A 57,671-nucleotide genomic window follows, 5' to 3' on the forward strand; every position below is an offset into this window, starting at 1 on the left:
AACTGCTCAGTAATGTGAAAAAATTCTTGAAAAAATCTGCAAATAGACTCTTTCAGAGAAAGTAAATCGAGTGTCTCACTATTATGAAAAGTTATTTAGTGTGAGTTAACATCCCTTTTAAATTAAGGAAGGAAAATGAGTGAAGATAATGTGAAGTCATTTAATCAACTAGCATCAGAAGAAAAAGAGGCTCGTTTTTCTTCTCTCTCTAAGGTGGCTATTAAATCAATCCATAGTTACTTCAATCTAGACGCAACTGAAAAAGAACTGAAAAATAATGTCGCGGAAACCAGTGAAAAAGTAAACTCTCTTTCTAAGAAGCTTGCCAGCGGTGAAGAACATAATCGCGAAATTTATAACAACGCGGTGAAAGAACTGACTAAAGCCAACCGTAAATTCGATAAGTTTCTCGATAACTATGAAGAACTGCGCGATGGTACTGGTGACAAGCTGAAAGAGCTTCGCTCCTTCCTTGACGAGCTGATCGCTGAGATCAGTGACGACCAGACTATTTAACTTCCAGTCATGACTGAGAGAAGCCCATAAAACAGGCTTCTCGCCGAGCTGGGAGGTTCGATGTTTTATCTTTACACAATATTGTGGATATCTGCATGGAGTCTGATATCTATTTTCGTATACCGAAAAGACAAGCGACAGGCAGAAAATAGAGGTCTCCGTGTTGAAGAGCTTACTCTTGATGCGCTAGCCATTCTCGGTGGATGGCCGGGGTGCATCTATGCGCAATATAAATTTCGTCATAAGACCCGCAGCGCTTATCAGCGCCGTTTCCGTGCTCTGGTCATAGCATGGATTTTAGGCTATAGCTCACTTTGGTATTTTTTGTGGGTGGGGGAAATTATTTAGCACTGAGTATACTATGGTGAACTTCTATGCTCACTGCTGTAAAAATCAGATCGATAGAGGTATTTATCACATTCTGAGGGAAAAAGTGAAACGCCTGATGACTATTCAATTTAATGAGATTAGCAAGCTATAAACGTTAAACAAAAATGCTTGATTGTGCGTTCAGTTGAAGTGTCTCAGACAAAAAACGAACAGTTAGAAATGTTTAGATGCAGAACTAAATAATGAAGCAGATAATATGATTTATGCAATTTTAATGTGTATACGAAAAATTGATCAATCACTAAATAATGCAGGAAAGAGATAATAATAATGACCAAATATCGCACTGAGATTATTGGAGCAGACGTAAACGTAATGAAGCATAACGAGAACGGGATATTTGAACATGTTTGTCTGATACCGCTGGTGGATATCCCCACTCGAGCCAATGCTGGCGAATGGGATAACAAAAAAGTGTTAGGAATGCGTCTGATTGTAGAATATCTACATAATCAAAAAATTGACAAAGAAAAAAACTTGCTTGCTTTACGCTGGCTAGTAGCAACACTCTACATTATGGAAACTACAGCGAAGAACGAGATGCCTTATTATCGCAATCACGGCGTAATGTTAGAATTAGTAATGGACTATGAACGGCTTGCAATGGCGAACAATATCGAAGGTGCAATACTTGAGCAGTTCGGTAAAGTGCAGGGGACAGAGAACGCCATATTAATGTACAACGATATGTTAGATGAAAATGGCCTTTTAAAATTATCACCGATGGGAATCGAGGTAATGGATAATATGCACGAAGCTTTTACGCTCGAAGTTGCCAATGGTGCACTAGATAAGGCCGAACCAACGAGACACTAAACGTATTAGTTCAGATGAGGTCTGATACTTCGCTATAAATCCGTCACCATCATAACGATGTCATGTGGATTTTTATCCCGAACTACTGAGAACAAAAAAACCCGCCGAAGCGGGTTTTTTTGTTCATCTGGCTTAGATACCAACGGTAGGTAGCATAGTTGCTACAGCTTCGGTAGAAGCCATCATTCCATTGATTATGTCTGGTGAGTAGTACAGACCGATTGCTGCGCCTACTGCAACTGCAAACACCATCAGTGATTGACGAACAACGGCTGAGGCAACACCGACGACGACCATCAGGCCAACCAGAACACGGCCCAGAGAACCTTGCATGTATTCGGTGATAGTTTTCCAAACATCGCTGAAGCCGGTTTGTTCAGTACCGTTCGCATATAATACTCCAACACCCAATGCGATGATCGCAGAAGTAGCCAGAACTGATTTCAGATTTGCGCGATTCAGAGTTTTCATCTTTTACATTCCTTAGCCATTTTTAGAAGTTACGATTTTGGAATGTTCCTCGACTCTTTAACGGTTTTCAGCCGGGAACGGGATAAACTATAACGATATCCATCTAAAAAACCGCGTAAAAAAGGACACGAAATCATTACTAACTAACGGAAAAACCTCTGCTTTTTTGGAAAAACTTATTTTTTCTTATCATTTGGCTCTTTTACATTAATAAACTTATCTTTTATGTAGTTTATTTATGAAATATTACTAATTTGAAACAACTTTAACTGTGCTTAAATATCAGGTGAGTCGTAATGGTTACGCAGAGTTTCATGTTTACATTACGGTAAATAAAATGATTAATTATTCGATTTTATTCGTAAATTTGAGTCACGTATTCAACCCGCTAATGCTTGTGTAACCACCATTTTTCGAAAAAATGAAGTGGTTTAGTTTGAAGTAGAATGTCAATTTTGTTAGCAAATTGAATTCGTCAAAAAACATGGTGAAATAAAATGCAGGGCACCAATGCTCGTTGCCATTTGGGTTAAGATGTTATGTCACATTATTTTGGTTCTGCTATATATAATAAAGTCATCAGCCATTTTATTGAAAGTGAATACTATATTTAACAGAAATCAACGGATTTAATACATGCTAATATTAGGGGATTAGGGGATTAGGGGATTAGGGGATTAGGGGATTAGGGGATTAGGGGATTTTCGCCCAATTCAGCGAAAAGTTCCACAAATGAATATAAATTAATTAAAATCAATTTATTATGTTTTTTGATCGCTTTTGATACCGTAAATCCGCATATTAAGGGTTGTAAGCGTTTATTAGTGAACTACACATGGTGTTATTATTATGGTCATTACACATAGGCTTGAGCTATTTTCTGCACTGGGTTTTAAGTGCATTAAAGTTATACTGAAAATTAAGACTCAAATGCTACAGTTAGCCTACTATGGAACTTTTTCCTGAATTTGGCACAAATCCACGATTAAAGTCGAATTGTGGATTAAATATATTTTCACAAGACGCTGGATTTAACTTTGTATAAATAAATCGGCTTTACATAATCAACAAAAGAAAGGTATAAACTGAGTATGAGTAACGACTAACACTAATAAATTTAGTTATTATTTTATGGATAATAACATTACTTACTAATATCTGATGGGTAGAAACATGTGAAATTGATAGATATTATATTTACTGTAAAATCATTACTTAAACAATGGATTATCTTATTGGTATTTTTCACACCATTAATCCTCAATTCTTTAATCTTACATTAAAGATCATGATTGAATGTTATCGCATGAATGAAATCAATCATTGATTTATATATTTCAAATCCTTTTTCAGATAGAATGAAGTGCCCCCCCAATACCTCAACCAAATTAAATTTATGTCGAGTACACTCTTTCCAACGATAAGGGGGAGTATTCATTAATGGATCTTTATTACCATACATTGCTAAAATGGGAATGTTATCTAGTGGAAAAGATTGTTCTTCACTAATAGAGTCAGCAACATATAAGTCCGCTTCTAACACTCGTAAAAATCTTTGCAGCATTGTTGGGCTATTTTTCAACCATTCAGGAATCGCCCCCAATTTTTGAATAAATTGCAGTAACATTTTTTGCTGATATTCTTGTTTTCCTATCCCTAAAAATGAGAACTTGTTACGACAATGTATTGGTTCATTAGATATAACGACTAATAAAATATTTCTTTTAGATTCTTTCTTTCGACAATATGCAGATATAACATATGCAATATATGCACCTAAACTATAGCCAAATAGCACAATGTTACCATTAGTCGGAATACGAGATGAAAAATCTTCTATTATATCATCAATATGATACATTAATGGCTCTAGACGTCTTTTCCCACGTCCCGGCATTTCCAATTGAATTATATTGAAGTCATTAGAACAATATTTGGTAAAATCATAAAAAATAGATGAATTACCTCCAGCATGATGGAACATTATTAGGTGTGTATATTTATTATTCATAACACCTACCTTCAGCAATGCGTCCCAATAAAGCAGATGAAATAATCATCAATCCCCCAATACTTTTCAAAACGCCGATATGTTCCCCCGTAAGCACGATAGCGAATAGAGCCGCAAATGCTGGCTCCAGAGATAAAATCAAACCAACTCTTGTAGGACTAGTTACTTTTGCAGCATAAAGCTGCATGAGGAATGCAAAGGCAGTAGCCATTGCACTCAAAAACAAAATATATCCCCAAATTTTAACTGAAATTTTTGGAATAAAGTACAATGATGTTGGTTCAAATAGTAAAACAGTGATGAAACCTAATAAGGTTACTATAGCTAATTCAATTATTGTAATATTAATTAGTGAATAAGATTTTCCTGATGTTTGTTTTCCAAACATAAAAATCTGGAACCCACGAATAAGTGCAGCAAAAAGAATAATCCAATCTCCTTGGTTAAATCCAAATTTACCTGTATTAGCAAGACTTAATATTCCTCCACCAATGAAAGATAGAATACAAGTAAAATAAATAAATTTACTTTGTTTTCTTTTCCCCAAAAAACGCTCAAAAAAAGGTACTATCACAACTGATAAAGCAATAAGAAATCCTGCATTAGCAGCAGTTGTCTGTTTCACACCCAAAGTTTCCAGTGTCAAAATGACATACAGTAAACAACCAAATAACAAACCGTTGACTAACTCTCCTTTAGTAATTTTAGATAAATGTATTTTAGTCCCAATAAACATAAATGGTACAGATAAAGCAAAACGGAGCATCAAAAATAGCGGGATGGTGACACCCGCCTGAATGATGAGTTGCATTAAAGAATAACTTGCTCCCCAAGACAAGGCAATAACTAGTAATCCTAAATCTAAAAAGTATAGATGGGTATTTGACAGTCGATTATAAGTCATTATCAGACCTCAACGGAATATGGTTCGCGTCATAACTAATGCGCAAAATTCCTTTTTTATTCTTTATCGATTTAATTGAAAATGCATTAATTTTTATTAAATTATCTACATGTGTACCCGCACAATGAGTTGGTTCAGTTCCTTCAATAAAACACAACCGCGTGTTGTCATCATACCAAGTAGTGATTTTTCCTCCGTTACATAATTTAGTCTTTATAGCAATTTCAATTTCTTGTTGTGACAATATCTCCGGTTGTACCGTACTTGACCCCATAGGAGAGAATTCGACACGAGCTTCATTTGGAAAATGATGTCCCCTAGTTGCAATCCAACCATACTGACGCATGGTCCAATCCAGCAAATGACCAGTGGTATGTAAAGCGGCATGGCAGGTACGATCTGCTGCCGAAATTTTCGACACCACAATTTTTCCTAAAGAAAAATTAAATGGAATTACTGGATATAGAGCTACATAACCTGTTGGATGTTTTTTAATTTTTACCGATATATCATTTATCCAACCAATATCAGCAGGCTGTCCCCCACCTTGTGGATGAAAAATATTTTCTTTTAATATTAAAAAATCTCCTGTTTCATCAGAACCACAAGATATTATTTCACTTGTGCAGGTGAAATAATAAGTATCATCAAGATAACGTTGAATTTGTGTCACAAGAATCTCTTAATGTAATAGTCTTTCAAGACATTGAAGTAAAAGGGTATCCACGCAGATTATGTGATATAATACGATTATTAATATTACGGTTTTTTCCTGATACGATTACGCAGCCAAACTTGTCGAGAGGAATATTGCCACCGTATTCGTAAACATGATCAGTATTAGGATAAATGTCTACGTTACTAGGAGCATAACGTGCAACAAATCCCATACGATAATCCTGCTCAGTAATATTAGGATGAGATGCGTGCATCAATGTAGACCAAAAAATAACACACTGTCCAGCTTTCATTTCTAAAGAAACCGCCTGAGTTTCATCCGGTTTCCAATTAGGATCTCTTTGTAATTCTCGATAATCGTAGCCAAAAAAACCACGATTTGTCCCGTTTTTAGTTACTTTATCAACAATGTTACTTTGGTACGCCATAGACTGAGTTTCATCATAATTCATGTTAATATGCGTACCGGGAATAATTTGCAAGCAACCATTTTTAATCGTGGCGTCTGTAAATGCAGTCCAAACGGTTAAAGTTCCTTTACCGAATTGTTCTTCTGTTTCTCCGGGCCACAAAATCTGAGGCTTACCACTGGCATTCGCAAACGTGTCCGCTTGATGCCAATCTGTTCCCTCATTTCCCGGGTATTTTGGAAAAAATTCGGTTCTCCAGCATAAAACATCATTTCCTAAAATATTCGAAACAGATGTGACTATTTTAGGATTGGTAATATGTTGACTTAGTAACTGAATATCCAGATGACGGTCGTAGTTAGAAATATTAGTAGCTGCTCCATACGAATCTGTAGGATATGCAGCATAGCTACGATCAGGGAGTTGGCGGCGTACACTATTCCATATTTCGCTCATTTCCTCTTGAGAATAAATTGTTAATGGACCAATAAATCCATTATTATGGAAACTTTCTAGTTGTTCTTTACTAAGGTTAAGACTCATAATAAATACCTTATTTATGATTTTTAATATATTCAGCATCCATAAGGGTTTCATTTAGTGTGCTGTTATATAACTTTTCCATTGAAATAATTAGATTAAATTCATTTTTTATTTTTTCGTTTAATATTATTGCTATCATAGAATGACCGCCCACATCCAAAAAATTTTCATCTATGGATATAGTAGTTTTTATCATAGACTCAAGCAACATGATGTACCTACATAGAGCATCTAATTTTATTTCATTCTCATTTTTTAATCTTACCCCTGCCATTTATCACCTCATAAGATTCATAATAACTTCTTTGTCAATTTTACCATTAATTGTTTTAGGCATAATATCTATCCTCCTATAATTCAATGGCCTCATATATACTGGCAGTAATTTTTTTGCCAATTCTTTTAAATTATCGATAACATATTCTTCGGTTATTGATGACGTAAAAATACAAATTAAATGCTCTCCTACTATTTCAGAATTTGAAGGAATTACTAATATTTCATTTACTTTGTCATAACTAGTCAGAACAGATTCAACTTCTCCGATCTCAATTCTATAACCATTTATTTTTACTTGTTGATCACATCTTCCATAGTAAACCAACTGACCTTTTTCATTATTGTAAATCAAATCTCCAGAACAATAATAACGACGAATAATACCATTATGTTCTAACCAAATAAATTTATCATTGTTTTTTTTATCATCGTTTAAATATCCATTAGTTACTTGAGGACCTGATAACAAAAGCTCGCCTATTTTGCTTATATTACTCCCCTGCTTTCTAATAACATAATCAAATTCAGGTAATATATGACCTATAATAGATTCTGATTTTTCCAAATCATCTTTTTCGATAATATGCCAGCTGGCATGGACAGTCGTTTCAGTAATACCATACATATTAACTAATTTAGGAGAATATAATCCAAATTTATTATTCCAGTTTTTTAATGATTTAAAATTCAAACGCTCCCCGCCAAAAATAATAAACCTCAATGAAAATTCTTCCGGTTTAAATTTTAAAAAATATTCACAATTGATAGAAAAAGATGTCGGTGTTTGATTTAATAGTGTAATTTTTTCATTTTTAACTAATTCAGCTAATTTATAAGGGGTTGTTCGTGTTTCTTCATCTGGTATAACCAGCTTTCCACCATAGGCTAAAACTGACCAAATCTCCCATACCGAAAAATCAAATGCATAAGAATGATATAAAAGTGTTATGTCATCTTCATTAAAATTATAAATAGGATAGGTTACATAGAATAATGAAGATAAATTTTCATGAGTAATTGGAACTGCTTTCGGACGACCGGTAGTTCCAGAAGTATAAATAATATATGCAACCTTCAATAGTGAAGATTGATCATATATCTTATCATTAGATATATTATTAATCATAGAATAAATATTAGAAGTTGCATATCCTTGGTGAATATCTAAATCTTTATAATTAATAATTAATTCTGGATTAGCATCATCGAGTATCAATCTATTTCTTTCTTTAGGCGCTCTTCTATCTATTGGAATGTAAGAGGCCCCAACACACTGTATAGCAAATAATGCAGCTATTAACTCTACGGAATGAGAAAGTTCTACAGCAACCTTATTACCAGATGAAATTCCTTTTTCACGCAGGGAAAAAGAGATGTTTTCAATAAAATTTAGCAATTCTAAATAACTATATTGATTCTCTCCTTCCTTAATTGCTATTCTTTCTGGATTATTTTCAGCCACTTCAAAAAATAAATTTAACATGGTTTTACTATTGTCTGTGGTTTTTATTTTAATCATAAAAAATCTCCTTTCTACTCCATTCAGAAACATTGGATTAAATTCATTTGATTTAAATGAACACCAAGACATATATTAATAAAAAATATTTTTACGGGTTTAGGAAAGAATAGAATGATAAATCACAAAACATAAATAAATCATCAATGCAATTACATAAACATAATAAAACACTAAAACCATAAAAATACATTACAAATTTCAGTGTGTAATTATAATGTTTCGTATATATATCATTATGGATTTAAGGTTTAAATCTTAACATTCAAATAATAAGGAAATTTATAATGATTTATTTTTTATGATTGCCAAAAAAATTAAAATTAATATGCAGTTATAATTATTTTCATAAATTTTAAATACTAATTCACCGAAATTTAACACTTATTCAATTCGTTTTTTCTTGTGTATACTCATCAAATTTTTTAGGAAAAAAATGGCAAAGATAGGAATGAAATGTCAGTTTTTACAATGAATTTAATCAATCAGAAATATGGTACAAGTCACAAGGCGAACGTCAGCGTTATCATTATCGTTGTCTGTCCTGTCGTCGTACTTATCAGCTTGAATATGCTTATGGAAGCATTGCAATTATAATGCAGGTATCCGTGACACTGCGCGGGAACTACATATCAGAGTTAATGCTGTCGTTCGCGTTTTAAAAAATTTGTCCCACAATGTGTAAATACATTACCACTGGATCATGTGGTAATTCAGCTCATCAGTGATATCGATAAATTCAGGGTTTACAACTAGTTCTCCATAAATACTTCACCGGAAAAATTTTTACACTGCGTGTCGAAGAGAAAATATCACTCTTCGAAACTGAATTAATCGCCTAAATCGTAAAACACTGGGTTATTCAAAATAATCGGGAATTTTATCGAAATATAATATTATATTTAAGGCCAATCAACATATTGAATACGTGATCAACATTTGGTAATAGAATGAATAACCTGATTTAGATACACGAGGGATAAATTATATTGATGTTAAAAAAGAAAAGTCCCGAACCGTCGTGGAGACGGTTAGGGGACTCTAATACAACGTTTACAGTTCTCACAGGAAAACAGACATATAATATAACAATTAACGAATGGTATTATAGTATTTAACTATACTCATTGCAACATAACAAATGATCTATTTCATGAATAGGAGTCATGTGGCTAACATTACAAATTAATAAAGTGAATCTGAGTAAATACATCAGCACCATACTCTGTGATATGAATTCCGTCATTTGTTCTTATAGCCCGTCCATTTAATGAATCCATGTAGTGTTGACCGAATGTTTCTCTCATATCTATTGTAGTTATTTGTTCTGTAACAGCTGCCAATTTAATCGCTTCTCTTGTGTTATTCAGTAAAAAATTTTTCCTTTCATTCCTAATCGTAGGTGGCAAAATCCATATAATATCTCTATTTTTCTTCTTTAGTTCACGGATTAAATCAATAGCCTTATTACGATAATTAACTATCTCATTATTCTCAATAAAGTCATTTGTTCCTAACAACAAATAAACACATTCATAGCGACTAACATCTAGCGTTTTAGCGTATTCAATCCAACTAAAATTAAATTGATTATTAAGCCCTGAACCTACTAAATACTCCGCATCAACAGGACGATGTTTCTTATAACTATTCACAATTTGATATGTGATCGAATCACCTAAAAAAATAGGTTTTGCATGGGTTGATAATGTCATTGATAAAAAAAATACCATAAAAAATATTTTTATATTATTCATCGTTAATATTGACCTCAATAATATTCAACATATACTGATGTAACTCATTATTATGCTGTCTCCGTTGTCTTTTTCGTAAATACTAATTCTCTGGCCTGCCCCCCATTCTGAAGAAGATCATTGAAATCTCCGCTGTCCGGCCAGAGAACACTAATCTTTTCTAATTTGTTATTTGCCAATATATTCTTGTGAGCACATTCCATTGCAGCGGCATGGCCTGCTGCGTTCCAATCCATATCGGTGAAAATGATTAAGTGCCTCACACCTTGAGGAACTCGGAAACGCGCCATAAAACCCGTATTCACCACTGACCACGTATTCACTCCGTAGACTTGCTTACAGGAAAGGGCTGTTTCAATACCTTCAGCAATCCCTAATGTTGAATTCAACGGGAACAAACGTATTGCCAGTGACTGAGCATGAGCGCGATAATTATCTTCCTGCATAGCATCTAGTTTCTTTTGCGGGGTAGTGTCTGCCTTCCTATTGCCGTCAAGGTAAGTACGGTGCAGGTAGCATAATGTCCCTTTTGCATCTGTCACCAGTGACCAGAGTGCTTGCAACTTCTCGTTGCGAACAGGCTGTTCGGCACAATACTTCACATTGTCGGTAGGCAAAACATGAATACCTCGGTTACGCAGATAGGCTTCACCTTGTGTGCCTTTCAGACTGAGTAAATTGACGTAACAGGCGGTTACTCTTTTCCTTAATATACTAATATTACTATCTTTTTTTACCACACTACGTTTATCTGACTGAATACCCAGAAGGAGATCAATTTCGTCCGCCAATGTTTTGTAATCTTTACCTTGCGTTAATGTGAGTAACTTCCAACCATCCCCAGCATTGCAGATACAAATAAATGTCCCTCTACCATTCCGATCATCGATACGGAATTTGCCTTTTCGCTTACATATTGGACATTTTCCTTTAAAGTGATGCATACCTGTCACAGGTGGCAATTTGTAATAAGCGAAAATTTCAGGCCAGCGCCCCTTTACTGCATCAGCGGTTTTTATTTTGTTCATCATGTTTTTCCCTGACCGGATGACATATCAAAGTGTTCATGGATATAACTGCCCCTGAACTGAACAACATCAGAACTTATTGTGTATTGCTCTACTGCTGTATTTATCCCACAAAAACTTCGAGAGAATAGCTAAATCTGTATAACTTGATGCAATCAATGCTAAAACTGATGACGCATCTTCACGATACAAAAGCAACCAAAAAATAAAGGGCACCTTTATTCAGATGCCAATGCGCTGGAAAAATTACTTCTTTGCTGAAGGATCTGGGGTTGAAGAAGCCGCAGGCTGTGCTTTTTCAGGATGAGCCATACCGTCAATGACCTGAACAAACTTAGCGAACGGCTGCGCACCTACGACCGTTTCAGTTTTTCCAGTCTGATTATCGATGATAACAGTGGCGGGAGTACCAGTTACACCAGCCGCGTTACCAGCCTGCATATCATCTTTAATTTTCTTGATAACAGTTGGATCAGTCATGCACTCTTCATATTTTGCTTTATCCAGACCGAAGAGCATTGGAACATTTTCGGAATCGGCAAAACTCTTTCCATTACCTGCTGTATGGGTAAACCAGTATTCAGTGAACGCCCAAAAGCCTTTGCTACCCTTTTGCTGTGCAACACACTCCCCCATCATTGCTGCTTTAGACGCTAATGGTTCGTGGAAAGACAGAGGGAAATGACGCCATTCCCAGTTGACCATGCCATTTTTCGCACTATCTACCAGATGTTTAGGTGTTTCATGGAAACGTTTACAGAACGGGCACTCTAAGTCTGAATAGTTGATCAGTGTGAAACGAGCAGTTGGGCTGCCATAGAGGTGATGGCCATCTTTGCTTTCACTCGCTGCGGCCCAATTTTTGTATAGGTCGGTTTGTTGCTGTGCCAATTTATCGCTTTCAATTTTATTCAGTGCAGCGACTACTGAGGCTTGTAGATTATCCCCCGTCACTCCACCACCGTTTTTCAGAAGTGACGCTTGATGATCCTGCTGAAGCTGAACACTTTTCAATGTGTTGCTGTTTGTAATTGCAATACTTTTAATTTCATTTAAATTCTTCTGAATTTGATTGCTTTTGACCATTGTGTAAACCGAACCGCCCGCAGCTATCAGCACCAAACATCCGATTATTAATGGCCCCAGTACTGACACTTTTTTCATTTCACTCATTAAATTCCCCCGAAGAAAAACAGTTTTAGTTACCTTGGTAACTGATTATCAACATACATTTTGATCCGATAGTCGCGAAGTTCTTGTGGTTCCCCTCCATTGAGAACGTCGATTTCATGCTGACTGAGGCGATACCCCGGCGTTGAACAATAACGCTCTTTTATCTGCATGTATTCAGATCTGGATGCTTTCCGATTCGTGTTTTTTAGCCAACGAGGATTTTCACCACAAAAACTTGGCGTTTGAGTAAACGTACCCCGTGGCCCATGAGCATAAGCTGAATTTGCCACACTGGTCAGAAGCAGATCGGTATATTTGTCACGTTCATCTCCATACCGTTTACCCGTCGGGTCATAAATGGCATATGGGCTAACTAGAGCATGTTCATAGCTTGGTGTGCGTAATGCTGCTCCACCGCGCTGAGTTCCATGCCATGATTCCGAGTACGTATACCCTTCCGGTACGTACATTTTTGGCGGGATAATTTGGGTGTAATTGACGTATTCATACTGCTGCTTTTCACTATCAGAACACCCAGACAGCAAAACTCCGGCCACTATCGCTGCCACTACTGGCAGTTTGAAGCGATAATTACTTTTCATTTATGGTTCTCCCGTAAAAAGCAATTTCATTATCCAGTATTTACTTGTTAGTCAAAAACTTTTTATCCGACAGATTGCGGCCTTTTTCTCTTAATATTTTCTAACCATTTACTGTAAGGTGTCGGCATAAAATGGAGGCACCAAAATGCTTAGAAAAATACGAAAGCTATTTTTTCGACAAGAGGAAGACATCCCAGCAGAAAACCAAATTAACATACCCGCAGAAGTGGTCGAAGCGCTCAAAAGAAACGGAGATGTCTTGCGTTATCCACCTGCCGAAAACGGATTTCCTGCAAAAATTCCGGGATATGTACTGCTCTCATTACAAGATGAAATGATTTCTAAAATTAAGCGAGAACTAATGATCCGTGATACGGAATTTGATGTGTTCATTCAGCCTATGCTCAATAACTTCGCTAATTTCGTACATTTATTGCCTGCATCTGAATATCACCATCATCGCGCTCAGGGCGGATTACTACGCCATACACTTGAAGTGGTTTTGTATTCTATCAAGATTGCCAAAAGCTTTGAGTTTGATGCTAATGAATCGCCGGTAATTAAATCTGACCGAGCGCTTGCATGGCGCATTGCGGTGGTGGTTGGTGCCATTATGCATGATATAGGTAAGCCAATATCAGATGTTGATGTCTGGGATAAGACAGGTGAACACCACTGGATGCCTACGGTCAATTGTCTCCATGAGTGGGCTGAAGAAAAAGGTGTGGAACGCTTCTTTATTTATTGGCGAACAGATCGCCACGAACGCCATCACAACACCAGCTTGACTAAGATGACTGACATTGTGCCAAGAAAGCTTCTCGCTTTTTTGATGGAAGAAGGTAACGATATCTACAACGAGCTGACCGAAGCACTCGCTGGAAGCAATTCATTCCGAGCGACTGCCACACGGAATGGTACTGGAACGGCATACAAAAATAAAATTCATAAGATCGTATCTACCGCTGACAGCCGGTCTGTAAAAGAAGACCTCAAACTCTACTCGGGGGATGCGGTACGAGCTGCTCAGACTGGTGTTCCTGTCATCGCCCGTATCGTAGATGCGATGCGTCTATTGGTAAAAAGAGGTGACTGGATTACTAACAAAGCCGGTTCTCCAATCTGGTTTACCACCGAAGGTGTATTTGTAGTATGGGGTTCTGCGGTTGAGCCTATAACAAATATAGTAAAAGCATCTGGTGTTAGCGTACCTCATTCTGCCGACAGTCTGGCTGACATTATGCTTAACTACGGTTTGTGCGTACTTAATGACAATGATTCTGTCTACTGGCGAATGGCCCCCCATATTCTCAATGACAAAAATTCGCGGCAGGGTAAAGAACCCAAAAATTCACTGAGTTGCATAAAGCTTGTTGATCCCATTGTGATCTTCAAAGAAGACGTGCTGCCTAACCCGACATCTTGCCGTATTAAACTCGCTGATGGCTGGAAAGAGTTCATGGCCTCGGGTCTAAAAGGCGCGATAAAAAATCTACAGGAAAGCCGTGCATATATTGGAGAAAAACCCAATGAGAAGCTTCTACCAGCCAATGTTGATCCTGAGATACTGAAAGGTGGCTCACTACCACCAGTCGAAGATATTGCGCCAGATGGCACTGTAGTTAAACGTGGCAAAGTTGTTGAACCGAAAGATATTGTTGATCATCTTCTCCGCATTTCTTTGCTGTCACCAGAAGATGCCGCAAACATCCGTAAACGTGATGAACAAAACCAGAAAGCTAAAGAGGAAGCCTACCAAAAGGCACTTCATTCTAATAGTGACGAATTTTCAGAGAAAGATAATTCCTATGAAAATAACTCTGCGCCGAAGAAAGAAAATAAGGAAAAACCAAAAAAACAGCTAGCCCAACAGCAAGAAATTCTATCACCAGCAGCTGAAAATCAGGGTGATCTTTTTGACAATATTAGTCATCCCTCTGAACTTTTCATAGAGCATGAGGAAAACGCAGATACCACCGCCCTAATCCACCATGAACAACCACCTCCATTAAGCCTCCGTGAGTTAATGGAGAAGACCGCTATTCAGTACCAATATCAGGAAGATGAAATAAATATTCAGCAGAATACTGTACAGCCTGCGGTTGATCTATGGGCTGAAGCTCGTCAGCTTATTCGTCAGACACAAGATGAAATAGATGGATATGCAGAACCGGAAAAGTTATCCGTAGATATGCAATTGGAAAACACAACTGCTATTACGGATATTCCCGGCATTATCGAAAGGGGCCACCTTTTTTCTTCATTATTCAAAGATGCCCCGGAAGAAACTAAGACTGTCCTGAAGCGCATAGTTAAAGAACGTCAGAAAGAATTAGTAGCTAATAACTATCATCTTTTTATTCATAGAAAAGATGCTGAAGATGAAAAAAACTATTCTGCCATGATGAACGCAGGATGGGTATGGGAACCATTCCTTGATCCCAATGAGCCGTTTCAAATGTACAAATCTAAACCCGGTTATTTTCTGAAACGTGGCCTCAATGAAGATATCAACTACCTGTCAGGTGGTGAATACTTTAGAAATATTCTGCCAATAAACCCGAATGAAGTTTATTACGCTGAAAATGATTTGTATCGAGCTATCGCCAGTTACGGACAAATAAAAAAGACATTTGATAATAAGGATGTTGTCGCTCTAAGCGGTTCAGCTATCAGGAGCATGGCAAAGTCACTTGAACTGGATATTACCAGCGTTCGTTTTATTGTCTGCTACAACTTCGATTCCGTCCACAAACGTGGTACTGAACACGTCCTTGTGGATGACAGAATCAAACCTTATATGGTGGAATTTAATGAGTGAATGGAAATATAACATGCCTTGGCGTCCCAACTATGAGGCATTTGAAGTCGCAGGATGGGGAGCTGGTATAGCCAGTGCAATAGCTGTGAATGCATATTTCAATATGCCTTCTCTGCCCTGCTATCTGGCTGTCGCTGTTCAGGCTGCATACGGTATCCGAGCTTTACCAGAAGCGTACTACGTGTACAAGCATAAGCGCAGACTGGCGAAAAAACCCAATGTTTTAATTATGCGGATCGAAGAAATAATTGATGCAATGATTAAATATCCAGATTCCTACATATTCGGTAAAGGCTTTCAGTGGGGACAAAATGAAGGACAATCAGCATTTGAATTGCTGAAACGCGATCTAGAAAAACTGGTTGCAAAGACACCTGATGATTTTATGGGATTAGGCTGGATTCATCAGGTTGGTTCTGAAAATGACTACATTCGCACTGTCGAAGATCTTTTGTCATTGCACACACTTATTACCGGAACAACCGGTTCTGGTAAAACCACTTATTACAAATTGATCATCCTGCAAGCCGCTCTGAAAAAACAACCTCTGGTTATGATTGACCCTAAAAATGATGAAAAATTGTCGAAATGGATGGAAATGTGCCTCGACTTTGTTGGTCGTGCCGAAAAACTAAATTATTTTTCTCTCGCACACCCAGAAAAATCTGTTCGAATTTCTCCGATTACAAACTTTACAAGATCGGGTGAAGTTGCAAACCGTATTATTTCTGTCATTCAGCGTCCTGACTCCACCAGCGATCCATTTATTGCGTTTGCCACGATGTCTTTAACCAGTATCATCGAAATGATGAAGATGTGTGAAATTAAACCCACCTTGAAAAGTCTCAAAACGCAATTAGGTTCAAACATCACTTCGCTGGCGGAACTAGTAACTCAATCTATTACAAAAGTAGGTCGTGAGGTTCTTCCCGATGACTGGTTTGACTCTACCCTTGCAGCCCGAAAAAGCCGTATGCAAGGTAAAGCCGTTGATGCGGTTTCCATTGCAAAAATATGCAGCGAGATATACATGGATGATATCCGGCAAAATAAGGCATTCCCAGACATTGAAGCAGGCATAGACACGCTCAACCATAACCGTGAACACTTCCAGAAGATGATCCTGAACGTAATGCCTATTCTTTCTCAGCTCACAACCGGGTTTATGGGGGATTTGCTCTCACCAGATATGTTTGACCCTGACCAACTGGAAGATGACCGCCCGATTGCAAATGTGCGGGAGATTATCAGCACAAACGGAATGCTTTACCTCGGGCTTGATGCGCTCGCTGATGATAGTACTGCTGCGGCAGTTGGTTCTATCTTCCTGTCAGATATTACCAGCGTGGCCTCTGAAATTTATAACTTCATGCAGCCACGCGGCGAAGACGTTGCCAACGTGATAATACTGGTAGATGAGGCCGCAGAGGTTATTAATGATCAGGTTATAAAAATGCTTAACAAGTCCCGTGGCGCTGGCTTCTGCATGTTCATCGCCTCTCAGGGAACCTCTGATTTTGAAGCACGTTTAGGTTCAGAAGCTAAGATGGAACAGATCATTGTCAACACCAACCACTTTACAGCCCTACGCACACCGTCACCAAAAGCCCAAAAAGCCATAATGGAACGTGTACCACTGACAAAATTTAAATATATCATGCGCGGCCACGGTTCAAGCGCTGCCGCTGATCCCGAGCAAATTACCGGTAGCGTTGCCGAACGCCTTATGGAAGAAGAAAGCGAATTGTTCCCAGCTTCGCTGTTGGGTTGGTTGCCAAACCTTGAGTTCTTTGCACTGAATCAGGCTAAATCCATAGTTAAAGGCAAAGTACCTATTTTATCAAACCCCAAAAATCCTAAAGAAATTGAGCGAATTAAAGCTAAGGCTGCACAATTTCAAAAAATTTACGAAAAAAAGGTTCGTGGTGAAAAAGTCCGTTCAAAATCAGCTTAAAGTGTAGAGTGAAATAATCATGGCTAAATTAAAAACATTTTTTCAAACTAAAGAAGAGATTAATGCCTACGAAGGGCTGGTTCTGGCTTGGCCCTGTGTTGAAAAGATATCGACTCATTTGATATCGTTACTCCCCACTGTACAGCAAAAGTTGATAGCTTCCGCTATTCAGGAAGCTATCGCCGCATATCACCAACCTTACCCGTTCTATATGACAGACTGGGAACGACTTGCTGTCTATCTCATCATGACGATTAACTTCACCACTAAAATTCTCGCAGGCAAAATGTCCTTCTATGAGATCGCCACTTCATGCTTTCTACCGCGCCGAATGACAGCAGCATTCATTGAAGACACCGCAAGAAAGATTTCAATGGAGTTAATTCATGCTTGATCAGCTAAAAGATGATAAGTGGCCTATATCATTTAAGGGTTTAATAATATGGGTTACCGCCATCTGGCTTGTGATTATGTTTTTTGTCCCAGCATCTTTCGTTTATCAGAATATGATGAAGGAAATTCAATGGGGCGAAAAGATGATTGGCATTTCTGATTTTTCAGATGTTATGAAGACAACCAATGAAAGATATAAATATTTTTTCATTGATACTCGCATAGATTCGGCGCTAAAAAATTTTTACAAACCGCTACCAAAAGCTAAAACCCCTGTGGGTGATACGCTCAACAAGATTGGGGGCATTTTAGCCCCATTCTTCATGAACGGCGCTAAAGTGTTTAACTACCTGCTTTACATCATGACTTACAGGCTTAGTCTCATCATTTATTGGATACCATTTCTTATCGTTGTTGGGCTGCCATCAGTATTTGCAGGTACGATGAAATGGATGTCCAAACGCTACACATTCGGATATTCGTCACCGTTTTTTAACCGGCGCAGCCTTACGATGATCGGCTGGGGTATCTTTTCCATGATTTTATCTTTGTTCATTCCTTTCCCCATACCACCAATGATTAGCGCAGTAGTGATCATAGTCGCCATGCCAATCGCCTTTATTTTGCTAATAAGCAACCTTCCAAAACGTATCTAATAACTATTTCAGAAAACGGGGCAAAACGTCCTGTTTTTTCTTATCAGAATTCAGATGTTGTTTGGTAGATTACCCGAAAAAGGGGGAGAACATGTCTGAAACAAAAATGTATTTCCTATCTGCGGGAGTGAGTGTTGTCTGTTCTGCATTACTACTTATCGCATTTTATTATGCAGGTAAATCGCAACAAATTAAAGCACTCGAAGAACAAGCAAATAATTCGGTATATCTGCGAAATCAAGATGAAATAAATAAAGAAATGGTAACTATCATGCTTCCTTTATTGCAAAAACAGCACGAAGAAGAAGCTAAGCGGAGCAAGATAAAAAAACCAGATACTGTTTATACGCCCGAACAGCTTCAGTCTTCCAGAGGTTATTAAATGAGTAAAAAGTTTTCGCTTAAAAATACAGCCATCTTTGCTATCCCGCTGGCTGTACTGATTGGTATGGCGTCATACATCGGTTACAGCGTTCACAAACAAAATAAAATACTTGAGGATGTTGCATTTATGGTTCAGAACACTCGCCCAATAATTACTGATCGTGAACAGCTTCATGCAGCATTCAACGACTACATTACCATTAGTGGTCTGAATGTTACTCGCTCGGCTACTGGGGTAAATTCTGTTGCCGACTCAAGTAATAAGAATGCAAAAAATTACGTCCCTTCTTCATCTGACGAACGTATTTACGGTAATCCTGACGCTCAATTCTATCTCATTGAATATTCAGATTTTGAATGTCCTTACTGCAAAGAGCATTTTCCTCAGCTTCTCGATCTCGTTGACTCTTCATCAGGAAATATCGCGTTGGTCTTTAAGCATGTTCCTGTGCATGGACAGGCATCGCAGGTTGAATCTCTTGCAGCTGAATGCGCTGCTGAACAGAACGGTAACCCGGGATTCTATAAGCTTGCTCGCGCCATTTTTGAAAACACTCAGTCTGATGGACGTGGCCTGACTACACCATTAGACGTACTTGCAGAACGCAATGGTTTTGATGGCAAGCGGCTTATTGAGTGCATAAATTCAGCTCGTCCAGCTAAAAAGATCGGCGCTGATGTTCGCGAGGCAGCAGGTTTAAATATCCAACAGACGCCTTCAACGATTGTTGTTCACGGCGAGCGTTCTGCGATTGTTCAAGGGATGGTAAACGGTACGGGCATTATGCAAATGATGGCTCAACTTGTTGATAGGGAGCATTAGAACAAAAAGATAATTAATGGGTAGATGCCTTCGAATATTTGCACTTGTAGGTGTTCAATTTAATTCAGGAGTAGTAAATGAGTGAACCAATTCATATTTCGCATTCCGTCGATGATCCACCGAAGTTTTTTTTCTGGAGTGTTGATGAAGCTATGCCATTTTTCATATTTCTGATGGTTGGCATTTTCACTGGTCGCATTCTGACCTTCTCAATTATAGGTATTGTGATCACACGTTACTACGGTAGTTTTTTACAACGTGCATCTGAAAAATACTTTTTGCACCTGTGCTACTGGAATCTTGGCATCTCCTTCGGTAAGAGCACAATTATACCTAACAGCTTCGAACGGGAATTTGTCGTATGAAAAGCAAGCAATTTAAGAAAGGTCTTTTGCAAATGGCAGCTGAAATATCGACTCTCAAATGGCTTACGTTAGGATTATTGGGTGTAGTAGCAATCCTTTCTGCAACTTTGATGTCCCGGTCTCAGGTGGTCACTATCGTTCCTCCTAATCTGACGCAAACAGTCTGGCTGGATGAAAATGCAGCCTCTGCACCTTATATGCGTGCGTGGGCAGTTTATGTTGCTCAATCTTTAGGTAATGCCAATCCTACTTCTGTAGATATGGTGAAAGATGCAATTGGCCCCTTCCTTGATGCAAAAATTTACACGGAAGTGATGAAGCGAATTGATGACCAAATCGATCAAATTAAGCGTGACCGTATCAGTCTTTTTTTTACGCCCAATCGTGTTATTACCGACCCGGTTGCTCCGGGCGTATTCTACGTTGAAGGTAGTCAGGGACTTGAAGGTATTGCCGGAAAACCTGTTATCAAGCCAATGACTTTTCAGGTTAACGTAGATATTAAGGGATATCGTCCTGTGATTACGTTTTTGAATATCCAGCAGGGGAAAGCTGTTTTGCCTTCCGATGCGGCTAAGCACAAAAGTAGTCGCGATAATACTCAGAGGGATTAAAAATGAAATTACCAGTCGTAAAATTGCTGGCAATACTCGTTTCTTCAGTAGCTACAAGTTCTGCCGTCGCTGAGGTGAATAGTTATGGCATTCCGTTTGCCGAGAATTCTATGGGAGAACAGCAATCGGGTACTGCAAAAAATACTCTCACTGTAGATGAGGGGCTTGTTTTGGGTAATTCACAAGTAAGTAACGAACCTGTGGTTGTTTCAGCCGATAAAACATCGGTCAGATCATCAGAGTCATCTCGCCATGCTAACGACCGTGGAAATAACACAGTAACAGCTGGGGCAAATAGAAATGATAATCCTGCTGTAGATGGCTCCAATATACAGCCAGTACCTAACAAGGTTGTTCAGCCAATCCGTCTTACCAGCGACGTGATCCCATCTCGACAAGAAATTATTGTTGAGCCGGGTGTCAATACGCTTATCCCAATTTCAATGGGACAAATTAATCGTATTGTCACTCCATTCGAACGGCCAACTGTTCAACGCCTCCAGTTGAACGATGTGACAGCCACGGTAAAAGGCAATGTTATTTACGTTTACACGTCAAGTACACGCCCTGTTGCTCTGTACATCAGTGAAAAAGGTAATGAAAGCGTAGCTATCTCGTTGTCTCTGATTCCTCAGCGTATCGCGCCAGTTCAGGCCACTCTGATGCTTTCTCGCAAACTCAATAATGCCGTTGTTGCTGGTGGTACATCACCAATTATGTATGGTGGCAACGAAACGAAAGCAAAAAAATGGGAACAAAAAGATAGCTATGTCGAAACGATCCGCAACATTCTGCGGGCTATCGCGTTAGGCGATTTACCTCCCGGTTATGCACTTGGCACTCTCGGAAGTGGTGTAAACATTCCAAACTGCAACTTTAGTACAGGAACTGAACAAGACAATATTCGTTACAGTTTCAAAGGTGGTCAATACATCAATGGCAGTCAGTTTAGCGTAATTGTTGGTGTTGCTCAAAACACCGGTCCGACAACGGTGACCGTTGACGAATCGCTCTGCACCCATCCTCAAATGGCCGGTCGTGCCTTGTGGAGTCGTAACACGCTGGAACCGGGCCAAAAAACTGAAGCCTATTTTGTTCTACGAAACGGTCAGCGCCAAGTGAGTACTGAGAACAATGCGCGTCCCAAGCTTACGGAGTAATCGACATGGATAAACTAAAAGATATTTGGATTAATCTTGCTCCGAATAAAAAGCGCTGGGCATTATGGATTGGGATACTCGTTATCCTGATCCCTTTTCTCATTCTTCTGATGCCAGAGAATAATTCACCCCGCTTAAAAGCCAATAAAGAGCAGGTTATTCAGAACGTTTTGACAGACTCTGATACCACGGGAGTAAGCCAGAACGCTATCGCTGCTCGTCTCCGATCACTTGATGAAAGTATAAAAAGTGCCAATGCGTCAGTAGAGAGACTGACTAAATCTCTCGACCCAGACGCTTTAAATAGGCGTCTAAATACGATTGAAGCTGCTCAGAAGGCCGAATCACACGCACGAGCAAATATAAACAATCGTATTGATGCTCTGAACAGTAAAACCAGTGGTATCATTGCGGGAAAAAAGGATACTTATGTAGCACCTAAAGACGGAAAGATTGCCGTTTCGTCTGACGATACCAACAATAACGGCACTCTCCAGCGCGTTTATGAAAATGACTTTCCTCCAGAGCCTGCTGATTTTAATAATGAAGATATTAAAGGCACTAAAAATCAGGAAATAGAAACATCAATTCCTGATATCATAACGGTGCAGGAAGACATCAAAGATGACAATAAAGCGAATTCTGACGATGAACCAGCCTTCCAGACTTATCTCCCTGCCACCAGCATTATGAGCGGTGTCTTTATTTCTGGTATGGATGCACCGACCGCTCAGAACGCAAGGCAAGATCCCTATCCGGCTCTGATCCGTATCAAGAAAGACGCCATACTACCTAACCGCTTCCGTAGTGATATTCGTGAATGTGGGCTTTTGGTTGCTGGATTTGGTGATCTGTCTTCTGAACGTGGATACTTCAGGTCTGAAGTTATTTCATGTATCCGTGACGATGGTGCAGTATTTGAAGCAAATATTGACGCTTACGCCGTGGGTGAAGATGGTAAAGCGGGTGTACGTGGACGTCTCGTGACTAAACAAGGTCAATATCTGGCTAAAGCCCTGACAGCCGGTTTCCTGCAAGCAGCCTCTCAATTATTCAGTGTCCAGTCTATTCCGACGATCAACATTAATCGTGATGGTAATTCTGATAACAGTCCTTATCGTCAAGTAATGAACAGTCAAGCAATGCAAGGTGCTGCTATTGCAGGCATGGGTGGTGCTTTGAATCGTTTGGCTGACTTCTATATGAAAATGGCTGGCGATTTGTTCCCTGTCATTGAGATCGATCCGGGTCGCAGCGTTGACTTCATTGTACAAAAAGGTGTATTGCTGAAATTCAACAAAGTTAATAGTGTCGGGGGTAAATAATGAGCATGAAACACACTGTTTTAGCTCTGTTTGGAGCTATAAGTATTATAACACTCACTGGTTGTTCTGGGCTGGCGGGCGGCAATTCTGAGTATGGTTGTAAAGGTATGCCCAACTCGGTGACCTGTAAAAGTGTTAGTGAAGTTTATGAACTCACTGACGGTGATGACTATCAACAGCGTGTGAATTACGTATCCCAACAACAACTTGAAGGTAAAGATCCTAATATAAAGCGATCAAATGTCACCAGTAAAGAATCTGGCCCTTTGGTGAGCAGTGGTGCGCCTTATATACCGGTTCCACAGCCAGCAGCAAACCCCCAACCTATCAGAACACCTTCGCAAGTTATGCGTGTTTTGGTTGATCCTTACGAATCAGCAGATGGTGATTTAAACGTACCGGGTTATGTCTACACTGAGATTGAACCACGCCGCTGGGAAGTGGGTGCAACACGAGCGACAACTATCCAGCCGATTATTCGTCCGATGCAAGCACCGGTCAGTTCTGAATTCAATAGTCGTAAATCAACTTCCACTCAGACACAGACTAAAAACGCTTCAGCGAATACAAACGCTAACAAAAAATAAGCCGAAAAAACACTCAAAACGATGCAATATTGTTAATATTTTTTGAATAATTAGTAAATAAAGGGGTTGTTAACACAATCTCTTTGCTATTTTTGCGATTTATACCCTATGATTGGTAGTACAGTGTTCACCACACCACATTGTTTGTATCCAGCAGCAACGTTCCCCGCGTTGTGGAAAACCCACCAAGCTGAAAAAATGCAAGCAGGAGTTCGCTGTGAAACCCGTCTGTTGTACAGACGGGTTTTCCCCCACAAAACGTCCCCTTTTTCTCTACTGCTTTCTTAACTACTTGTGGAACAATGCTAGTTCTATTCGTGGAGAGAGAGAGAACTATGTCATTTCAAAAGTGTTTTTTAACCATCTCCTTACTCGCTGGTTTTGTTACTCATGCTTTTGCCGGAACAGGATCGTCAACCGATACTGTATTCACCGAAAATGCATTAAAAGCAGCACCAAAAAACTCAATTCAACCGAAAAGATTTGTTGTACCAACCAACGGACTTATTGCTCTAGATATTGATGATAATCTGAATGTTATGACATCTAATGGACGTTTCGTCTTGAAAGGTTATCTATATGATACTTGGGCAAAAAAATCACTGAATAACTTCGAAGAAGTTACCAAATATGCGTCAATTATCCCACTAAAAGAACTCAATCTGAAAGTTGCAGATCTACAACCTGCTGTTTGGGGAAATGGGCCTGAGCAAGTCATGATTTTCACTGACCCTAACTGCACATACTGCCACGCCGTTCTTAAAGAATTAGCTGACCTCGATCCAAAAAAATACTCCGTTAATGTTATTTCTCTGGGTGCTCTTGGTGAGGAAAGTAAAAAACGCAATCAGGAACTGTATTGCGCTAGTGACCGTTACCGCGCTGACAGGGCCATTATATCTGGTGACAGTACGACTAAGTTCGAGCAGGTTAAGGATTGCGATCAAACCTCTATGATCCGCCGGAACATTACTGCGCAAGTGTTGGGTGTGAGTATGGTTCCATTCATTATTCGTCATGATGGAAATTACAGTATCGGTAAACCAGCTCAGGGACTGAAAGCTTATCTCGAATCAAAATAGTTCTGAGGGAAAATATGAGCGAATCAATAATTGTTCAGCGGCTAAAAGGTATTAAGCGATTTTCCGAGGTATGCCCAGTCAGAGCATATGATGAAGATAATCGTATTTTCATGCTGGACAACAAAACTGTTGGCTTCGGCTTCGTTTGTCGTCCGCTTTCGGGAACCAGTGGTAAAGAAATGCAGCAATTGCAAACACTGCTTTCTTCTAACTTCCCTGCAAAGACTATCGTGCAAACCGATCTGATTGCTAGTCCAAATATCGTGAAAAAAATAAATCAAATGGATTTCCTTCGTATCAATTGCGCTGATCCCATTTTGAAAAACGCGATTAATAATCGCTCTGAATTTCTTCTTCACAGCACAGATTACCCAATGAAAGGTACAGGTACTCGTGTGCGCGATTGTCTACTAGTTTACACTGTAAAAATACCAGTGAAAAATGAATATGACATCAAAGAAGAAGAACTGAATTTAGTTAATGAATTCAGAAACAGTTTTGATACCACTTTGGGTATTATCGGTCTTGCTCCTTCTCCTTTAACTCGCGAAATCTACATTGACATTCTTACCTCAATTCTCAACCAAGGTGGTAATGCAAGCTGGCGGGACCGTTCACCTGTTCAGGTTCAGGACGATCTTTATATTTCCGACCAGTTACTTGATCCAGACCGTTCTTTTTTTGTCAGATCGAAATACGTCGGCATCGGAAACCCGGAAGATGAAAACCAGCGCGGTGAAAGACCTACAAATACAACATTCATTAAAACCCTCAGTGCCAAAAAACTACCAAAAAGCTTCTGGCCGGGACAGGCTCAATACTACCTTGGCGATTTGATGAGTGGTGCAACCGGTATCAAAAGCTCATGTATTCTCTCAATGAGCCTCATTTTCTATGAGCAGCAAAATGCAAAAACTAAGTTTACGCAGAAGCGTACTTGGGTGGTTCAGCAAACTGATGGACCAATGGTCAAATGGATTCCATCCTTAAAAACCATTCGAGAAGGCTATGATTTGTTAAGTGATAAGCTTGATAGTGGCGAACCTATTTGCAAAGCAAAATTTTCAGTAACCATCTTTTCTAATTCAAAAGATGGAGTTTTCCGTGCGACACAGGAAGCGGCAAGCTATCTGAACACGTATCAGTTTAAAATGATCCCTGATACCAATTTCGTCTGTCCTATTTTTCTCTCTACCTTACCTATGTTTAACGAAGCTTCCGCAGAGAAAGTAATGGGAAGATACCGCACGTTGGCACTAAGCGAGGCTTTAGTGCTAACACCCCTTTATGCTGATTGGCAAGGTACGCGTAACCCTGCCCTTATGCTCACATCACGTTCAGGTCAGGTTCAAATGCTTGACCTGTTCGACTCCGATACAAACTATAACGCCTATATTGCAGCCGAATCAGGTTCCGGTAAGTCATTTCTGGCTAACTACATTATTACAGCTTACCGAAGTCTCGGCGCTAAAGTGTGGTGTATTGATGTCGGTGATTCGTATAAAAATATCTGCGAGACGTATGGTGGTGATTATCTTGACTTTCACCCCGACAAAAAACCCTGTCTGAATTTCTTCGAACTTATTGAAGATTATTTCGGTGAAGATCCGAATAACGAAGACGGTAACGGAGAGGAAGACTTGATTATCGGTCTTCTGACTATAATGGCTGCGCCTCAGAAGGGGTTGGACGACTTTCAGACTGCCCGATTAAAAGAACACGTAGCTAACCTTGTGCGTGAGCACGGGAAAAAAACGACTGTTGATATGGTTGCTAAATCATGCCTTAGCGATGAAGATCAACGTGTAAAAGATATCGGCTCACAGCTTTATCCATTTACCAGTGCCGGACAGTACGGGAAATACTTTGTTGGCAAAAACAATATCGACTTTAAAAATCCGTTCACGGTACTTGAACTTTCCCGTCTGGAAAGTTCTGAGCACTTAAAACAGGTTGTTCTGCTACAGCTTATCTACCAGATCCAGCAAGACATGTTCCTCGGCGACCGTTCCCAAATGAAAATTGTTGTTATTGATGAAGCGTGGGCGCTTCTCAAAGGCAATATCGGCGAATTCATTGAGAAAGGCTACCGACGTTTCCGTAAATATAAAGGTGCGGCCATCACGATTACCCAATCTGTCAATGACATTTATAAAGATGGTGTAGGTAAAGCAATTGCAGATAACTCCGCGTTTATGCTGCTTCTCGGTCAAGGTGAATCTGCAATCAATGAAGCCCAAAACAACAAGCGACTTGCTCTGGATGATGCTGGTTATCGCTTTCTGAAGACAGTTAGATCAAGTAGTGGCGTCTATTCCGAAGTGTTTGTTATTTCTAAATCTGGTCAGGGCATTAGTCGATTGATAGTTGATCCGTTCTCTCTGCTGCTTTATTCGACTAACCCCGATGATGTTTCTGAAATCAAACGTAAGAAGGATACAGGATTAACAACTGAACAAGCTATCAATGACATTTTGAAAGATAGAGGAATGCGCTAATGTTCAAATCGGCTGTTATTGCGTTAGTTTGCGGGTTCATTGGTGCCGCCCTTTATGGGCGGTTTTTCCCCGCGCAATCCCCATACGACTATATTGCTGTTGCTAAATACACTGATGATGCAGGTAATATTCTTCCACCAGCACAGCTCGCACTAATCAAACGCAGAGCTGATCAAATGGCACAATCTGGCTATATCATTTTAAATTCGTCATCTATGTATTCATTCCCTTCGGAATTGGCAGTACCACAGTCTGTCGTGACGAACACCAAATAATGGAGGGATTAGTCGTGGCGAAACAATTTATTAATTCGATGTGGCGAAAAATATATAAGCAAAAACGGCCTTGGAAAAAACAGGCTGTACTGATGTTTCTTGTGGCCGTCGTGTCTGCTCCTACAAGCCTTTATCTTATGAATCGATACCAATTTGCTATCGATCCACAGAACAACCAATGCCTCCCTCCCTATCGTATTTATCTTGTGGATAAATTTGATAAAACGCCTATTCGCGGAAAACCTTTTGCTTTTACATCTCAATATATTCGGGTCTACGGAAAAGGAATCAAAATAGTTGATGCTGTGCCGGGCGATTTTGTTTCTGTCACACCAGAAGAAACAACGGTTAATGGTTCTATGGTCGGTGAAGAATTACAACTTGCCAAAGAATCCGGCCATAGTGAACAGGAACTTACCCGCAGTGGGAAAATACCCGAAGGTCGAATTTGGTTGATGGGACGCACAAAGCTAAGTTTCGACTCCCGTTACTGGGGATCGATATCTCAAGATCACGTACTTGGACGAGCTTACCCACTATGGTAAAAAAAAACTTTTATAAGGCATCCTTAATCGCAGCTATTTTGTTTACCAGCATGGTGGTATTTGCAGATAGTAACACTCTGCCTGTAAGGCCAAGCGCGCACATTGAGCCATCAAATCTACCTCAACAGCCTGTTCCACTCACAGATAAAGAACGTCTTGATCTCGATGCTTTAATCAAAGCAGCCAAAACTAAGCAGGCTGAATACGAAAAAAAATCTAGTGAGACTGTACGGGCCAATCGTCAGAAATTAGGCGAAATGCCAGAGCCAAAAACTGAGCGTGATGTTATCACTGACGCCGTTACTGGTGCTATTTCTGAGGCCGATATTGCTGATCGCGAACAAAACAAAGTGATGGGTGATTTTTATTACATCCTCGTTTCATCATCCCTTTCTGATGATGAGTTACGTTATATCCTCTCGCAGTATAAAGACAGGAATGATGTAGCGCTCGTCATTCAGGGTGTTAAGGATAAGAACAACATCCTGAGCGAGTTGACTCATTGGCAGCAACTTGTGCTCAATTCAGGCAGTAGTGCCCCTGTTAACCTCGATCCAACCATCTTTAAAAGCTACAACGTCACTTCGGTTCCAACCATTATCCATGAGAAGGACGGTAAGCTGGTGGCCCGTGTTTCCGGAATATCTAACGTTTCATACCTAAAAGATAAAAAAGGTAACCTCGGTACAGCTGGTCCGATTAAAGATATCAGTGAAATCAACCTGCTTGATATCATTGAAGAACGAATCAAGAATCTCGATTTTGATAAAATGAAAACAGATGCGTTGGATAATTACTGGAAAAAACAAAAATTTTCAACATTCCCAGATGCGTTAGAATACCGCCAGAAAACGATTAATCCAAGTGTTATTATACCACAAGATATCGTTGCCCCTAATGGTCAAGTTATTGCGAAGAAAGGCCGTATTAATCCTCTGGAGGTCATTCCTTTCCGGTTAAAGCTGATCTTTTTTGATGCACGCAGCGACTGGCAACGTCAGATTGCTAAACGTGAGTATCAGAACGCAAAATCGGGTATCCAACCCATCCTTATCACTACCAATGTGTACGGTGATGGATGGCAGACATTCCAAGATGCAACACAGATGTATGGTGAGAAAAGCCGATTGTATATGATCCAACCGGGTATGTCTGAACGGTTTGGTGTTAGTGCCCTGCCTAGTATCGTCACATCTAACGGGTCGCAATACATTGTCGATGAATATCCAAAAGATGAGGCCGATAAAAAATGAGAGTGAAACTATCGTGTTTAAAATTAGCTTTAGTCACAGTTGTGACAACAGCTACATTTATCTTTTCTGCCAGTGTCATAGCTGCTGATAATCCAACCGATACGCAATCAGAAAATGAGGTGTGTCGTGATAATAAAATCCTCTCATCAAAGATTTTTACAGATGTCTGCTGGTCTTGCATATTCCCGATAAAAGTGGCTGGCGCAACACTAGGCCCATCTGGTCAAGTTCCTGATAATGCTGCATCCGGAAAATTATGCGCCTGTGCGGATGGCCTCGGTGTATATCATCCCGGAATTCTGTCCGCAATGTGGGAACCTCGGAGACTTATTGAACTTACCAGAACACCGGGTTGTATGTCGTCATTAGGTGGAGCCAAATTAAAGCTAGGTAATGAGTTACAGTATGGCCCACAGACTGATGGTGCTCAGGACGAACGGCTTCGCTCTTCAATCAGCTTCTATAATGCTCACATGTACGCAATGCCATTATTGCGTATGCTAGATTTGTACCTCCCGGGCGACTGTAATGCTGACCCATACTCAGACTTCGACATTATAAGCTTTACTGAAATTGATCCTACATGGAATAACACCACGTTGGCATTCTTCCAAAACCCTGAATCAGCAGCTGTAGCTAACATAATCGCACAACAGGCTTGTGCAGTGGAAGCTACGGCTCAGTTCGCTGGTACTCAGCCACAAACCTCATTATGGTGGTGTGCAGGCTCTTGGGGGGGGCAATATCCTCTGACGGGATCTATCAGAACTATGGACACATCACGGACGACAAGCCTCGCGGCCACTCGTAAATTGGCTGTAGAGCATCGCCGAGGGTTGGCTTATCGTTCAGTAGGGGATGACGTTACATGTCGTGCCAAAATCTACCCGACAATCCCTAAACAGCAATATAAATTAAACATGTTTTATCCAACACCTGAGACTAAAAAGGGCCATTTCATCGGTGAGTCTCCTTATAAGTGGCAAGGAGGAATGTTCCGCTATCCAACTGGTATGGGACAGGATTCTGTCTATATGATTTTTCAGTGGAGTGATTGTTGTAGGACACTATAGTTTATATATTAAAATATACCAATGAAAATATATGTGGGTAACGTCGGAATACAAAAAAATTTCTATTCTGGTGATACAGAACAAATAGTCATAACGGCTCCTTGGGATGTAAGAGATATGAACGTTATAGAAAAAGGGGTGGTAAAATGACACAGAAAATAAAAAAAATCCTCAAAGAAATATCAACTCTACTCGGTCACAATATGGAAATTAGTTGGTCTCGCTATATTGATAAATTACGTTACCGAATGGATTTAGAACCTGATAACGCGATTATTGATATAAAAGCCCTTTTTGGTGGCATGGGTTCACTAAGTGATCTGGTTCTTAGTAAAGATGGTAATCCATTAGTGCATGAGAATAATAAGCTAGATGAGTTAAGAAAAAATCTATACGAGTTATGTTCATCATATAACTGAGTAAGTTAAACGTAACAGCCGGAAAGATCCTCCTTTCCGGCTTTATTCTTTTTAAGAGCAACTCATTCTTTGCCCCTATTTGCTGTTGCAATCGCCGATCAGTTCCCGCATTAGTAGCTTAATTTCACTGAGCTGATCTTGATGGCGCTGGTACTGCTGCTTAATAGTTCGGATAGTATGGCAAAGGCTCCCCTCGACGTTTTGGATTCACGGTGATGGGCGGAGCAGATGGAAAGGCTATTTAATATAGCTGATAATAAAAAGTCACTTAAAAAATTAAAGATGCTTATAATAGCAAGAAAGTTGGCTCTGGCGGGAGAATATGTAAATGAGTGATTTTAAATTCTGGGGTTGGGGGGTAAAACCGAGGACAATGCTACGCTTTGTAAAGTCCGGAGATATATTTTGTTTTAAATTAGATGAGGAAAGATATTGTTTTGGTCGGATTATATCTAAAATAATCACCGGGCATGTCGCTGAAATATTCGATTTTACTGCCAACAAACCCGAAATAACAGAGAATGATATATCTGAAAGAGTTATCCCACCTATTGTAATTGATACATATTCTCTATTTGATAAAAAAATAGAAAAAGGGAGCGACTGGCGAATTATAGGTCATCAATATAATTATGTTCCCAAAAATGTGGGTGATGTATTTTTTGTCTATGGCATAGAAAATTCTTGTAAAAAAGTTGATATATTTGATATTGAAACCAATATATCTGAGAAAGACACAGAGAATTATCCTCGCTTGAGTCCTAATGGCGACTGTCAGATTAAATCTTTATTAATCAATAAACTGAAAAGAAACTAAATCCTCTCGGTTCTTTATTCACGCAATCCACGACACAAGTGATGTAATTTAGTTCTGTTAGTGATTTGTGATAGTTAGCAATAGATCAGATCGTTAAATTTTGACTGAATTACTTTTTCTTTATTTTTCCGATAGTTATTCTTAAGGAATGTAATAACTCATCTCAATTATAGACTTTGGCGTTAACTATCATGACAATGGGACTACTAATACAGCTTGACGTAATCCCTAATGTGAGAACTTATTTCCCAATTCTGACGTTTCTATGCTTCATTCTTTTCTGTGATTAGCTCATCAGACTGAGCTAAATCATCTTCAACCATTTTGAGATTTTTTTCCTCTGTAGCTACCTGATTACCAGTATCTGCGATTTCTGTACCAGTCATCTTATCGAGTTTTTCCACAGAACTCTGCGCGTGAGTTTTGATAGTTTTCGACAAATTCTGAATATTAGTGCTTAGGCGTAATTTGGTGTCTTCCACTTCATCTGCCGGTGCCAATGCGTTCAAATAGGCTTGATCCAACATAGTGACCATCAGGTCGTAACGTTTAAATAGCTGGATAAGTCGAGTTGCTTCTGGTGTACGTGTGGCCGTCTCAAATTCACGCGGATGGGTATATTTTACATCAGCCACATCACCTGCATTAGCAATCATTTGAGACAATGCATCAACTCCAACGTTAATTTCTTTCATCGGAATATCAAATGCTGCATCAATCGCTTTTTTTGTCGATGCTGAAATACCACGCTGACCCAAGCGCTCCAGACGAGTTGTGTTGATCATGATGTTGAAAAGCGCTTGTGATGTATTATTGAAATGTCGGGTGTATAGGCGGATGGCTTCCTGCGTTTTTAATGTGAATTTGTGCTCTACCTCTGGATTAGAGAATGGAGTCCTTTCACGTTCTACGTTTCGTACCCGGCGAGCCGACTTCTTTATATTTTCATTATTTGTATTGTTGGGTTTTCTTTGAGCTTCAGTCATTTCACTTCCTCACGTTAGATTTCTTTATTACATGGGTATTTAGTCACGCCAAAACCCAAAAGTCATTAAAAAAACAGACCATTTTGTCGTTAAAAATTGGATTTTTATTGCATAGCTTGTAATTCTGGATTAGTCTGCTTTTACCTAGCTGATGGTACTCAGCACAACATATAAATAACTTTCTGAAAATCCTGATTTTAACTTAGCGTGACTACCCCGCCCTCCTTCAAAAAGACAATTTCTTTTTGGTCAGGATTTCTTGTGCCTGAAAAATGGCCTATCGAGCACCTAGATGTGTTTTAGCCTCGGCTTAACATGTCATTTTGCTACCCTTACGAGGGAATTTTTGGTTCTCAATCCAAACCAATAAATTGAAAACTTCATCATAACCTCCTGTACGTAATCTGCTACTGTGACCAGACTTCGTGCTTACTGCACAGTTTTATCACTCTCCTAAACTTTCACTCTTAATGCTTGCTTCCTCACGTTGCTTTTGCATTTTTTGTGTTTTTTTAGATCCGTGGCCGGACTTCGTACTTTAATGTCTATTAAATATATCAAGGTATCTCTCATGACTCATGACACAATGGCTTATGTTTCTATTGCTATGTTCGCAATGCTGTTTTATCGCTTTTCGTACATCCGTTTTTTAGCTCCTATGTGGGTAATCTTGTTCGTTATAACAACTGATCGTGCTGTAACTACATATGGCTTAGTCACCATTCTGATGTTTGCAGTCGTTCTAATGTTTTTCGTACTTGATGAGATTCGCACCGCTCAGAAAAAAGCAGCTAAAAATCGCAGTAAGGATCAGGATGATGATGTTGTCTCTATTTTCGAAGAAGATGAAGACGATGAAAATTCTGATTTACCGCGCATGTATGCCTTACGTGATGATGAATCACCTAAGAAATCCGCTAAACCAAAAAAATCTCAACTCACAATTTATGAAGGTTCTCTGTTAGACCACGGCATTGCTCCATATAAGGATGATGCTAACAACGACAGATCTTACTTTGTCGATTGTGATGGAAAAAAGGTCTGGGGTTTTGGTTTGCAAGACGCAATCCAAAAATGCGGTGCCGAAATAGGAGATAAAATCCGTTTCTGGAAAAAAGCAGAAATGAGAACGTCTAAAGCTAGAGTTTTAGATAGCAATGGCGAAGTGACTGGCTATCGTAATTTGTCTCAGGACAAACGTCGCGGAATCTGGGTCATGGAAATTGTTTCTGATTAATATTGTTTACCTTAACTATCACAAATATAAACCCGGTCATTTGACTGGGTTTTTTAATTTTTGGTATCTCTAATAAACCTTAATGTCCTAATTAACTATATTAATTTTCTGCAAATTCCATAGAGGATGAATACCAAATGAGAATCGCAGTCGAAAACTTAAAGCATATAGCATTAGATTACGCAGTAGCTAAATCTTCAGGCTTCATTGTTCGTATCATGAATAAAGTCAATGGTGAGACACCAACTCAATTCTTTAATACAACACTTGAAGCATCTAAAGATACTCGAATCATTATATTGAACCCAATGACTAACGTATTGCTTGAATGTCGTGACGGTAAAGTGCTCAGTGCATACTCTCCGAGCAGCTTATGGCAATATATGGGTGTAGCCATCAGTTCATACGAAATGAGTATTATTAAGAATAACAGCGGTTATAGTGCTACATCTTGCTTAAAAGGCAAACAGGTTTTCTGGGCTACTGGTGAAACACATTTAGAAGCTGCATGTCGTCTTCTGATTATCCTGAGTACTGGAAGCTTTGTTGATATTTACGAACCTGCCATATTGAATCATACGTCTGTCAAAGGTCTGTATAAAGTATCAGAGACGAATTGATACGATACTTATTCGATAGTTCGGTGCCCTACTCGGTGTCGGGCTTTTTTTAGATACGTCGAAAAAGGTATTTTTCCTCATCTGAGGAATCCAGTGTATTCAGGCACTTTCTCCTGAATGTTGCACCTACAAATATCTTAACTCATTTCAAATTTATCAAATCTATTAAATATATAAGGATCTTACTATGAACTATGAAATGCTCATTTCAGAAGGTGTTATTAATTCTCGCGGATATATTATTTCTGATGCATGTAAATGCCCTTCTTGTGGTTCTGCTGCTAGTTATCGTTTTTATGATAGCTATTATAGCGGTTGCTTGAACGAGCAAAAGTCCGTCGATTGCCCAACGTGTCATTATCATTCCTGTGATGATGATGGTTGTAATATCTGTGAGAACATATTCAATGAAAAAGCCGGGCTTGAAATTGCTCGTTTTTACGGAATTACCAGTCGAATTGATGCCAATATTTTCTTGGCAAAAATCTTAACCGACCTCATGGTTATTCTTGCTAAGGTCAAACTTGGTGATTTATCTGTTGCTATGTTGGATGAAATTCATTCGTGCGCTGATAAAGTTATTAATTTTGACCACACTGAATATGCAAACCTTCCTTTATCTAAGGAAACAAAAAATTCTATTTCATCAATGTTACACGAATTAAATGAGCGAATTCATTGGTCTGATAGTTATTAAATAATCCTTTCTAACTCTTCTAAATATATAAATTTATAAAATATACAAGGATTCTACTATGAACTATGAAAGTCTGACGTTTGAAGGTGTTATTAACTCTCGCGAATATATTATTCCAGATGAACGTAAATGTCCTTCTTGTGGTTCTACCGCCAATTATCGTTTTTATTATAGCTGTTATAATGGTGGTCTGAACGAGAAAAAGTCTATCGATTGTCCAGTGTGTAATTATCATTCCTGTGGTGATGATGGTTGCCGTATCTGTGAGAACAAATTCGATGAAGAAGCCGGGCTTGAAATTGCCCGTTTTTACGAAATTACCAGTCGAATTGATGCCCATATTTTCTTGGCAACAATTTTAACTGATCTCATGGTTATTCTTGCTCACGTTAAAATTGGTGACTTATCTGTTGCGATGCTGAATTCTATTGCGATGCTGGATGAAATTCATTCGTGTGCTGATAAAGTTATTAATTTTGACCGTACTGAATATGCAAACCTTCCTTTATCTAAGGAAATAATAATTTCTATTTCCTCAATATTACACGAGCTAAATGATCGAATTCATTGGTCTGATAGTTATTAAATAATCCTTTCTAATTTTTCTAAATATATAAACTTATCAAGAGGCACAAATCATGTTTTCTAAAGCAACTTTGATTGGTGTTGTTGGTATTGAACCAAAATATAAAGCTGCCGCTAATGGAAAAGATTCAATAATCTATTTCCGCCTAGGCTGTGAAGTATTCACCAATTCAAAGAAAATAACTGAATGGTACATAATTAAGGCTTTCGGTCGTGTTGCAGATTATTTGTATCAGACCATCCAAAAAGGCTCATTTGTGTTTCTAGAAGCTTCTATACGAAATAAACGTTGGATGACTCAGGATATTGAACATCATGGTATTGAATTTCATGCCTTCACTGCTCGTGTAGTGTCTAATGCTGATATTAAGCATAATACACACAATGATGCAGTACAGGCTCCTGATGCTTCATTAGAATTGCCTTTCCCAGAAATGGAAAAGGTTGAAGCTATCCCTGTTGCACAGCCTAAACTGTCACTTAAGCCTCTAACTGCTGAAGAAGCTTATCGGGCAGCAAATCGTTTACGTCTGATGTTTGAAGCACAAAGACAACGTATCGCTAATTTAGCTGCAAATGTACCTACCAAGGATATAGAGTCCGAACCTGAGAAAATCCCTGCTGTTCCGGGATTTATTGGGGAACAATCCTCACCCGTTAATTCTTACCCTTCCACTCCTGTTAAGGATCTTTCCCCATCCGGAAATACCATGACAGATAAACTGCTTAACGCCAAAAACTCGTTAAACAGTTCAGGTGGTCGGACTTTGAATTTTGGTGGTAGATACGCTCAGATTCGTGGTAATTGCTCAAACAAGCAATAAACGTTTCTTTAATCAAACCAAGCCTGTAAGAGCCACTCAATGAGTGGCTTTGGCTTTTATTTATCATCGATAAAATTTTATAAATATATATAAATGAGGAAATATATAATGGGTTACAACAATAAAAACCGTAGGGCATATAAAGGTAAGAATGATGGTTATCGTAATAAAAGCAATATCAATGAAATTGCTCAGTTAGATACCGTTACCAGACATCTTGTATCTCTGAAAAATGATTTTGAGGCTGCGGCAACATGGAATCCGACACTTTCATTTTCAAAAGAAAGTGTTTTCGCGAAACATGCTATCAACAACAATCCCTACCTCACCAGTCTAGCTTTGATGAATCTCAAATCATTTGAGGTTGCATTTCTCCAGCTCGCTACAAGCGGTTTAACACTCGACCCAGCGCAAAGGATGGCTTACCTCGTTCCTCGCATGAACCGAGTATTCCTCGACGTGTCGTACATTGGTTTAAGTCGCATGGCTACCGATGAAGGCTTGTGTGAGGATATTGTTGTAGAACTGGTATTCGAGAAAGACCATTTTAAATCTAATGGTCGTCGCCAAAGCCCTGAGCACAGCTTTGATCCATTCGCGAATAAGGGTGATCTACTACTCACTACTATTGATGAAGGCAAAGTTGGTGATAGGGGACATTTCAGAGGTGTTTATGTCGATTACCGTATGAAAAATGGCCGTAATCTTGTTTATTTCCTGACAAAATCAGAGTTAGCTTCTGCCCGCGCTGTATCTGAAACATGGAAAAGTGTTGATGAGCGCAAAGCATCTCCGTGGGTCCGCTTTCCGTGGGCTATGGTTCGCAAATCAGCTATTAAGCAGACTATCCATCAGATTCCCGGTAATCGTACTCGTGTTGCAAGCATCATCGACTATCTGAACAAAGATGGTGGTGAAGGTTTTCGTGACAAAAACGCTACACCAGTTGAAGCAGCTGAATATGAAATGTCTGCTCGTCATGCTGCAAAACATCATGATGTTCAACCAGATCAGTCTACTCAAACACCGACACAAAACGCTGCATCAGGCAACGTTTATGAGGGTGAAGTTGTTCATACCAATAAACCAGAAGCGAAAACTGAAGAATCCGTTAAAAACGATCAGGTTCAACCAGATCCATCAAACAATGCCACTGTAACACCAACTCAAAATACCGAGTCTGATGTTAAAGCTGAGGATATGTCTGATGTACCGGGTGTTCGCCTGACATCAAAACGTCGCATTGATAAGCTCGTAAAACGCGTTGCTAAAACGATGGCTTACGAAACAACAATTGCTGAAGTAAAAACTGCGTTTCAGTTTAATGACAGTGAAATTAAGCTCGCTCTTCACTGTATTGAAGAATCACGCCGTAATCTCTTGCAATCAAAATTAACTGAAGCTGTTAACAAATGTGATTTCACAGATGTTGAAAACTTCGTTAATAAACTCACAAATAGTGAATTCAAGCAGAAGTCTCATGATTTCGTTCAAAAGGTACAAAATGAAACGAATTCCATGCGCACTCTCTATGATGAAGCTATCAAGACAAATAATTTTTCCGCTGTAGATACGGCTATTGAAAAAATTTCCTTCAAACCATTAAAAACGGTTTTGTCTGAAATTATTTCTGCCGCAAAAGCAGCTTAACAAAAACAAACCGGCACTATTGGCCGGTTTTTAATTTAAATATATAAATTTATTAAAAGGTGAACTCATGAATTCAGTGATGGTTGTTGTTGATGTTGAACAAGGCACTCCTGAGTGGCTTGAATGGCGTAAAACTGGTGTTACTGCTACATGTGCTCCTATTCTTATGCGTGTCAAAGAAGCAACCAAAACACCATATCAATTGTATCTACAGTACATTGGCTTGCTTGAACCGGAAGATCTATCAGTCATTCCGCAAGTTCGCGCAGGTAAGCTCAATGAGCCTCTTGCACGCGCTTGGGCTGAAGAAAAATATGGTCAAATTAGCCAGCCTCTGTGTGTCAGTCATCGTGATTATCCTTACATGATTGCGTCACTGGATGGTCAGTTTGATGACATGAATCTCCTTGAAATAAAAAATCTATCAACGCAAAAGCATTTGGATATCCTGAAAAACAAAGAATACTCGCTAGAATTCAGATATTATTTCTGGCAAGTACAGCACCAACTCTTCGTTACTGGAGCACCCGGTGCTTATCTGCTTTTCTGGTCAGCTAAAGACGAGCCTATCGTGTTTTATATCAAGCCAAATATCGGCGTTCAAGAAGAGCTTCTTAAGCGTTCGACATCATTCTTCGATTCAGTTAAATGCAAGGTTGCCCCAGTTTTTAACACAGAAAAAGATGTTTTGCTTATTGAAGATGCAGAGATACTAAAACAAACTCTCGGCTTTTACGTGCCCGATGATCTTGATGTTCGCATGTCAGCCCTTCGTGGCCACACCGCAGCACTTGAGAAAGCTAAAGCAGAAGTTGAACGTCTCGAAAAATTAACAAAAGCAGACATTGCTGGTCTTGCTGATTCCTTGGGCTTTCGACCAGAAGATCTTGTTCGTATTGACGGCTTCGGCATCCGTTATATCGAAAGTGTCGCAAAAGGAACTACCAACTGGAAAAATCTGGCTAAAAAACTCGATCCTAATGTAGATCCAGCTCAACATCCAGATTGCGTAAATAATGATAGGAAAATATACAAACTTACAACCTACGAATACGTGCCTACATCATCAGACACGATAGCCGTAGCTGTACCTGACGCTGTAAAACAGTCTCCGCGTGTTTTCGTCCCTGATACACAAAACATTGTGTCTCAAACGTCTATATTGGAAACTAATCATGCTCAGGAAAAAATGAGTGAATCCAAAGGTATCTTGGTTTTCTGATACCTTTTAACCCTGCTTCGGCAGGGTTTTTTTATCTTGACCAAAAGCTTATAGTCCTCTATCTTAGCTTTGCGGTTAGTCCGCTTAACTTCCGGCTTATGCCCTTAAAATCACCTTTATAACTTCGGCCACCAGCCACCTCAGACAGAAGCTAGACTTCCGTCTTTACGGTTTCCCTACGTCTATACATACAGAATTCGATGGCTCGATGCCCTATGCGGCGTCGGGCTTTTTTATGTGCGTCGAAAAAGGTGTTTTTCCTCATCCGAGGAATCCAGTGTGTTCAGGCACTTTCTCCTGAATGTTATATCCATTAAATAGGTTAAATCATATTGAATATCTAAATATTTAAATATATCGGGAGTCATCATGACTAAATTCATCAATCTTACCACGTACCTTGCCAGCAATGAGCAACGGGACATGGGTGTAATTGACGTTGATGGAAACGTTGCATCAGCTCTGACTGAATACCTAGTTTTTCATTCACCCCCTGAAAAGGGTGAAATGCTGGAAAAAGCGAATGTTATCGCTGATATCGCATCCAATTTGAGTATTGAACATGATACATCTAACGTTTTAATTAACGCTAAATCGTTCTTTATTCCTACTCTAGTTGCTGCTTTACAGAAACGAGGATTAACTCCTTTCATTACATTTGCTCAGCGTTCCACACGCTTTCAAGAAGGAAAGATAATGAGTAAGGACTATGTACATAAGTCGCTTGTCGATTGTACTCCTGAATCATAATTATATGGCTCCAAATAGTTAATTAAATCCACAATACAAATATCCCAAATCTACTAAATATCCCAAATCTATTAAATATATAAATATATAAGGTAAATATCATGACAAACGTAAATACTATCGCTGTTGACGCTTTGGTTCGTAACGCTCCTGTTTCTCCGGCGCTGTTTGGAATCAATATCCCAGCTAATCAGAAAGTTAACCATTACGCTGGCTTTCCACAAGATCATGCATTTCAAGACTATGTTCCAGCTTTTGATGCTGATTACCAGTTCGAAGCTAGTGTTCGCCAAGCTGCTCTGATGTGGTTCAACTATCCGATGGGACAATCTCTTTGGTTATCTGGTCCTACTGGCTGTGGTAAAAGTAGCATCATCGAGCAGGTTGCTAACCGTTTCAACTGGCCTGTTATGAAAGTAACGGCTTTTCCTGAAATGGATATTAGCACTCAGATCGGTGGTCTTCGGATTTTCTCTGATCCAGTTACCGGTGATACACAAACCGTTTACGTTCATGGCCCTCTAGCTATGGCGTATAAATATGGCATGGTTTACCTGCTGGACGAATATGACCAGCTTGAAAGTTCATGTGCAAATGCTTTTAACACTGTTCTGGAAGGTGGTAATTTGATTATCCCTGAAACGAATGAAGTTATTAAAAAGCATGACAACTTCCGTTTTGTTGCTACTGCCAATTCTATTGGTCAGGGTGACATTACCGGTATGTATGGTGGTGTTAAGATGCAGAATACGGCGAACCTTGATCGCTATATGTTTGTAAACACGACCTACGTGGCACCAGACGTTGAGAAAAAAATTCTTGCTAAATATATCCCTGACGAACTTATCGCCAGCAAATTTGTACAGGTCGCTAATGAGATCCGTAAACAATTTGTCGGTACTGAAATTTCGCCAAATGATGTTAATGCAATGAATGCCACTCGATTGTCTGTTACTTGCTCTACCCGTTCACTTAAAGCATGGGTGTCTCGTTTCGCTATCATGCGTCACGCAAAAATCCCAAATGCTCTTATCGCGTCGTTCGATTTTCATATTGGGAATCGTGCTCCCATCGATGAGAAAAAAGCCCTACATACCATCGTAGAAGCTGTGTTCGGTGATTTAGCTAGTTAATCCCGCCAAGTATCTCCCCCCCCCTGCCGCATCAAAACTGAATGGACACATTTATGTGCTCCATAAACTTTCTATTAAATATATAAATTTATCGAGGTCTTAAATGACTAACGCAACTACAAATGTAAACAAAGTTCTTGAGTCCCTTATTCTTGTCTCTTTATCTGAAATCCACGGTATTAGTGGACGTAAGAAACTGAAACGCGAAGACTTTGGGATTGGAGTCGATTTGCCACCTGATGTGATTGTGTCTCTTGGCTCTAAAAAGGTAATTGATCCTAAGTTATTGAATCCATTCACACAGTATAAAACTAAAGCGCACTCGCTTTGTTCTGCTGTTGGTATTCGGTTCCTTGGCGGTTATGCAGTACCTGCTGATCGCGTCAATGATCTAATCTCTGCACTGAACGATGTAAAAACAGAGTTCTACATCTACAAAAAAGTTTTCCTGCAATCGGACTTCGATAGCTGGATTAACAACTGCGAAGAAAAGTATCAGAAAATTCTTCGTGATGGTGCCTGTGTTGATCTTGAATACATGGATAGTCAAATTCAATTTGGCTTTACTGCTATTCATATCACCCCATATGGCAACTCTGTAATTCAAGACGGTATTGCCGGGCAAATTAAAAGTCTTACTGATGAGGTCTTTGAGGAAGTATCTGGGCTTGTTGATGGTTTCTTGAAGAATTTGAATCCAAATGCCTTCACGCAGCATACTATCAATCCGCTTCGTCGAACTGCCGATAAACTGGCTTCTCTTGGCTTTATCTCAGACAGCGTTAATAAGCTCTCTGTCTATATGGCTGAAGTGCTTAATGACGTTCCTGCATCTGGCAAAGTAACTGGTCGTAAATATTCTGACATTCTGTCTTTGTTAAATAACCTCCGTGATCCGCAACGAGCTAAATCATTTGTTGATTTGCTAGGTGCTGATTCAACTGTACAGCCTACCGATAACTCAGACTTTATCGATTTATCTGGCTCCGCTGGAATTGTTTCTTCTGATCCTGTAGCTCCTGATCCTCAGCCTATACCTGTTGTCACACGGCCAACAATCCCTGTAGCCGGTGACTGTTATGCCATTGATATCAGTTCACCTGACTGCTATGTCGTTGGTACTAGCTCGTATATATCTGATGATAATTTCTACGCTGAGAGCACTTCTATGGCTCCAGCCCCTGATTTGCCAAAAGCGCCTGAAATTGAGCCTGCTCACTCTATTGAAACACAAGCCACTGACTCAGTTGATCGTATTGATGATAGTTTTGCCACTGACCTGCCTTCTGGCAACGAAGTGATTAACGAACCTGTTATCGAAGTATCACCAACATCCGTGACTTCTGAACCGATTGTTGATGATGCTGCACCTAATACTAAGATCGAAGGTTTCCGTAATGTTGTTGTCGTTGATGAGACTCTTTTCGGCAATAAACAAGTTTCCCAAGATTTTACTTCTCTCGACGCCATTGAGGTTGATTTAGTTAAAATTCCGGATGAACCATCGGTTAGTAATTCCGTCATTTCTCCAGTGTTCAACGATCAAACAGATGGAATTTTAATGTTCTAAATATAAAAGGCCCACTTCCGGGCCTTTTTTCTAAATATATAAATTTATCTAAAGAGGTCTTCTAATGGGGATTTATAATTCACTTCCGATTGTGGCGCGTGCTCTAAGCGATCAACTAAATATTAGTGTTACGGTTGGTGGTTATGATGCATATGCTTCTGTAGTTGATGGTAAAGGATCAATCAACATTCCTTATTACAAGGATGCTGAGAGTCTTTCTGATGCCATTCTTGGTTTCACCGTACATGAAGCTGCTCACATTCGCTTTACTGAGTTTGACTTGCTAACGCCTGCTCTTAATGCGTTATCTGGTCAGGAAGTAGAGATAAAGAATGAATTCGGCATTCTTGTGGATTCTGGTCGTTACAACAAAAAAGTACTCCATAGTCTCTGGAATATTGCTGAGGATTTGCGTATTGAGCGCTCTATTGTTCGCGCCTTTCCCGGTTCTCTCCGTTTCCTGCAAGCTGTCCGCAGTTTTGTGTTTGACGGTAACATTAAATCCAGTGACGTTCCTGCAACTATCTATCTGGATACCATGTTGCTTTGTGGTCGTCAGCGTTATCACGGCTTCGATACACATGCAGATATTCGTCGCAAGGAGTTCATTTCTGTCTTCGGTCAGGATTTGCTGGATAAGTCGCTTGATACTTTAGGTTTGGCTGTCTTTGCAGATACCACGCTAGAATGCCTAGATGTTGCCCGGCAGTTATATGACCTCGCGATAGATGCGTTTAAACAGGAACAAGAAGATAAGGATAATTTCTCTTCACCATCTCAACCTGATAAGAATGATGATGATTCTGACGATACTCCCAGCTCTGCTGGTGGTTCTGATAATCGGTCTGATGATACTAAAAGCGCTTCCGGCGCAGCTGGTATTTCTGACGATAAATCTGATTCTTCTGATAATGCATCTATCACATCAGGTTCGCCAAACTATGACCCATTTGCTGATGCTAACGATGCTGACATAGATTGTGCTGCAAAAGACATTTCGGACAAGTTTAACGATCTCCTGAAAGATAAATTAACTCCCTCTCAACGAGCAAAGCCTGTGACTCCTTTCTCTGTCTCACCGGCTAAGAGTTTTGTTACCAGTAACGATAGTGTCTCTCGTGGCATTAACGCTTCTGCTGGTTTGCGTCAGTCTCTTAACGGATTACTTGAAGGGATACAACATACTCGGCGCACCTTTAAAGAGTCTGGTCAAAAGATTGAAGGGCGACTTCTTCCAACTGTCTTCACTGGCAATTCGAAAGTTTTCAAACACAAATCCAAGACTATTTCTCTTAACTCTGCATTTACTGTACTGCTTGATTCCAGTGGTTCAATGGGCAGCCTTGTTATTGAAGCTGAAGCCGCAGTTGTCTCATTGCTACATGCTTTGGACAATCTTAAAGGTGTAACTACTTCAGCATATCACTTCCCTTATCTAAGGGATTCAGTCGGTAAATTAAAAGATCGTAAGCAGACTCTTCGTCAAGCTATAGCCGCTAACCATTTTGGTATCAGTGCTGGTGGTGGAACACCATTAAGTGGTGCTTTATGGCCTGCAATTATTGACTTAGCGGTAGCAAAAGCTGATCAACGTATTTTAATCGTATGTACTGATGGAGATCCTGATCGTGGTACTGAGCAGGACGTTCTCAAAATGATTAACGATGCAAAATCTGACGGAATGGTGGTAATCGGGATTGGTTTTGGTGCTGTGAATCAAGCCATGATGACCTACTTATTCGGTGATACTGGTATTGCTATCGGCAGTCTTGTGAATCTTCGTTCAAAGCTGTTTGAAGTTACCCGTAAGGCATTACTGAAACGTTAATAAAACCTCTTAAATATATAAATCTATCAAATATATAAATCTATCAAAGGTGATTAAATATGGCTTATAAACCTAAATATATCCATGAATCGCAGATGTCTTTTCTTCACATTCTTGAGGCTGATGAAGTGACTTACGTAGCTCAATACGAACAGTCATACGATTTCAGGTTTAGCAGTAAAGTGGCTTACGAAATGATCCGTGACTCCCTTTATCTGATGACCTTTAATCGCAGCAACCTCCAGCAACGAATTGATGAGATTTCATGGTTCCTTTCTGATGTAAATCAGGATGACATGTGCTCTTTTACGAATTGCTGCCGAATGAATGTATTAGACCCTTTTGAGGTTCGTATGAGCGTCCTACATTGCTGGAAAAAAGCGTTGGATGACAAGATGTTTTGGCTCAACTACCCCAACCACCGTCGTTACGGCCCTATCAAGCAATATATCGATGGTGAACTTGCAGGTTATGAAAAGTACAAAAAAGCTTTTTACTGCATCTACCCTCAAGAGGCTGCTAAACGCAAATGCTCCTAATTTTATTGAAACACGCTGGCTTTGGTCAGCGTTTTCAATTGGAGATCATCGACATGAAAACTACTAATGAATTTTATTTTAATGAGGCTGTTGGTGGGACTCAGCATGGGTTTACATCTTCACAGCTCAGCGACCTTATTGGTTTTGTGCATGACAATCGCAATCCGGACTTCTATATGTTTCGTCATGAGGTTCCTATCTTCGATTCGACTGTGACTATCAATATTTACCATCCAGATGCACCAGACACATTGTGTCTTTATCTTTACGAAGATAAAGACGGCTTGTGGTGGCCTTATGCCACACTGGATTGTCTGGCAGATGTGAAGTATCTTTTAAAGTCTATCTGGATAAATTAGCTATAAAAAACCTCATTAAATAATTAAATCTATCTTCTGTAAAATAATTGCTATTACTGTTGTTGAAATTCCTTATTGCAATGACCCTGTTGCTATTTGAAGAATTAAACAGATGCATCGAATATAAAGAAAAATTTATTATTTATATGTTCGTAGTTCATGTGATAGCAGCTCTCTCTTTCCTGTATATCTGGCATAAATAGTCAAGAATTTCAGCACTCATATGGATTCATTGCTTATTGATGAAAATCAGTCATTCTTTGATTTTTGCCTGATGCACAAAGTCGATAATTATGATGGTTCGTTATAAATTGCGAAACGTGATAAAAAAGTATGTTGCTCAGAAATTGAGAGTTAATGCAGAAATTTAAATAAACTGGGAGTATTGCTAGAAAAGGATAATTTTCCTTCTAGTTATTCATGTCTCCTTTAAAATATAAGGTCTATTATGGCTCTTCCTGATGAAAATGCAGTTTACGGTTTTGTTTCGACCAATATGAAAATATGGCCCTGTTCTTTTGATAGAGATCAGACAGATTTGGAATTGTTGGTTAATGACATGCTGACTATTATCCTATTGAAATATAGAGGCATTGATTCTTCTCAAACCAGTTTTGGGGTCACATTAAACGGATCAAAAGCTTTAATTATTGGGACTCGGTTTGCTTATTGCTGTGCCTGCGGTAGATTTTCTGATGGTCGATTAAATGATCTAAAAAATAAAATTTTTGAAGCAGGGCAAAAAATTTGCCCTCGCTACTTTAATCAAACAGTGTCAGAGGTCATGCATTTTGCTGCGCTCGAACCTGATTTTATGAGGAAACAACATATTTGATAAAACAATTTTCTAAAATGTTTTGCTGACTCTAATCTTCACTCTAAATTTATTAATTTCCCTTCCGCGTTAAATTTCTAACGCTTAATCTCCTCAACAATGAGCTTTAACATACCGACTAACATCCCTCATTTGTTCTTTCTGCTATTCACTACCCTCATTGTGAAGGTAGTGATTTTTCACCGAGTAGTCATAGGAATAGAGGTTAACGAATAATTGATTATTCTATTTCTGATCTTTCTTTCCTTCTTTCTCTGGTGAGAGCCAAAAATAAGAAAAAAGATAAATGACAGGTTGTTAGCTGAGTAATTATAAAAAACCATAACCTGCCATCATTCCACTATAGAAAACAAATAAATATCATATATATCATAAAGTTATTTTTATAAAAGTATCCAAAAAAAATTTTAGCTATTCCCAATCCAAACTCCATTTTTTTACCCCCATTTTTGCGGCCTTTTATCCGTGCCCCCCTATTACTTTCATGGCAATATTCTGAATCTGAATAAAAAATGCGAGGCTTCGAGGTGAAACCATATTTTACATCCCCCCCCTGCGCAGAACTGATGCCAGCATACAAACTTCCCCCATTACTTAACGACGGATCTCTAAAGAGAAGTGTCAGGCTTGAGCTTGAACGTAAATATGGGACTCGCATGACACTGGATGCTGTATGCACTGAATTAGGAGTTAAAAAGAATTCAATTGTCCACAAGATAGGTAACTGTAAATTTCAGCACAACGTGCTCCTACGTAGTTTGCATGAGTCTCGCGTGTTCGCGGGGAAAAATACTTTTTTCTGGACAGATAAAATAGCCAAGATTTTGATTGAAGGAAACACCAATGGCATATAGCCCCTTTATCAAAACAATGATTGCCACTTTTGTTAGTTGCGTTTTTTGCGTACACGCAATCGCAAATCAAACGGATGACAGGCAGCAGGAATTGAAAACCAGTGGTGATGTATATGCTGGAGGTAAAGAATTTCAGAAGGAGAAAGAACAGGGATGGTTCTGGAAGAGAAGTCCGCCATCTCCAGTTGAAGAAATCAAAATCGAGCCAGCTATCCAACAAAAAGAAGATGAAAAGAAAAAGGATAAGCAAATACCTGTAGCTACTCCAGCAGTCCCAGCTGAAAATAAAGCCAAAGAAGGCCCTGCACCATTCTCTGTCGTCTGGTTCAGAGAGAATATCCAGCGTATCCGTGATCGTGCGATAGACGATCCTACCCCAGAAAATGTCCGTGCATATTTGCTTGCTCAACGCATCATGCTGGACAAGGCAAGCCGCTATAAAGACATGGCTCAGCTTATATCGATCACTGATCCGTTAGTCGATGAAACGGGGCGCCGCTCTACTTCCTCTTTCGCTTCCCTTTCTCAGTCAGTTTCAGCTGAAGATAACGAGAGGGAAGTTGCCAGAGAAATCGGTAAGAAAGCCGGTCTATTTTTCTTCTTTAAAGGGAAAGGTTGCACGATTTGCTCAAAACAAGCCTCTATCATGCAGACATTCAATTATATGACGGGCATCCATATCATCCCTGTTTCTGTTGACGGCCATGACCTGCCGGGAAATCCATTTCAAAATGTTCGGGCTGATGATGGTCAGGCCAAAAAATTACAGATAAGAAACGTTCCAGCTATAGCTCTTGCCATTCCACCAAATACAACGCGCATAGTCTCTTTTGGTCCAATAAGCGCTGAACAGCTTACCAAACGTACCATACTGATCGCACATGATGCAGGTATCGTCTCAGATGAACGTTATAAAAGTACCCTACCGTTTAATGACAATGGTTACATTGATTCCAACATTCTCAAAGATATGCCGGAAGATTACATGCAGAAGCCTGATGAATTTATCAAATATATTCAGACTAAAACAGGATATAGCCCAGCTGATGCCAATTCACAGATAAAAAAATAACACGGAGATAATTACATGAAAAAGTGTTTTTCTACCCTCACGCCTGTGAAAAATATTAGGATCAGTATCTTAGCTGCTTCAGTGCTATTTACTGGGTTGTTCACTTTTGTACCCGCTTCAAATGCAGAGAGCATTAATGACCAGCTGAACAACATGTTTGGCTCAATGTCCAATACGACTAATCCCGGTGATTACCGTAGTGTGACTCGGGAAGGTTATACTGGGGGTGGTTTTACTCTGCGAAATAAACTCCGCTCATTAACCCCTATTAATATTCAGCTCCCTAGCGCTGCTGGTGGATGCGGTGGTATTGATCTTTTTGGTGGTTCATTTACATTCATCAACGCTGATGAGTTCGTTCAGATGTTGCGTAACATCGCTGCAAACGCCGCTGGTCTGGCATTCCAACTCGCACTTAATGCGATGGATGCTGTTTTGGATAACGCCATATCCAGAATGCAGGCGGTCATCCAGCAAATGAACGATTTAACGGCAAATTCCTGTCAGTTAGCAAAAGGACTTCTCGTAGACACCGCCCGAGCCTTCAGTGAGGAAGCCGGTTCAACCGTTGCATCTCAGTTATCCAGCACGGGACTTGCTGAACAGTTCAGTGCACATATGGGAGGAAAAAACGGTAAAGCAAACCCTATTTCTCTTAAAGAAGAAAGTGGCAAACGTGAAGCGTGCAAAGATTACGGAAATCTGATGTGGTGTCTGCTTCATAATAGTGAATTTACTGACCAATTTTCCGGTTCTGAGCAAGTCCAGAAAGAATTTGTTATGTCTCTGACCGGCACATACATCATCGGCAAAAAAGTTGAAAAAGATAAGAGTGGTGGTCTTATAGGTGGGACTCCACATCTTCTGGCACCACTGGATACAACCGATGCACTTAATACCTTGATTCATGGTAATGAATCATATGACGTTTATAAATGCACTGATACCGAAAGCTGTCCAAACCCTCGAAAAAACACAATTAAAATTGATGGACTGGCTTCTAAGATTATCAATTTCTTTAACAATGATGGCTACTTAGATGCTATTGCCTCCGGCGCTAGCTTGTCAGATAGCCAATTGAAAAAAGCAAACTTTTTCAATAAAAACGGTGCAGCGTCCACGGCTGCTGATCTGGCCCGTCGTGATCTTAACATGGCAAAATCTTATATCAATGAAGTTGCTCCTATTCTGGCTTACTCAGCCGCGAATCAATATATCAACGACATGCTGACAGCTGCTGCAACAAGCGCAAGATATGAGATTTCTAATGATAATCCATCCGCCTCATATTTTGAAAAATGCACGGGCTTAATTGAGGATGCACGAAAAAGATTGATGGTGTCTTATCTTGCAGCATCAACTAAATATGGTGGTGAAAGTAAAATATTTGAATTAAAAATGACATACATGAACGCACTGCAAACTAAACATTATGAAGCAGATCAGTCTCCTTTAAGTGCTCAATAAGGAGTAATTATGAGCGAGTGGAATATCTATACCGTTGGGAGCGTTGATTTTCTTTATAACGTTTTTAACGCTATTGCAATGATGCTCAATAATGGGACGTATTCTGATACTTTCCGTATTTCAGCGTTATTAGGAGTTATCGGCATAGTGATTGCCTCCGCTGTATCAGGAGGTAAAACGTTGTCATTCGGTCAAATGGCTGTTTGTGTTGTCATGTACATGCTCTTCTTTCAAGTTCCAGCACGAGTAAACCTTGAAGACTCTACGACCGGCGAGTACAGAGCGGTAGACAATGTTCCGTGGGGGATTGCAGCACCCGCCTCGATCATTTCAACTGTCGGTTATTCCATTACGGAATTCATGGAACAAGCGTTTTCAACACCTGCAATGACGAAATACGGAGCACTTGACCCGTTATTTACCCTCTCTGCATATTACGATACGATGAAAGATCCCATGCGCTGGATGATGGGAAATGAAAAAAATAATTCTGATATTGCTGCATCTATTGATAGCTATATTAGAACCTGTGTTATCAATGACATTACACGTAATGCAAACACCTATTCTAATATTTGGCGTAGTCGCTCTGGTATTGATGCACTTGCATCGTCTGATCTTTCAACTTATGCCGTTCTCCACGATGGTAAAAATTCGAATGGCCCCAAAATTAACCCGAAATATGCATCACAGTACACTTGTGCGGAAGCTTTCACCAAACTAAAAAATCAGGCCCACGACTCTTACTCCACAATCACTTCGGATTATGGACGTATACTTTCTGTTCAAGGACGTTGTAAAGCCTGCTCTCCAAAAGATAAGGTTATAGAAATGATGAATTTCTATAACCTCTCATCTACAGATATTCGTGATTTCCAGTTGCAAATGATGATGATGCCTCACATCATCAAAATTCCGGTAAATGCTCAATTAGACGCATTTAAAGGAAACGCGGCAATAGCTCGCACACAGACACAAACTCAACAGGCATTTCAATGGACTTCTGGTGGATCATCATTCCTTTATTGGATGTCTTCGTTCATGCCTATTTTTCAGGGTGTAGTTTACGCGTTGACTCCATTCATGGCATTTCTCCTTGGTCTGGGGATAATGGGTCTGCGGCTCATCACAAAATACTTCCTGATCATTGTCTGGACTCAAACATGGGTGCCATTGGCGGCTATAATTAACCTCTACATGCTGACTAAGATGCAAACCGATGCAACCGCAATCATGAGCATAGGTTATGAGGGCATTCAACGATTATCTACTGTTCCTGCTTTCAACCAGATGTATGATTTACTGGTTTCAACACAAAAGAATATAGCCCTTGCAGGTAATCTGTTTAGTCTCATTCCCGCACTGGGTGGGTTTATCGTTTGGGGTAGTGCAGTTGCATTTAACTCGCTGGCAAACTCAGCAGCGGCTCCGGCTCCAGCAGATACAAAAGTTCTTTCCCCTGATATGACTAATGCACCAGCCTTAAATAATCGAAGTGCTGAATTCTCACATACCCCACTTGGTGGAACTACCATCACCGGAGCATCATCTGTAGTTGGAGGTATTTCTATGCAAGAAATGGCTTCAGCAAACTTATCAAGCGCTCAGTCCAGAAAAGAATCTGCAACTGCTCAGGAATCTGCGGCAAGGAACTCTTTTGTAAACGCACTGGCTACAAACAAAGAAAGTGGTTCTAATGCCAGCGCACAGAACGCAATAGTGGCAACCGCATTACAACAAGCTTTCGGTAGCGATGCATCTAAAATATATTCCTTTGCCGAAAAACATGGTCTTGATGCAACAGATGCTGTAGCAAAACTAAATAGCCTAGCAGGTAACGCTTCCATCGGCCCTAGCACTCCTGTTGGATCTGTCAGTGTCAGCGCAACAACAGCAACTACAGATCAGCATGGCAAATCTATCAATACTGGTGAATCCTCAGTCGATACTGACGCAGCTCGTCTTACTGATTCTTTGGGGGCTAATTATGAGCAAAAACTACAGGGCGCGATCAATAATATAGCAAGTAAAAGCGGTGAATTAGGTATATCTTCAAGCAATGGAACCTCTTACTCTAGTGCTTATAACGAGCTGCAAACCGCTGAGAAACAGTATTCAGAAGCTGAAATATTCAGCCAGTCTTCTGCCGTTAATCAAGAGATGAAGTTTGATGTTCTAGGTAAAACAGTTACCGATTCACCGGGGTTAGAAGAAAAAATGCAGCAAATGATCAATGGAGTACCCGGTGCTTCTGAGAAACGTAACACCTATGCGAATCTTATGGCTAAGAATGGGTTACATTACAGAGAGGCATTGGGAGCCGCATCTGTATTGGCTCTTAAAGATGCAGGAAAGCTTAATGAAATAGCCCCAGAGTTAGGTTTTATTAATGGCGGTAGTAGTCCTGAAATTACATCTACCGTAGCGTCTACTAATCAAAATATTGCGCCTGATGCCAGCAATGTAAATCGTAATATCAATAACCTTAAACATGAAACAATCAAGGGTGTTTCAAAAAATACCGGTGACGCAGAAAGTATGGTTTCAACATATAAAAGTATTACTAATGCAAAGAAAATGTCTGCAAAAGTTGAGGGTGTGTTTGATAACTTAATTGATCCTAATGGAAAGATTATTTCTGATCACAATAAACAAAAAGAAGTCGTTCAAACGCAACAACAGGAAAGCGCATACAACGCAATTGCTAACCTGACACCGAGCAGCCCGATCCGAGAGGGACTTGGTTTCGTTAATAGTTTGACATCCCGTATAAGCAATGACAATCCTGTCATACAGGAAACACGTCGCCAAGCTGGTGAAGTGGCTTTCAAATACGGTAATAATAGCACCGGTAGTATAGCTATTGCTGAATACTATGCTCTAGGTAAAGCCGGTGCAGCTGGTGAGGATCTTAACGCTGCCCGTGACAATGCCGTCGCAGCAGTAGCCCTAGAGACAGGTGGTTACCAATCTGCTGACGGAAAAGTACATGGTGGTAATTATGAATGGGCTGAAAGAGCAGTCACGGCTATTGAGTCAACATTCGAACGTCAAGGTAGTGATGATAGTAATATTCTTTCCACTGTTACAATGGGATTAAACCAAGCGGCAGGCAAACATCTGCCTTCCAATACTGCAATTCATAGCTCCGAAGAGAGCATATCTGCTCCACGTTCCAATAGTTCATCACCAGAAACTGTTAATAATGGAGCTAATAGATCTGATGGTGTTGAAGGAAACCACGAACCAATTGTGATTGAAATCACAAGCGGAAATCCCGGGCCTAACTCACATAGGCGTAAATTCTAAAAGACGCCTAAAAAATAATAATATCACTCCATTTAATTAAATAATTTTTTGATTGAATGGAGTTGAGCATTTTCGACAGACGGACGGTTCTATTTTTGAGCCATTTTCTTTTTTAAACAAAAATACCCTCATAACCTAATAGAATGAGAGGATATTTTTAACCAAATTTAGGATCTATCAATCGATCTAGTTGGATTATTTCTTAACTGAATAACATTAATTTTTTAGCTATTTTTACGACTGTACAATCATGTACAAAACTGGCAAAGATGCAATAAATAAACCGGATGTAATTAGCTTCTCCTTAAAAACAGAAGGTGTATCAGGCATAAAATATCTATCTTTCGCCTTATTACTTGCTTTGCCATTACCTACATCGGGATTGCAACCGTTCACTTGGCCCGCAATTGGAATAATACCGAAAACACCAAAACTATCCATAATATCACCTCACTGAAAAAATAGTTTTAAGGGATTTAGTTGCCAAAAAACAGACTAACTATGTTACGTCAAAGTATTTAATAAAACCCACTGTTTTTGTAGCCTTTGTTTGTTGCCTGACTACTACATCACCATTATCGTGAATACTGCCATATTCATGTCCACATAATCTCACGTTAAATGCAAAATCCTAATAGCCTGAGTGGAAATTTTTGCAACTTTGACAGTAATTTTAGAAAAAAATAGGTGAACTGACAATGCAGAAACTTTTTCGCAAGCGATGGTTTTCTATACCCATTTGTACGTTATCTATCATATCCCACATCGGGCTAATGAGTTTTATCCCCTACGCATATGCAGCAGACAGCACAACTAATGTCACATCAACGAATCAAAAGGCTCAAGATGCTGTTAATTTTTATAATACTCTTCCGAATTTAAAAGCAAGTGGACAAGGTAGCATCAGTTATGGTCATGGGCAAAAGGTAGATCTCAATTCAGTTTACCCAGATCAGCAAGGCTCTTCTACATCCATTGACTCATTGAAATCAGTGTATGGTGATGATTCAGAAACATACAAGTTGGGTACATCTACCGGCACCACGCTGTCTACTGAAAACTCATTACGTGGTGATGCTTATAGAACTATTCAGAATGCTTCTAAAAAAACCTCACCACTAAAAAATACAGACTCCATTTTCGAAAAACATAATGACTTTCTCGAAAATCAGAAAGAATACATGACATTGCTTGGTGACTGCTCAAAACAAATTATTCTTGACAAAAAAGAGCAAGTTAATCATATCCCTGATTATCGAGAATGTACCAGAACGCTGGAAGTTTCAGGTCAGTATCATCTTTATCATCCCTACGAAGTTGGTATTTTGTCTCATAATGATGGCCCTGCAAATATAAAGTCATGTGGTAAAGGCTGTATTGAACTGTGGGTAGGTACGGTTGGTAATGACTATTGGTCTGGCAGATGTACAATCTTCGAAGAGCAAATGTCAGTCAACGTAAAAAATGCTCAGGCGATTACCAGCGTCAAATTGGTAAGGGCTAAGTGGGATGACTACATGCAAGTCTATGTGGGAGGAACAGGCCGGGATGATTTGGTTTGGGGTGGACCTTATGGGGTAGATGTGTTCCCTCCTGAGACAAGTGGTAAATGTGAATTGGCAAAAAGCTGGGATCAAAACCCAAATGTAGACATCACAGATAAATTCAAACGCTCTAATAAAGATGGGATTGTTCACTTTAAAACGCGCACATCTGTTACAGGTAAAGGCGAAGGTTATGCGAAAATTGAGATTAAATACGATACTAATAAAGTAATTAACAATGATATTTGGGAATACCCTGATCAGGGATACGATCAATTTGCAAAAGCTGTTGAGCAAGGCTACTGTCAGAACTATACCGTTGCCTGTAATGATAGTATCACTCCTGATGAAAATGGATGTACAACGATTGATGGCGTTCTGGTTTGTCGGAACGATTTTGTCAACGTACCTCCGTTTGGGTTATCCCCTTTTTGCCGTAATGCGCTCGTAACTGCATCCTGTGGCACAACTGATGGGGTTAATAATACTTGTCAACAGTATGAAAATGCGAGTTGTAACTTTATTCGTAGTACCTGTCTAGATGGTGCGAGCGGTAATACCAGCGGTTGCTGGCAGGCAAGTGAGGTTTGGGATTGTGGTAAAAGTGTCGTGGTTCCTTCGACCAGTAGCCATGAGGAATACCAGTGCCCGGGAGGTGTTCAGTGTATCAATGGAACTTGCCTTGCTCCCTCATCTGAACCAAGCGGTGATTTTGCTACGGCGGCAGCTATGTTACAAGCAGCAACATTCGCACAAAATGAATTAGCTTGTGATCAGTCAGGTAATACTAATATTGATTCTTCAACTTGTCAGGTTTTCAAGGGAGAGCCTTTACAGTGTAAAACAGCTATGGGAGGATGGGTTGACTGCTGTAACCAACCTGTTGATGTTAGCTGGATTCAGTACCTCCAGTTATCTTATTACACCCTTAAAGTTGCTGACGCTGTTTCAGTTAAAGCTGGCATATTTGAGCAAGGGAAAGGTCTATTCGATATGGGATCTGAGCTTGCAAGCAGTGCACTGGATGCAATCACTAAACCCGCTATGTCCGCCTTAGACTCTATAAGTGGTAACGCCGGTTCTGTTGTAGCCGAAAAGATATCAGATTTCGGCATATCTACAGTAATAGATAACGCTATCAGCACACTAACAAAACAAGCCGCTCAATGGACATTAGATACGTTTGGGGCAGGTGTTACCAATATGATATTTGAAGCTGGTGCTGGCGCTACCGGTGGTGCTGGCGCTAGCATTGCTGAAGGGAGTGCTGCTGTCGGTGCAGATGGAGCACTAGCCAGTTCAGTACAACTTTCATCTACTCTTGTTTCAGCCATATCGGTTGTTGGCTATGCTTACATGGCCTACCAAATTGCTAATATCCTTGTAAATATCATTTGGGCTTGTACTCAGGATGAATTCAAATTGGCAGTGAAAAAAGAAACAAAATTAGCAACGTTCATTGATAGCTGGTGCCAAACTAAAGCTTTGGGGCAATGCATTGAAAAACGTTCAAGCTACTGCGCTTTTAATTCTCAGATTTCACGTATTATTCATGAACAGGGACGTCGGCAACTGGGTATAGGCTGGGGTAACGATTCTAAAAATCCTGACTGTCGAGGGTTCACTCTTGAAGAATTTGGTAAAATAGATTTCTCAAAAATAGATCTATCTGAATGGATAGGTTCTCTTTATGAAGCTAACTTACTCCCAACAGCAGATAGCATTAATCTTGATAAAATCACTGGTTCCGGCAGCATACTCAATGTGGATGGAACACGTCAAAATACACTTGATCGATTCCAGAGTGGAGTAGATGGAATTGATGTTGAAGGTGTAAAAAAAGCGGTGGAAGAAAAAATTCGCGTCAAATAAGTAAAAATTTTACCTTCACAGAAGAATTATTTGATGTAGTCTTCTATAAAAGGTGGTTTAAGAGTAACAATAAAAACCCGCTAAAGCGGGTTTTTATTTTTTAATAATGCTGAGATTTACTTAATGAAACGGTATTCTTTCCCCGCATTGTAAACTTTAGGCTCATTACTCGGACTGCCGGGAACGAACACTGCCCACTGTTCGCCAAGCTCTGCACTAAATTCAACCATATTTTCTTCATTCTCTTTTTTCTGGGCCAATGCATTCAAACAAGCACTGGTAATAATGATCTGTGCTGAAGAGGACGTGTTGATTGGTGGCTTAGGAAACTGAGTTGGATCAAATTTTGAAATCACAGGTGATGCGTATCCGATTCCATCTTTGCAGTAAGCTGAGTCAGCAAATCCATAGAAGTGTGGTAATTTTTTTTTCATTAATTTACTTATGGTGAGACTATTAGCATTGGCATCACCTCCACCCCAAGTGGCTACACGAGTTAAACCATCGGTAAAGGGGCTGGGAGATCGTGAAGTTAATACACTCAAAGCGGGAATAAGTGTACTATGTGAAATTAAAC

56 protein-coding genes (1 of these 56 running past the window's edge) are annotated in these 57,671 nt (G+C 39.6%); 42 read left to right on the forward strand and 14 right to left on the reverse strand.

Annotated elements, in window-relative coordinates; genetic code table 11:
• Positions 1 to 135 precede the first annotated feature (135 nt).
• The 3 genes from AACS92_RS11410 to AACS92_RS11420 all read left to right on the forward strand — a co-directional run bounded on the left by AACS92_RS11410 (position 136) and on the right by AACS92_RS11420 (position 1,722).
• Entirely contained in the window at positions 136 to 516 is a 381-nt protein-coding gene (locus tag AACS92_RS11410) for a hypothetical protein (RefSeq protein WP_099108480.1), read from the forward strand.
• A gap of 60 nt (positions 517 to 576) precedes the next feature.
• The gene (locus AACS92_RS11415; protein WP_099108481.1) at positions 577 to 864 is read left to right on the forward strand and encodes a DUF1294 domain-containing protein; all 288 of its coding nucleotides are present in this window, start codon (positions 577 to 579) and stop codon (positions 862 to 864) included.
• Between the two features lie 312 nt (positions 865 to 1,176).
• Complete coding sequence (locus AACS92_RS11420) at positions 1,177 to 1,722, forward strand: hypothetical protein (RefSeq protein WP_099108482.1); 546 nt, start codon at positions 1,177 to 1,179, stop codon at positions 1,720 to 1,722.
• Positions 1,723 to 1,854: 132 nt separating this feature from the next.
• On the opposite strand, the gene traA is transcribed toward AACS92_RS11420, so the two are convergent.
• The 7 genes from traA to AACS92_RS11455 form a co-directional block, all read right to left on the reverse strand.
• The gene (gene traA, locus AACS92_RS11425) at positions 1,855 to 2,193 is read right to left on the reverse strand and encodes a TraA family conjugative transfer protein (protein ID WP_099108483.1); all 339 of its coding nucleotides are present in this window, start codon (positions 2,191 to 2,193) and stop codon (positions 1,855 to 1,857) included.
• 1,279 nt (positions 2,194 to 3,472) lie between these two features.
• Positions 3,473 to 4,204, reverse strand: a complete 732-nt coding sequence (locus tag AACS92_RS11430; RefSeq protein WP_099108484.1) for a thioesterase II family protein — start codon at positions 4,202 to 4,204, stop codon at positions 3,473 to 3,475.
• Complete coding sequence (locus AACS92_RS11435; RefSeq protein WP_099108485.1) at positions 4,197 to 5,108, reverse strand: DMT family transporter; 912 nt, start codon at positions 5,106 to 5,108, stop codon at positions 4,197 to 4,199. The genes AACS92_RS11430 and AACS92_RS11435 overlap by 8 nt, the downstream gene beginning before the upstream one ends.
• Positions 5,098 to 5,781, reverse strand: a complete 684-nt coding sequence (locus AACS92_RS11440; RefSeq protein WP_099108486.1) for a hypothetical protein — start codon at positions 5,779 to 5,781, stop codon at positions 5,098 to 5,100. Before AACS92_RS11440 ends, AACS92_RS11435 begins: the two co-directional genes overlap by 11 nt.
• A gap of 25 nt (positions 5,782 to 5,806) precedes the next feature.
• Entirely contained in the window at positions 5,807 to 6,739 is a 933-nt protein-coding gene (locus tag AACS92_RS11445; RefSeq protein WP_099108708.1) for a chlorinating enzyme, read from the reverse strand.
• 10 nt (positions 6,740 to 6,749) lie between these two features.
• Positions 6,750 to 7,013: an acyl carrier protein gene (locus AACS92_RS11450; RefSeq protein ID WP_099108487.1), complete on the reverse strand. Its 264-nt coding sequence runs from the start codon at positions 7,011 to 7,013 to the stop codon at positions 6,750 to 6,752.
• A 3-nt stretch (positions 7,014 to 7,016) separates the two neighbouring features.
• Positions 7,017 to 8,537, reverse strand: a complete 1,521-nt coding sequence (locus tag AACS92_RS11455; RefSeq protein ID WP_193756845.1) for an AMP-binding protein — start codon at positions 8,535 to 8,537, stop codon at positions 7,017 to 7,019.
• Between the two features lie 456 nt (positions 8,538 to 8,993).
• Here AACS92_RS11455 and AACS92_RS21885 point away from each other — a divergent pair, with 456 nt between their 5' ends.
• Positions 8,994 to 9,134, forward strand: coding sequence for a hypothetical protein (locus tag AACS92_RS21885; RefSeq protein ID WP_193756846.1), 141 nt, complete (start codon positions 8,994 to 8,996; stop codon positions 9,132 to 9,134).
• Between the two features lie 7 nt (positions 9,135 to 9,141).
• Positions 9,142 to 9,222 carry a hypothetical protein gene (locus tag AACS92_RS21890; protein WP_369800370.1) on the forward strand — a complete coding sequence of 27 codons (81 nt, stop codon included), beginning with the start codon at positions 9,142 to 9,144 and terminating at the stop codon, positions 9,220 to 9,222.
• A gap of 493 nt (positions 9,223 to 9,715) precedes the next feature.
• On the opposite strand, the gene AACS92_RS11465 is transcribed toward AACS92_RS21890, so the two are convergent.
• The 4 genes from AACS92_RS11465 to AACS92_RS11480 all read right to left on the reverse strand — a co-directional run bounded on the left by AACS92_RS11465 (position 9,716) and on the right by AACS92_RS11480 (position 13,097).
• A complete protein-coding gene (locus AACS92_RS11465; RefSeq protein WP_099108489.1) occupies positions 9,716 to 10,294 on the reverse strand; it encodes an SGNH/GDSL hydrolase family protein in 579 nt (192 codons plus the stop codon).
• A 50-nt stretch (positions 10,295 to 10,344) separates the two neighbouring features.
• The gene (locus tag AACS92_RS11470; protein ID WP_099108709.1) at positions 10,345 to 11,322 is read right to left on the reverse strand and encodes a DUF7146 domain-containing protein; all 978 of its coding nucleotides are present in this window, start codon (positions 11,320 to 11,322) and stop codon (positions 10,345 to 10,347) included.
• 246 nt (positions 11,323 to 11,568) lie between these two features.
• Positions 11,569 to 12,495: a DsbA family protein gene (locus AACS92_RS11475; protein WP_099108490.1), complete on the reverse strand. Its 927-nt coding sequence runs from the start codon at positions 12,493 to 12,495 to the stop codon at positions 11,569 to 11,571.
• 29 nt (positions 12,496 to 12,524) lie between these two features.
• Complete coding sequence (locus AACS92_RS11480) at positions 12,525 to 13,097, reverse strand: hypothetical protein (RefSeq protein ID WP_099108491.1); 573 nt, start codon at positions 13,095 to 13,097, stop codon at positions 12,525 to 12,527.
• A gap of 145 nt (positions 13,098 to 13,242) precedes the next feature.
• Here AACS92_RS11480 and mobH point away from each other — a divergent pair, with 145 nt between their 5' ends.
• The 19 genes from mobH (at position 13,243) to AACS92_RS11575 (ending at position 32,141) form a co-directional block, all read left to right on the forward strand.
• A complete protein-coding gene (gene mobH, locus AACS92_RS11485) occupies positions 13,243 to 15,918 on the forward strand; it encodes a MobH family relaxase (protein ID WP_099108492.1) in 2,676 nt (891 codons plus the stop codon).
• Positions 15,911 to 17,872 (forward strand): conjugative transfer system coupling protein TraD, encoded by a 1,962-nt coding sequence (gene traD, locus AACS92_RS11490; protein ID WP_099108493.1) that lies wholly within the window; start codon positions 15,911 to 15,913, stop codon positions 17,870 to 17,872. The genes mobH and traD overlap by 8 nt, the downstream gene beginning before the upstream one ends.
• A 19-nt stretch (positions 17,873 to 17,891) precedes the next feature.
• The gene (locus tag AACS92_RS11495) at positions 17,892 to 18,266 is read left to right on the forward strand and encodes a hypothetical protein (RefSeq protein WP_099108494.1); all 375 of its coding nucleotides are present in this window, start codon (positions 17,892 to 17,894) and stop codon (positions 18,264 to 18,266) included.
• Positions 18,259 to 18,921: a DUF4400 domain-containing protein gene (locus AACS92_RS11500; RefSeq protein ID WP_099108495.1), complete on the forward strand. Its 663-nt coding sequence runs from the start codon at positions 18,259 to 18,261 to the stop codon at positions 18,919 to 18,921. The genes AACS92_RS11495 and AACS92_RS11500 overlap by 8 nt, the downstream gene beginning before the upstream one ends.
• Before the next feature lie 91 nt (positions 18,922 to 19,012).
• A complete protein-coding gene (locus AACS92_RS11505; RefSeq protein WP_099108496.1) occupies positions 19,013 to 19,303 on the forward strand; it encodes a hypothetical protein in 291 nt (96 codons plus the stop codon).
• Positions 19,304 to 20,128, forward strand: a complete 825-nt coding sequence (locus tag AACS92_RS11510; RefSeq protein WP_099108497.1) for a DsbA family protein — start codon at positions 19,304 to 19,306, stop codon at positions 20,126 to 20,128.
• A 77-nt stretch (positions 20,129 to 20,205) separates the two neighbouring features.
• Positions 20,206 to 20,493 (forward strand): type IV conjugative transfer system protein TraL, encoded by a 288-nt coding sequence (traL, locus tag AACS92_RS11515; protein WP_099108498.1) that lies wholly within the window; start codon positions 20,206 to 20,208, stop codon positions 20,491 to 20,493.
• On the forward strand, positions 20,490 to 21,107 hold the full coding sequence (locus AACS92_RS11520; protein WP_099108499.1) for a TraE/TraK family type IV conjugative transfer system protein: 618 nt from the start codon (positions 20,490 to 20,492) through the stop codon (positions 21,105 to 21,107). The genes traL and AACS92_RS11520 overlap by 4 nt, the downstream gene beginning before the upstream one ends.
• A gap of 2 nt (positions 21,108 to 21,109) precedes the next feature.
• Positions 21,110 to 22,267: a TraK domain-containing protein gene (locus AACS92_RS11525; RefSeq protein ID WP_241537865.1), complete on the forward strand. Its 1,158-nt coding sequence runs from the start codon at positions 21,110 to 21,112 to the stop codon at positions 22,265 to 22,267.
• A gap of 5 nt (positions 22,268 to 22,272) precedes the next feature.
• Entirely contained in the window at positions 22,273 to 23,592 is a 1,320-nt protein-coding gene (locus AACS92_RS11530; RefSeq protein ID WP_099108500.1) for a TraB/VirB10 family protein, read from the forward strand.
• The gene (traV, locus tag AACS92_RS11535) at positions 23,592 to 24,179 is read left to right on the forward strand and encodes a type IV conjugative transfer system lipoprotein TraV (RefSeq protein ID WP_099108501.1); all 588 of its coding nucleotides are present in this window, start codon (positions 23,592 to 23,594) and stop codon (positions 24,177 to 24,179) included. The genes AACS92_RS11530 and traV overlap by 1 nt, the downstream gene beginning before the upstream one ends.
• A 335-nt stretch (positions 24,180 to 24,514) precedes the next feature.
• Positions 24,515 to 25,261, forward strand: a complete 747-nt coding sequence (locus tag AACS92_RS11540) for a DsbC family protein (protein ID WP_099108502.1) — start codon at positions 24,515 to 24,517, stop codon at positions 25,259 to 25,261.
• A 14-nt stretch (positions 25,262 to 25,275) separates the two neighbouring features.
• Positions 25,276 to 27,759, forward strand: coding sequence for a type IV secretion system protein TraC (traC, locus tag AACS92_RS11545; RefSeq protein WP_099108503.1), 2,484 nt, complete (start codon positions 25,276 to 25,278; stop codon positions 27,757 to 27,759).
• On the forward strand, positions 27,759 to 28,034 hold the full coding sequence (locus AACS92_RS11550) for a hypothetical protein (RefSeq protein ID WP_099108504.1): 276 nt from the start codon (positions 27,759 to 27,761) through the stop codon (positions 28,032 to 28,034). Before traC ends, AACS92_RS11550 begins: the two co-directional genes overlap by 1 nt.
• Before the next feature lie 14 nt (positions 28,035 to 28,048).
• Positions 28,049 to 28,579 carry a S26 family signal peptidase gene (locus AACS92_RS11555; protein ID WP_241537866.1) on the forward strand — a complete coding sequence of 177 codons (531 nt, stop codon included), beginning with the start codon at positions 28,049 to 28,051 and terminating at the stop codon, positions 28,577 to 28,579.
• Positions 28,573 to 29,832, forward strand: coding sequence for a TrbC family F-type conjugative pilus assembly protein (locus AACS92_RS11560; RefSeq protein ID WP_099108506.1), 1,260 nt, complete (start codon positions 28,573 to 28,575; stop codon positions 29,830 to 29,832). Before AACS92_RS11555 ends, AACS92_RS11560 begins: the two co-directional genes overlap by 7 nt.
• Positions 29,829 to 30,905, forward strand: a complete 1,077-nt coding sequence (locus AACS92_RS11565) for a TraU family protein (RefSeq protein ID WP_099108507.1) — start codon at positions 29,829 to 29,831, stop codon at positions 30,903 to 30,905. Before AACS92_RS11560 ends, AACS92_RS11565 begins: the two co-directional genes overlap by 4 nt.
• 146 nt (positions 30,906 to 31,051) lie before the next feature.
• Complete coding sequence (locus tag AACS92_RS11570; RefSeq protein ID WP_099108508.1) at positions 31,052 to 31,324, forward strand: DUF6966 domain-containing protein; 273 nt, start codon at positions 31,052 to 31,054, stop codon at positions 31,322 to 31,324.
• A 328-nt stretch (positions 31,325 to 31,652) separates the two neighbouring features.
• Positions 31,653 to 32,141 (forward strand): immunity 26/phosphotriesterase HocA family protein, encoded by a 489-nt coding sequence (locus tag AACS92_RS11575; protein ID WP_099108509.1) that lies wholly within the window; start codon positions 31,653 to 31,655, stop codon positions 32,139 to 32,141.
• Positions 32,142 to 32,404: 263 nt separating this feature from the next.
• On the opposite strand, the gene AACS92_RS11580 is transcribed toward AACS92_RS11575, so the two are convergent.
• Positions 32,405 to 33,127 (reverse strand): AcaB family transcriptional regulator, encoded by a 723-nt coding sequence (locus tag AACS92_RS11580; RefSeq protein WP_099108510.1) that lies wholly within the window; start codon positions 33,125 to 33,127, stop codon positions 32,405 to 32,407.
• A 571-nt stretch (positions 33,128 to 33,698) separates the two neighbouring features.
• Here AACS92_RS11580 and AACS92_RS11585 point away from each other — a divergent pair.
• The 17 genes from AACS92_RS11585 (at position 33,699) to AACS92_RS11665 (ending at position 53,678) form a co-directional block, all read left to right on the forward strand.
• Complete coding sequence (locus tag AACS92_RS11585; RefSeq protein WP_099108511.1) at positions 33,699 to 34,364, forward strand: hypothetical protein; 666 nt, start codon at positions 33,699 to 33,701, stop codon at positions 34,362 to 34,364.
• 137 nt (positions 34,365 to 34,501) lie between these two features.
• Complete coding sequence (locus AACS92_RS11590) at positions 34,502 to 34,984, forward strand: phage protein NinX family protein (RefSeq protein ID WP_099108512.1); 483 nt, start codon at positions 34,502 to 34,504, stop codon at positions 34,982 to 34,984.
• A gap of 187 nt (positions 34,985 to 35,171) precedes the next feature.
• Entirely contained in the window at positions 35,172 to 35,681 is a 510-nt protein-coding gene (locus AACS92_RS11595; protein ID WP_099108513.1) for a hypothetical protein, read from the forward strand.
• A gap of 58 nt (positions 35,682 to 35,739) precedes the next feature.
• Positions 35,740 to 36,267, forward strand: a complete 528-nt coding sequence (locus AACS92_RS11600; protein WP_099108514.1) for a hypothetical protein — start codon at positions 35,740 to 35,742, stop codon at positions 36,265 to 36,267.
• Between the two features lie 52 nt (positions 36,268 to 36,319).
• Positions 36,320 to 37,090, forward strand: a complete 771-nt coding sequence (locus tag AACS92_RS11605; RefSeq protein WP_099108515.1) for a single-stranded DNA-binding protein — start codon at positions 36,320 to 36,322, stop codon at positions 37,088 to 37,090.
• A 108-nt stretch (positions 37,091 to 37,198) separates the two neighbouring features.
• Positions 37,199 to 38,740 (forward strand): recombinase RecT, encoded by a 1,542-nt coding sequence (locus AACS92_RS11610; RefSeq protein ID WP_099108516.1) that lies wholly within the window; start codon positions 37,199 to 37,201, stop codon positions 38,738 to 38,740.
• 67 nt (positions 38,741 to 38,807) lie between these two features.
• The gene (locus tag AACS92_RS11615; RefSeq protein ID WP_099108517.1) at positions 38,808 to 39,962 is read left to right on the forward strand and encodes a lambda-exonuclease family protein; all 1,155 of its coding nucleotides are present in this window, start codon (positions 38,808 to 38,810) and stop codon (positions 39,960 to 39,962) included.
• Between the two features lie 369 nt (positions 39,963 to 40,331).
• Entirely contained in the window at positions 40,332 to 40,712 is a 381-nt protein-coding gene (locus AACS92_RS11620; protein ID WP_099108518.1) for a hypothetical protein, read from the forward strand.
• Positions 40,713 to 40,813: 101 nt separating this feature from the next.
• On the forward strand, positions 40,814 to 41,845 hold the full coding sequence (locus tag AACS92_RS11625; RefSeq protein ID WP_099108519.1) for an AAA family ATPase: 1,032 nt from the start codon (positions 40,814 to 40,816) through the stop codon (positions 41,843 to 41,845).
• 103 nt (positions 41,846 to 41,948) lie between these two features.
• Positions 41,949 to 43,415: a DUF3150 domain-containing protein gene (locus AACS92_RS11630; protein ID WP_099108520.1), complete on the forward strand. Its 1,467-nt coding sequence runs from the start codon at positions 41,949 to 41,951 to the stop codon at positions 43,413 to 43,415.
• A gap of 64 nt (positions 43,416 to 43,479) precedes the next feature.
• Positions 43,480 to 45,243, forward strand: coding sequence for a VWA domain-containing protein (locus tag AACS92_RS11635; RefSeq protein WP_099108521.1), 1,764 nt, complete (start codon positions 43,480 to 43,482; stop codon positions 45,241 to 45,243).
• 59 nt (positions 45,244 to 45,302) lie between these two features.
• Positions 45,303 to 45,782 (forward strand): hypothetical protein, encoded by a 480-nt coding sequence (locus AACS92_RS11640; RefSeq protein ID WP_099108522.1) that lies wholly within the window; start codon positions 45,303 to 45,305, stop codon positions 45,780 to 45,782.
• Between the two features lie 53 nt (positions 45,783 to 45,835).
• On the forward strand, positions 45,836 to 46,141 hold the full coding sequence (locus tag AACS92_RS11645; protein ID WP_153044726.1) for a hypothetical protein: 306 nt from the start codon (positions 45,836 to 45,838) through the stop codon (positions 46,139 to 46,141).
• 448 nt (positions 46,142 to 46,589) lie between these two features.
• A complete protein-coding gene (locus tag AACS92_RS11650) occupies positions 46,590 to 46,976 on the forward strand; it encodes a hypothetical protein (protein ID WP_099108524.1) in 387 nt (128 codons plus the stop codon).
• A gap of 843 nt (positions 46,977 to 47,819) precedes the next feature.
• Positions 47,820 to 48,902, forward strand: a complete 1,083-nt coding sequence (traF, locus tag AACS92_RS11655; RefSeq protein WP_099108525.1) for a conjugal transfer protein TraF — start codon at positions 47,820 to 47,822, stop codon at positions 48,900 to 48,902.
• A 15-nt stretch (positions 48,903 to 48,917) separates the two neighbouring features.
• Positions 48,918 to 50,369, forward strand: coding sequence for a conjugal transfer protein TraH (locus AACS92_RS11660; protein ID WP_099108526.1), 1,452 nt, complete (start codon positions 48,918 to 48,920; stop codon positions 50,367 to 50,369).
• A 9-nt stretch (positions 50,370 to 50,378) separates the two neighbouring features.
• On the forward strand, positions 50,379 to 53,678 hold the full coding sequence (locus AACS92_RS11665) for a conjugal transfer protein TraG N-terminal domain-containing protein (protein ID WP_099108527.1): 3,300 nt from the start codon (positions 50,379 to 50,381) through the stop codon (positions 53,676 to 53,678).
• Between the two features lie 234 nt (positions 53,679 to 53,912).
• On the opposite strand, the gene AACS92_RS11670 is transcribed toward AACS92_RS11665, so the two are convergent.
• A complete protein-coding gene (locus AACS92_RS11670; RefSeq protein WP_099108528.1) occupies positions 53,913 to 54,119 on the reverse strand; it encodes a hypothetical protein in 207 nt (68 codons plus the stop codon).
• Between the two features lie 257 nt (positions 54,120 to 54,376).
• Here AACS92_RS11670 and traN point away from each other — a divergent pair, with 257 nt between their 5' ends.
• Positions 54,377 to 57,094, forward strand: coding sequence for a conjugal transfer mating pair stabilization protein TraN (gene traN, locus AACS92_RS11675; protein WP_099108529.1), 2,718 nt, complete (start codon positions 54,377 to 54,379; stop codon positions 57,092 to 57,094).
• A gap of 116 nt (positions 57,095 to 57,210) precedes the next feature.
• Here traN and AACS92_RS11680 read toward each other — a convergent pair whose 3' ends face one another.
• Positions 57,211 to 57,671: the 3' portion of a hypothetical protein gene (locus AACS92_RS11680; RefSeq protein WP_153044727.1), read on the reverse strand. 298 nt of this gene lie beyond the right edge of the window; 461 of the gene's 759 nt are visible here — the last part of the coding sequence; its start codon lies beyond the right edge, outside the window; the stop codon is at positions 57,211 to 57,213.

The organism is Xenorhabdus sp. KJ12.1, from assembly GCF_963876495.1.
GTDB lineage: Bacteria > Pseudomonadota > Gammaproteobacteria > Enterobacterales > Enterobacteriaceae > Xenorhabdus > Xenorhabdus stockiae.

Bases quoted from the DNA above. Each gene is read 5' to 3' on its own strand.
- AACS92_RS11410 (WP_099108480.1), top strand. From the start codon at position 136: ATGAGTGAAGATAATGTGAAGTCATTTAATCAACTAGCATCAGAAGAA.
- AACS92_RS11415 (WP_099108481.1), top strand. From the start codon at position 577: ATGTTTTATCTTTACACAATATTGTGGATATCTGCATGGAGTCTGATA.
- AACS92_RS11420 (WP_099108482.1), top strand. From the start codon at position 1,177: ATGACCAAATATCGCACTGAGATTATTGGAGCAGACGTAAACGTAATG.
- traA (WP_099108483.1), bottom strand. From the start codon at position 2,193: ATGAAAACTCTGAATCGCGCAAATCTGAAATCAGTTCTGGCTACTTCT.
- AACS92_RS11430 (WP_099108484.1), bottom strand. From the start codon at position 4,204: ATGAATAATAAATATACACACCTAATAATGTTCCATCATGCTGGAGGT.
- AACS92_RS11435 (WP_099108485.1), bottom strand. From the start codon at position 5,108: ATGACTTATAATCGACTGTCAAATACCCATCTATACTTTTTAGATTTA.
- AACS92_RS11445 (WP_099108708.1), bottom strand. From the start codon at position 6,739: ATGAGTCTTAACCTTAGTAAAGAACAACTAGAAAGTTTCCATAATAAT.
- AACS92_RS11450 (WP_099108487.1), bottom strand. From the start codon at position 7,013: ATGGCAGGGGTAAGATTAAAAAATGAGAATGAAATAAAATTAGATGCT.
- AACS92_RS11455 (WP_193756845.1), bottom strand. From the start codon at position 8,537: ATGATTAAAATAAAAACCACAGACAATAGTAAAACCATGTTAAATTTA.
- AACS92_RS21885 (WP_193756846.1), top strand. From the start codon at position 8,994: ATGTCAGTTTTTACAATGAATTTAATCAATCAGAAATATGGTACAAGT.
- AACS92_RS11465 (WP_099108489.1), bottom strand. From the start codon at position 10,294: ATGAATAATATAAAAATATTTTTTATGGTATTTTTTTTATCAATGACA.
- AACS92_RS11470 (WP_099108709.1), bottom strand. From the start codon at position 11,322: ATGAACAAAATAAAAACCGCTGATGCAGTAAAGGGGCGCTGGCCTGAA.
- AACS92_RS11475 (WP_099108490.1), bottom strand. From the start codon at position 12,495: ATGAGTGAAATGAAAAAAGTGTCAGTACTGGGGCCATTAATAATCGGA.
- AACS92_RS11480 (WP_099108491.1), bottom strand. From the start codon at position 13,097: ATGAAAAGTAATTATCGCTTCAAACTGCCAGTAGTGGCAGCGATAGTG.
- mobH (WP_099108492.1), top strand. From the start codon at position 13,243: ATGCTTAGAAAAATACGAAAGCTATTTTTTCGACAAGAGGAAGACATC.
- traD (WP_099108493.1), top strand. From the start codon at position 15,911: ATGAGTGAATGGAAATATAACATGCCTTGGCGTCCCAACTATGAGGCA.
- AACS92_RS11495 (WP_099108494.1), top strand. From the start codon at position 17,892: ATGGCTAAATTAAAAACATTTTTTCAAACTAAAGAAGAGATTAATGCC.
- AACS92_RS11500 (WP_099108495.1), top strand. From the start codon at position 18,259: ATGCTTGATCAGCTAAAAGATGATAAGTGGCCTATATCATTTAAGGGT.
- AACS92_RS11505 (WP_099108496.1), top strand. From the start codon at position 19,013: ATGTCTGAAACAAAAATGTATTTCCTATCTGCGGGAGTGAGTGTTGTC.
- AACS92_RS11510 (WP_099108497.1), top strand. From the start codon at position 19,304: ATGAGTAAAAAGTTTTCGCTTAAAAATACAGCCATCTTTGCTATCCCG.
- traL (WP_099108498.1), top strand. From the start codon at position 20,206: ATGAGTGAACCAATTCATATTTCGCATTCCGTCGATGATCCACCGAAG.
- AACS92_RS11520 (WP_099108499.1), top strand. From the start codon at position 20,490: ATGAAAAGCAAGCAATTTAAGAAAGGTCTTTTGCAAATGGCAGCTGAA.
- AACS92_RS11525 (WP_241537865.1), top strand. From the start codon at position 21,110: ATGAAATTACCAGTCGTAAAATTGCTGGCAATACTCGTTTCTTCAGTA.
- AACS92_RS11530 (WP_099108500.1), top strand. From the start codon at position 22,273: ATGGATAAACTAAAAGATATTTGGATTAATCTTGCTCCGAATAAAAAG.
- traV (WP_099108501.1), top strand. From the start codon at position 23,592: ATGAGCATGAAACACACTGTTTTAGCTCTGTTTGGAGCTATAAGTATT.
- AACS92_RS11540 (WP_099108502.1), top strand. From the start codon at position 24,515: ATGTCATTTCAAAAGTGTTTTTTAACCATCTCCTTACTCGCTGGTTTT.
- traC (WP_099108503.1), top strand. From the start codon at position 25,276: ATGAGCGAATCAATAATTGTTCAGCGGCTAAAAGGTATTAAGCGATTT.
- AACS92_RS11550 (WP_099108504.1), top strand. From the start codon at position 27,759: ATGTTCAAATCGGCTGTTATTGCGTTAGTTTGCGGGTTCATTGGTGCC.
- AACS92_RS11560 (WP_099108506.1), top strand. From the start codon at position 28,573: ATGGTAAAAAAAAACTTTTATAAGGCATCCTTAATCGCAGCTATTTTG.
- AACS92_RS11565 (WP_099108507.1), top strand. From the start codon at position 29,829: ATGAGAGTGAAACTATCGTGTTTAAAATTAGCTTTAGTCACAGTTGTG.
- AACS92_RS11570 (WP_099108508.1), top strand. From the start codon at position 31,052: ATGACACAGAAAATAAAAAAAATCCTCAAAGAAATATCAACTCTACTC.
- AACS92_RS11575 (WP_099108509.1), top strand. From the start codon at position 31,653: ATGAGTGATTTTAAATTCTGGGGTTGGGGGGTAAAACCGAGGACAATG.
- AACS92_RS11580 (WP_099108510.1), bottom strand. From the start codon at position 33,127: ATGACTGAAGCTCAAAGAAAACCCAACAATACAAATAATGAAAATATA.
- AACS92_RS11585 (WP_099108511.1), top strand. From the start codon at position 33,699: ATGACTCATGACACAATGGCTTATGTTTCTATTGCTATGTTCGCAATG.
- AACS92_RS11590 (WP_099108512.1), top strand. From the start codon at position 34,502: ATGAGAATCGCAGTCGAAAACTTAAAGCATATAGCATTAGATTACGCA.
- AACS92_RS11595 (WP_099108513.1), top strand. From the start codon at position 35,172: ATGAACTATGAAATGCTCATTTCAGAAGGTGTTATTAATTCTCGCGGA.
- AACS92_RS11600 (WP_099108514.1), top strand. From the start codon at position 35,740: ATGAACTATGAAAGTCTGACGTTTGAAGGTGTTATTAACTCTCGCGAA.
- AACS92_RS11605 (WP_099108515.1), top strand. From the start codon at position 36,320: ATGTTTTCTAAAGCAACTTTGATTGGTGTTGTTGGTATTGAACCAAAA.
- AACS92_RS11610 (WP_099108516.1), top strand. From the start codon at position 37,199: ATGGGTTACAACAATAAAAACCGTAGGGCATATAAAGGTAAGAATGAT.
- AACS92_RS11615 (WP_099108517.1), top strand. From the start codon at position 38,808: ATGAATTCAGTGATGGTTGTTGTTGATGTTGAACAAGGCACTCCTGAG.
- AACS92_RS11620 (WP_099108518.1), top strand. From the start codon at position 40,332: ATGACTAAATTCATCAATCTTACCACGTACCTTGCCAGCAATGAGCAA.
- AACS92_RS11625 (WP_099108519.1), top strand. From the start codon at position 40,814: ATGACAAACGTAAATACTATCGCTGTTGACGCTTTGGTTCGTAACGCT.
- AACS92_RS11630 (WP_099108520.1), top strand. From the start codon at position 41,949: ATGACTAACGCAACTACAAATGTAAACAAAGTTCTTGAGTCCCTTATT.
- AACS92_RS11635 (WP_099108521.1), top strand. From the start codon at position 43,480: ATGGGGATTTATAATTCACTTCCGATTGTGGCGCGTGCTCTAAGCGAT.
- AACS92_RS11640 (WP_099108522.1), top strand. From the start codon at position 45,303: ATGGCTTATAAACCTAAATATATCCATGAATCGCAGATGTCTTTTCTT.
- AACS92_RS11645 (WP_153044726.1), top strand. From the start codon at position 45,836: ATGAAAACTACTAATGAATTTTATTTTAATGAGGCTGTTGGTGGGACT.
- AACS92_RS11650 (WP_099108524.1), top strand. From the start codon at position 46,590: ATGGCTCTTCCTGATGAAAATGCAGTTTACGGTTTTGTTTCGACCAAT.
- traF (WP_099108525.1), top strand. From the start codon at position 47,820: ATGGCATATAGCCCCTTTATCAAAACAATGATTGCCACTTTTGTTAGT.
- AACS92_RS11660 (WP_099108526.1), top strand. From the start codon at position 48,918: ATGAAAAAGTGTTTTTCTACCCTCACGCCTGTGAAAAATATTAGGATC.
- AACS92_RS11665 (WP_099108527.1), top strand. From the start codon at position 50,379: ATGAGCGAGTGGAATATCTATACCGTTGGGAGCGTTGATTTTCTTTAT.
- AACS92_RS11670 (WP_099108528.1), bottom strand. From the start codon at position 54,119: ATGGATAGTTTTGGTGTTTTCGGTATTATTCCAATTGCGGGCCAAGTG.
- traN (WP_099108529.1), top strand. From the start codon at position 54,377: ATGCAGAAACTTTTTCGCAAGCGATGGTTTTCTATACCCATTTGTACG.